Origin of the sequence: Enterobacter sp. R4-368, from assembly GCF_000410515.1 — a bacterium.
In the GTDB taxonomy this organism is placed as follows: domain Bacteria; phylum Pseudomonadota; class Gammaproteobacteria; order Enterobacterales; family Enterobacteriaceae; genus Kosakonia.
In genome coordinates this window covers 2,417,003-2,473,279 of sequence record NC_021500.1, presented here as the reverse complement: position 1 = coordinate 2,473,279, position 56,277 = coordinate 2,417,003, and the positions used below count along the sequence as shown (strand labels likewise).

Genomic DNA, 56,277 nt, shown 5'->3' with positions numbered 1-56,277 from the left:
ATTGCGAGAGCTGGATCAGCAGGCAATCGCGCAGATCCCGCGCGGCAACGCCAACGGGATCGAAGCGCTGAATGCGTTTAAGCACCGCCTCGACCTCATCAAGCCCCACGTCATCATTGCCCATGCTCTCCAGCACTTCTTCCAGCGAAACGGTGAGATAACCTGTTTCGTCAACGGCATCAACAATGGAGGTTGCGATAGCACGATCGGTGTCAGAGAAGGGGGTCAGCCCTACCTGCCACATCAGATAATCCTGCAATGACTGCGTGGTTTCGCCCTGATAGATAGGCAATTCGTCGTCGATGTAGTCGTGGCTACTGCCGGAAGGGGTACCTGCGGTGTAAATTTCATCCCAGCTGGCATCCAGCGGCAGCTCATCCGGCATCTCTTTTTGTTCGAGAGCGTCAACGGTATCCAGACCGTCATTTTCCTGAACCTGCTGGCTATCGACTTCCTCATGAAGGTCAGTTTGTTCCAGCAATGGGTTACTCTCCAGCGCTTGCTGAAGTTCCTGCTGAAGTTCCAACGTGGACAACTGCAGCAGACGGATGGCCTGTTGCAGTTGTGGCGTCATGGCTAGCTGTTGGCTGAGCCTTAGTTGCAAACCTTGCTTCATATTCAGAGCAGCACTCTCCGACAAAAAACGTCAATAAACCCTACCCTATCAGAGTCTGAAGTCTTCCCCAAGATACACGCGCTTAACGTGTTCGTCTTCAAGGATTTGCTGCGGTGTTCCATGCGCAATGAGATGCCCCTGACTGACGATATAAGCACGCTCACACACAGCCAGCGTTTCACGAACATTATGGTCAGTAATCAGCACGCCCAGGCCGCTGTCACGCAGGTGCTCAATAATACGTTTAATATCGATAACCGAGATTGGGTCAACGCCGGCAAACGGTTCATCCAGCAGGATAAATTTCGGATTCGCCGCCAGCGCGCGGGCAATTTCCACACGGCGACGTTCACCGCCGGAGAGCGATTGACCCATATTGTCGCGCAGATGTTCGATGTGAAACTCTTCCATCAACTCATTGGCGCGATCTTCGCGTTGCTCTGAGGTCAGGTCATCGCGGATTTGGAGGACGGCCATCAGGTTGTCGTAGACGCTCAGGCGGCGAAAAATCGAGGCTTCCTGCGGCAGGTAACCAATACCGCGGCGCGCACGCGCATGCAGCGGCAGCAGACTGATATCTTCATCATCAATAATGATGTTACCCGCGTCACGCGACACAATGCCCACCACCATATAAAAGGTGGTGGTTTTCCCTGCGCCGTTAGGGCCAAGCAGCCCGACGATTTCGCCAGAGTTGACGGTCAGACTGACATCCTCAACTACGCGGCGGCCTTTATAAGCCTTGGCGAGATTCTTTGCAGTTAATGTTGCCATAACGAATTAGTTACTCTTTTTTTGCGCCGGAGCCGGGGTTTGTTTGTTGCTCTTATCCTGTAACTGCGACGGAACCAGAACGGTGGTCACGCGTTTGCCTTTGTCGCTGAACGCCTGCATTTTCTGCTCTTTCACCAGATAGGTGATTTTGTCACCAGTGATATTGCTATCCAGCTGTTCCAGATAGGCGTTACCGGTCAGCACAACGAAATCTTTTTCCAGTTCGTAATGCATCTGCGAGGAGTGGCCCTTAACGGGTTTGCCATTGTCCTGCATTTGGTAAAACGTCGCCGGGTTGCCGTAACCGTCAATGATCTCTTTACCTTGCTGACCACCCGGACGGGTAACGACCACTTTGTCGGCATTAATTTTAATCGTCCCCTGGGTTACCACGACGTTGCCGGTGAAAGTCACGACATTACCCTGCATATCCAGCGACTGCTGATCGGAGTCGATATGGATAGGTTGATCGGTATCCCCGGTCACGGCGAGCGCCGGAAGCGCGGCGGCCAAAAGCGTGGTGGCCAATACAAGATTAAGGCTGCGTTTGTTTGTTTTGAATTTCATAGGAGCTTCTAACCTTTTCAATCAGCTCGGCGTTTTTGCTGCGTAAATTGCCGCGCATTTTCAGGCCGGTGGAATTAAATGTTGTACCGTACAACGTGACCTGATCATTCGAGGTAACATCCTGCGTTACCAGATTAATCTGGGCGTTATCCGTGGTGATTTTTCGCAGCTGGGCGTCCGCCGTCAGCGCATTGACTTCAACATGTCCATAAAGATAAAGCATTTTGTCATCGGTCAGCTTCGCTTTGTCTGACTTTATCGACCAGGTTGGAACCTTATTCTCGTCGAATGTTGTCAGTACGGGCTGCGCGAACCAACTCACACCTTCAGCAGAAAAGTATTCCACGTTCTGCGCGATAAGCCGGTAGTTAAGCGCCCCTTCCGGGCTATAAACCACCGTATCTGTATGTTGGCTTTTGTAAGTCGGGTCGGCATTGTTGGTGGCGACCGGATTCGCATCATCCTGAGCAGTCAGGTTGATCCCAATCAGGACCAGTGCGGCCAGCGCCAGCAGAATGATGACCCAACGTCTGGTTTTACTCATATCGATTGCCCTTTGGCCTCATCCAGCTTGCCCTGCGCCAGCAACAACAAATCACAGACTTCACGAACTGCGCCCCGGCCGCCATTAATGCGCGTAACGTAATCCACGCGCGAAAGCAGCAGCGGATGAGCATCGGCAACGGCAACGCTCAGGCCAATTTCCGCCATCACTGGCCAGTCGATCAGATCATCACCCACATAAGCAACCTGCTCTGGGGTAAGCGACAGCTTTGCCAGTAGCTCGCGGTAAGCGAGCAGTTTATCCGACTGACCTTGATACAAGTGCTTAATCTTTAGCGTTTCGCAGCGATCTTCCACTAGTTTAGCTTTTCGCCCGGTAATTATGGCAACCTCAATGTCGGAAGTGAGCGCACAACGGATCCCGTAGCCATCGCGCACATTAAATGCTTTCAGCTCTTCTCCGTTATTGCCCATATAGATGAGCCCATCGGATAACACGCCGTCTACATCCAGAATCAACAGGCGTATTTTTTCCGCTTTCGCCATAACTTGCGTGCTTACCGGCCCATAACAGGTCGCAAGCGACGCGCCAGCATTACTCATTCTTATGTCCTTCTTTACACTACGCCAGCGCGCAGTAAATCGTGCATATGTAACACACCCAGCAACTGGTCGCCATCGGCCACCAACACGGAGGTAATGTGCCGGGATTGCATCAGATTCAGCGCATCCACTGCCAGCGTGTTGGGACGTACCCGAACACCGCCGGGTGTCATGACGTCGGCAATGCCCATGCTGCGAACATCGCCGCCCATATCGAACACGCGGCGTAAATCGCCGTCGGTAAAGATGCCTTCAATTTTCATCAAATCATCGCAGATAACCGTCATGCCCAGGTTTTTACGCGTGATCTCAAGCAGTGCGTCGCGCAGGCTGGCGTTTTTGCTGACATGGGGGATTTCGTCACCGGTGTGCATGATGTCATTGACGCGCAGCAACAATTTGCGACCCAGTGCACCGCCGGGATGCGATAAGGCGAAATCTTCCGCCGTAAAACCGCGCGCTTTCAGCAACGCTACCGCCAGCGCATCACCCATTACCAGCGCTGCCGTGGTGCTGGACGTGGGTGCCAGACCCAATGGGCAGGCTTCTTTCGGAACCTTCACGCATAAATGGATATCTGCGGCGCGCGCCATGCTGCTTTCGGGGCGGCTGGTCATGCAAATCAGCGATACTTTTAATCGCTTCAGCACCGGGATCAAGGCGAGGATCTCGTTTGACTCTCCTGAGTTTGACAGCGCAATGACCACATCTTGCGGGCTGACCATTCCCAGATCGCCATGGGCCGCTTCGCCCGGATGCACAAAGAAAGAGGGGGTTCCGGTGCTGGCAAATGTGGCCGCCATTTTTCTACCGATATGGCCGGATTTGCCCATTCCCATTACCACCACTTTTCCGGCGCAATAGAACATTTTTTCGCACGCCTGCGTGAAGTCGGCGTTGATGTATTGATCCAGCTTTGCGAGGCCTTCACGTTCAATTTCCAGGACTTCTTTACCTGCTTGTTGAAAGTCAAAACCCGGCTGCAAATCTATTTGCGACATAATGCGTATCCGATTATCCAGTCAAAAGCGGCGACAGCCAGTAGAGCAGCGCCAGCCATACGATAAACCCGCCGAACAACAGTGCGCCGACGCCTCTGCTGATTTGCTTACGTCGCCAGCAAATCAGGGCAAAAAGGGCACTGACCAGCAACATCACGCCATAATCACGCGTAAAGGCCATCGGGTTAAACTCGCCCGGCGCAATCAACGCGGGCAAACCCAGCACGATAGCAATGTTAAAAATGTTTGAACCAATAATATTGCCAATGGCGATATCGTCTTCGCCTTTGCGCGCACCAGCAATCGCTGTCGCCAGTTCAGGCAGGCCAGTACCAATAGCAATAACCGTCAGGCCAATAGTCAGCTCGCTAATAGCAAAGTAGTTCGCTACCACGGTTGCGTTATCCACCACCATACGTGTTGCCATCGGCATGATAATTAACGCTACGCCCAGCCAGAGGAACGCGACTGAAAGGCTGCCGTCTCGCGGTAGCTCCGCCAATTGCTCTCGGGTGAGACTGTCGTTGCCCTGGCGCTCGGCCAGGCGGGCAATTTTAACAATGAACACCAGCCATAGCACGGCTAATAACAGTAAAATAATGCCGTCAAAGCGGCTGAGGTGCCCATTGTACAACACCACGCCCGCCAGCAGACTGGCTACCAAGGTTAACGGTAATTCGCGGCGCAGAATATCGGAATGTACGGTAAAAGGGTGTAAAAGCGCGGCGACGCCGAGGATCAACAAGATATTCGTGATGTTAGAACCGATCGCGGTGCCGATAGCCAGATCCAACTGACCATGCAGCGATGCGGCGACGGAGGTGATTATCTCGGGCAGCGAGGTACCGATGCTTACAACGGTCATGCCGATGATTAAAGGCGGTACGCCGAATGTGCGGCAAAGGATCGAAGCAGCGAACACCAGACGATCGGCACTGTAGGCCACTAAGAGTAAACCAATTATCAATAGCGCCGTCGCTAAAAGCATCTAACGTCCTTTCTTCAGGTATAATCCGCCGGCTCGCAGGCTGCCATGCCGGGTAAAACCGGGTGTTCCGCGTAGCGTAATGATTCCTAATTTTGACTTTATGCGGCTCAAAAGTAAAACAAATGCCAGCTTTCGCTAACCTCAGCAGGTAATATTCTGTAAAAATGTTGGGTTCGTGATGTTATCAAGCGTCATGCTTGTGGCCGACGAGGCTTATAAGGAAGAGGAAATGAGCCAGACTGTGGCGAATTTGGTCGATGTTCGTGGCGTCAGCTTCTCCCGCGGCAGCCGCCCAATCTTTGACAATATTTCACTGACGGTACCGCGCGGTAAGATCACCGCCATTATGGGACCTTCAGGGATCGGCAAAACGACGCTCTTGCGTCTGATCGGTGGGCAAATTCCGCCTGACAGCGGTGAGATTTTATTCGATGGCGAAAACGTGCCAGAGATGACCCGTTCGCGTCTGTTCACCGTGCGCAAAAGAATGAGCATGCTGTTTCAGTCTGGCGCGTTGTTTACCGATATGAACGTTTTTGACAACGTTGCCTATCCTTTGCGGGAGCACACTCTGCTGCCCGAGCCGTTGCTGCGAAGCACGGTGATGATGAAGCTGGAAGCAGTAGGGCTGCGCGGTGCGGCGGACTTAATGCCATCAGAACTCTCAGGCGGTATGGCGCGCCGCGCCGCGCTGGCGCGAGCAATTGCGCTGGAGCCGGACCTGATCATGTTTGATGAACCCTTTGTGGGTCAGGACCCTATCACGATGGGCGTGCTGGTGAAGTTGATCTCCGAGCTGAATAGCGCGCTGGGCGTCACCTGTATTGTTGTTTCCCACGATGTTCCTGAAGTGCTGAGTATTGCTGATTACGCCTATATTGTGGCTGACAGGAAAATTGTCGCCCACGGAAGTGCGCAAGGGCTGCAAGAGAACAGCGATCCGCGCGTGCGTCAGTTCCTGGATGGTATTGCCGATGGCCCGGTTCCGTTCCGCTACCCTGCGGGTGATTATCAGACCGATTTATTAGAAACAGGGAGTTAAGACGCTCATGCTGCTAAATACACTGGCATCGCTTGGGCACCGCGGGATCAAAACGATCGCAACGTTCGGGCGCGCCGGTTTGATGCTTTTTAATGCGGTGGTGGGTAAACCCGAATTCCGCAAACACGCGCCGCTGCTGGTTCGCCAGCTTTATAATGTCGGCGTACTGTCGATGCTCATTATTATTGTTTCCGGCGTGTTTATTGGCATGGTGCTCGGTCTGCAGGGATACCTGGTATTGACCACCTACAGCGCCGAAACCAGTCTTGGCATGCTGGTGGCGCTGTCGCTGCTGCGTGAGTTGGGGCCGGTTGTCGCCGCGCTGTTATTCGCTGGCCGTGCGGGCTCTGCGTTGACGGCTGAGATTGGCTTGATGCGCGCGACCGAGCAGCTTTCCAGTCTCGAAATGATGGCGGTTGATCCGCTGCGGCGCGTCATTTCGCCGCGATTTTGGGCGGGAGTCATCTCGCTACCGCTGTTGACCATTATCTTTGTCGCTGTCGGTATTTGGGGCGGTTCGCTGGTTGGCGTTAACTGGAAAGGTATCGATACGGGCTTTTTCTGGACCGCGATGCAAAACGCCGTCGAATGGCGGATGGATCTGGTTAACTGTCTGATTAAAAGCGTGGTGTTTGCCATCACCGTAACCTGGATTGCGCTGTTCAACGGTTACGATGCAATCCCGACTTCCGCCGGGATTAGCCGGGCGACAACACGTACCGTTGTGCACTCCTCGCTGGCCGTACTCGGTCTTGATTTTGTGCTCACCGCACTGATGTTTGGGAATTGAGTTCATGCAAACGAAAAAAAGTGAAATTTGGGTAGGCGTTTTTCTCCTGCTGGCGCTGCTGGCGGCACTCTTTATCTGCCTGAAAGCGGCGGATGTCGCCTCCATGCGTACCGAGCCGACTTACCGTATCTATGCCACCTTTGACAACATTGGCGGTCTGAAAACACATTCGCCGGTAAGAATTGGCGGTGTGGTGGTCGGGCGCGTTGCTGATATCTCTCTTGATCCCAAAACCTATCTGCCGCGTGTCGCGCTGGATATTGAAGAACGTTACAACCAGATCCCGGATACCAGCTCACTGGCGATCCGCACTTCCGGGTTGTTAGGTGAGCAGTATCTGGCGCTGAACGTTGGTTTTGACGATCCTGAAATGGGAACTTCTATGCTTAAAGAAGGAAGCACCATTCAGGACACCAAGTCCGCCATTGTGCTTGAGGACCTTATCGGACAATTCCTTTACAACAGTAAAGGCGGTGACAATAAGAATTCAGGCGATGCGGCAGCCCACGATGCAGGGAATACTCAAGCCGCACCGTCTGCTGGCCAGACGAATTAATGAGGAGAATTGACGCATGTTTAAACGTCTATTAATGGTTGCCCTGCTGGTGATTGCGCCGCTGGGGGCCGCGATGGCGGCCGATCAAGCTAACCCCTACGCCGCAATGAAAGACGCGGCACAGAAAACCTTTGATCGCCTCAAAAATGAGCAGCCGAAAATCCGTGCGAACCCGGATTACCTGCGCGATGTAGTCGATCAGGAACTGCTGCCTTATGTGCAGGTTAAATACGCCGGTGCGTTGGTGCTGGGCCGTTATTATAAAGAAGCGACTCCGGCGCAGCGTGAAGCCTATTTCGCTGCCTTTCGCGAATACCTGAAACAGGCTTACGGTCAGGCGCTGGCGATGTACCACGGTCAAACCTATCAGATTGCCCCGGAGCAACCGCTGGGCGATGCGACGATTGTGCCGATCCGCGTGACTATCATCGATCCGAATGGTCGTCCGCCGGTGCGTCTGGATTTCCAGTGGCGTAAAAACACGCAGAGCGGCAACTGGCAGGCTTACGACATGATTGCCGAAGGGGTGAGCATGATCACGACCAAACAGAACGAATGGAGCGATCTGCTGCGTACCAAAGGTATCGACGGTTTAACCGCCGAGCTGCAATCTATTTCCCGCCAGAAAATTACCCTGGACGAGAAAAAGCAATGACAGCCAGTCTAAGCTGGTCACGCGAGGGAGAGTGCCTGAAACTGGTTGGTGAACTGGATCAGGATCTCATAAACCCGCTGTGGGATGCGCGCGTGGAGGCGATGAACGGGGTAACCTGCATCGACTTACATGGCGTGTCACGCGTTGATACTGCTGGTGTCGCGCTGCTGGTTCATCTGGTGGCGCAGGGTAAAAAACAGGGCAGCAATGTTGTGCTTGCCGGGGTGAGTGAGAATGTTTCCACCCTCGCTGCGCTCTATAATTTGCCGCAGGATGTATTGCCTCACTAATTTTTTCAATGCGTTACTACTTAAAGCCCCGTCCTTTATATTGATGGGGCTTTTTGCTTGTTTAAGCCGACGCCACTTTCCTCTAAGATGTGTGACTGTTTTCACTATTAGATGATATTTACACCCATGGAAAATCATGAAATTCAGACGGTGCTGATGAACGCACTCTCTCTCCAGGAAGCCCACGTCACTGGCGATGGCAGTCACTTTCAGGTTGTCGCTGTGGGTGAGATTTTTGACGGCATGAGCCGGGTCAAGAAACAACAGACCATTTATGGCCCGCTAATGGAATACATCGCAGACAACCGTATCCATGCCCTGTCGATCAAGGCTTACACTCCGGCGGAGTGGGCGCGGGATCGCAAACTTAACGGCTTTTGAGCGCAGGGGATAAACCCACTGCGCGTGTGAATTCTTAACAGAGATCAGATGAATGGATAAGTTTCGTGTACAGGGGCCGACGCGTCTCCAGGGCGAAGTGACAATTTCAGGCGCGAAAAACGCCGCGCTGCCGATTCTTTTTGCCGCGTTGCTGGCGGAAGAACCGGTTGAAATCCGTAACGTTCCGAAACTGAAAGATATCGATACCACCATGAAGCTGCTCAGCCAGTTGGGCACCAAGGTGGAACGCAATGGATCCGTATGGATCGATGCGGGTGACGTCAATGTTTTCTGCGCACCTTACGAGCTGGTGAAAACCATGCGCGCATCTATTTGGGCGCTGGGGCCGTTGGTTGCGCGTTTCGGTCAGGGGCAGGTCTCTCTGCCTGGCGGTTGCGCGATTGGCGCGCGTCCGGTGGATCTGCACATTAGCGGTCTGGAACAACTGGGCGCGGAGATCAAACTGGAAGAGGGCTATGTCAAAGCTTCCGTTAACGGGCGTCTGAAAGGTGCGCATATCGTGATGGATAAAGTAAGCGTTGGCGCGACAGTAACCATTATGTCTGCTGCGACGCTGGCGGAAGGCACGACCATTATCGAAAACGCCGCCCGTGAGCCGGAAATTGTTGATACGGCAAACTTCCTCAATACCCTCGGTGCAAAAATCACCGGTATGGGAACCGATCGCATTACCATCGAAGGGGTGAAACGTCTGGGTGGTGGTGTTTATCGAGTCCTGCCTGATCGTATCGAAACCGGGACTTTCCTGGTCGCGGCAGCGATCTCTGGCGGTAAAATTGTTTGCCGTAACGCTCAGCCGGATACGCTGGATGCGGTGCTGGCTAAGCTGCGCGATGCTGGTGCGGATATTGAGGTTGGCGAAGACTGGATTAGCCTTGATATGCATGGTAAGCGTCCGAAAGCAGTGAATGTGCGCACGGCTCCGCATCCGGGGTTTCCGACCGATATGCAGGCGCAATTTACGCTGCTGAACCTGGTGGCTGAAGGTACGGGCGTTATCACCGAGACTATCTTCGAAAACCGTTTCATGCATATTCCTGAACTGATCCGTATGGGAGCTCACGCGGAAATCGAAAGCAATACAGCGATTTGCCACGGCGTAGAAAAGCTCTCCGGTGCGCAGGTCATGGCAACCGATTTACGCGCTTCTGCAAGCCTTGTGCTGGCGGGTTGTATTGCGGAAGGGACCACCATTGTTGATCGTATCTATCATATCGATCGTGGCTACGAGCGTATTGAAGATAAACTCAGTGCGCTTGGCGCGAACATTGAGCGCGTCAAAGGCGAATAAGCCTGTCTGCTGAACTGTAAGAAGGGAGCCTCGGCTCCCTTTTTTTCTATCGCCAGTTCTGGCAAACAAGGGGAGGTGCTACTTGCATGACCGCTTATTTTTCCTCCTTTTTTTTCCTGATCAGCTTCGTCTTATCAATAAATTCGTGGGTGACGGGATCATGGTAACGTGACGGCCAGATAACCCAGGGATCGGTATCCAGCGCACGAGCAATAATCAATTCCCCTTTTGGCCATGAGCGGGTCAGAGCGTTAGCGAGGGTTGAAGAACTTAACCCGTTTTTACGGGATTCCGCAGCCAGCGATGTTCCTTTCTTACGCAGTCCGGCAATGATATCAGCCTGGTGCCAGTCCATTAATTTTGTTTCCATAACATCTCCCTGATAGAAAATAGGTGTCAATTATTTACGCCAACAACGCTACTTACTATACGCATACGGGAGCGTTTGTTCTGAAAAGCTCATGTAATATTTTGCGTTTTAGGATTATGACAAGGCTTGATATTACTGGTTATTTTTCATTTTAAGGGGATTTAAAGAAACTTATTGGAACTTTCCCGCGGCAATGCGCGGGAAGCTGGAAAGATTAACGATCGCGCTGAACGGCGATGTGGGCAAGACCGACCAACGCGTCGCGCCACGGTGAATCCGGTAGAACTTGTAGAGCGGCAATGGCCTTATCCGCTTCTTCTTCCGCACGGCGACGCGTCCATTCCAGTGAACCGCAGGCAGCCATTGCTTCCAGAACAGGCTCCAGAAGGTGTCGGCCGTTTCCTTGCTCGATAGCTTCGCGGATCATCTGTGCTTGTTCTGGTGTGCCGTTATGCATGGCATGTAACAACGGTAACGTCGGTTTGCCTTCATTCAGGTCATCGCCGGTGTTTTTGCCGAGCGTTTCACCGTCCGCGCTGTAATCAAGCAAATCGTCGATAAGCTGAAAAGCGGTTCCCAGATAGCGACCGTAATCCTGCAACCCTTTTTCCTGCGCTTCGGTGCAACCAGCCAGCAAGCCGGAACACTGAGCCGCCGCTTCAAACAGACGTGCGGTCTTGCTATAAATGACGCGCATGTAGTTTTCTTCAGTGATATTTGGGTCGTTGACGTTCATCAACTGCAGGACTTCGCCTTCAGCAATCACGTTTACGGCTTCTGACATCACTTCCAGCACTTTCAGCGAGCCGAGGCTGGTCATCATCTGGAAAGCGCGGGTGTAGATAAAATCACCGACCAGTACGCTCGCTGCGTTGCCAAAGGCCGCGTTAGCGGTGGCTTTGCCGCGACGCATGTCGGACTCATCCACAACATCGTCATGGAGAAGTGTCGCGGTGTGAATAAATTCGATTAATGCGGCAATAGTGACGTGCAAATTGCCCTCATAGCCAACGGCTCGCGCCGCCAACACGGCAATCATCGGACGGATGCGTTTGCCGCCGCCGCTTACGATGTAATAACCCAACTGGTTGATTAACTGAACATCCGAGTTGAGTTGTTGCAGAATCGTCGCGTTTACACCCGCCATGTCGTGCGCGGTTAACTCATTGATTTTTTCTAAATTCATCGCAAAAGCCGAGCTTTCAGTCCTGTTTACCACATAGCAAAATGGGATAACAAAGGGTTACGGGTTAGAATAGTATTGTTGATTGTACTGAAAAAATGCGCCAGATAAACGTTACCTTACGCGTTGTGTTTTTTTTCTGCATGGAGTGACGATCACTCTTGTCAAAGGCTGGCAATTTGCGTAATATTCGCGCCCTATTGTGAATATTTATAGCGCACTCTGAATTGATCAGAATATGTGCGCGGAAGCGGAGTTTTATATGTACGCGGTTTTCCAAAGTGGTGGTAAACAACACCGAGTAAGCGAAGGTCAGACCGTTCGCCTGGAAAAGCTGGACATCGCAACTGGCGAATCTGTTGAATTCGCAGAAGTTCTGATGATCGCAAACGGTGAAGAAGTCAAAATCGGCGTTCCTTTCGTTGATGGCGGCGTAATCAAAGCTGAAGTTGTTGCTCACGGTCGTGGCGAGAAAGTTAAAATCGTTAAGTTTCGTCGTCGTAAACACTACCGTAAGCAGCAGGGCCACCGTCAGTGGTTTACTGATGTGAAAATTACTGGCATCAGCGCCTAAGACCTGAGGAGTAGATTTAAATGGCACATAAAAAGGCTGGCGGCTCAACTCGTAACGGTCGCGATTCAGAAGCTAAACGTCTGGGCGTAAAACGTTTCGGCGGTGAAGCAGTTCTGGCAGGTAGCATCATCGTTCGTCAACGTGGCACCAAATTCCACGCTGGTTCTAACGTAGGTTGCGGCCGTGACCACACTCTGTTCGCTTTGACTGACGGTAAAGTTAAGTTCGAAGTTAAAGGCCCGAAAAACCGTAAATTCATCAGCATCGTTGCTGAATAAGTTTTTCGCGTCCCGGTAACGGAAGAAAGCCCCGCAACACGTTGCGGGGCTTTTTACATTAGAAGTCCGGTAAATTCTGGCAGGTAATACGGGCATGAAACAGCAGGCAGGCATCGGTATTGCGCTGGCGCTCACAACCGCGATGTGCTGGGGCGCGTTACCCATCGCCATGAAGCAGGTGCTGGAAGTGATGGAACCGCCAACGGTGGTTTTTTATCGCTTTTTGATGGCGGGAATCGGCCTTGGTTTGATTCTCGGCTGGAAAAAAAAACTGCCCCCGCTGCATCTTTTTCGCAAGCCGCGCTGGTTAGTTTTGTTGGCCATTGCCACTGGTGGGCTGTTCGGGAATTTCATCCTCTTCAGCTCTTCCCTGCAATACGTTAGCCCGACGGCTTCGCAGGTGATTGGTCAACTTTCGCCTGTGGGCATGATGATTGCCAGCGTTGTTATTCTCAAAGAGAAAATGCGCGGCACCCAGGTTATCGGCGCGTTGATGCTTATCTGTGGTCTGGTGATGTTTTTTAATACCAGCCTGGTGGAGATTTTTACCCGCCTGACAGATTACACCTGGGGCGTGATTTTTGGTGTCGGAGCAGCCACGGTTTGGGTGAGTTACGGCGTCGCGCAAAAAGTGTTATTACGGCGCCTGGCCTCCCAGCAGATCCTCTTTTTGCTGTACACTTTGTGTACAATTGCATTATTGCCGCTGGCAAAACCCACCGTGCTGCTTCAGTTAAGTAACTGGCAGCTGGCTTGCCTGGTGTTTTGTGGCCTTAATACACTGGTGGGTTACGGCGCGCTAGCGGAAGCGATGGCTCGCTGGCAGGCGGCGCAGGTGAGCGCATTAATCACGCTGACGCCGCTCTTTACGCTGTTTTTTTCAGATTTATTATCAATGGCCTGGCCCGATGTTTTCGCCAGACCGATGTTAAACCTTATCGGTTATCTCGGTGCGTTTGTCGTGGTTGCGGGCGCGATGTTTTCCGCTATTGGCCATCGTCTTTTGGGACGCTGGCGTAATCGCGAAGTGGTCGCCACTGTGCCCCGCTCAGGCGAATGAGTTACGGAGAGTAAAATGAAGTTTGTTGATGAAGCTACGATCCTTGTCGTGGCAGGTGATGGCGGTAACGGTTGTGTGAGCTTCCGCCGCGAAAAATATATCCCGAAAGGCGGCCCTGATGGCGGCGACGGTGGTGATGGCGGTGATGTCTGGCTGGAAGCGGACGAAAACCTTAATACCCTCATTGACTACCGTTTTGAAAAATCTTTCCGCGCCGAACGCGGGCAGAATGGCCAGAGCCGCGACTGTACAGGGAAACGCGGAAAAGATATTACGGTGAAAGTACCGGTCGGTACGCGTGTTATCGATCAGGGCACCGGCGAAACGATGGGCGATATGACTAAACATGGTCAGCGCCTGATGGTCGCGAAAGGTGGCTGGCATGGTCTGGGTAACACGCGGTTTAAATCCTCGGTTAACCGTACGCCTCGTCAGAAAACCATGGGTACGCCGGGCGATAAGCGCGACCTGCAGCTGGAACTGATGTTGTTGGCCGATGTGGGTATGCTTGGTATGCCAAACGCAGGCAAATCAACCTTTATTCGCGCGGTATCGGCTGCAAAACCAAAAGTGGCGGATTATCCGTTTACCACACTGGTGCCGAGCCTTGGGGTTGTCCGTATGGATAACGAAAAGAGCTTTGTGGTTGCCGATATTCCGGGATTGATCGAAGGGGCTGCTGATGGCGCAGGCCTTGGGATCCGTTTCCTGAAACATCTGGAGCGCTGCCGCGTCTTGCTGCATCTGATCGATATTGATCCGATCGATGGTTCCGATCCGGCTGAAAATGCCCGTGTCATCATCGGCGAACTGGAAAAATACAGCGAGAAGCTTGCTGCCAAACCGCGTTGGTTGGTATTCAACAAAATCGATCTGATGGATAAAGCGGAAGCAGAAGCTAAAGCAAAAGCCATCGCTGAGGCACTGGGTTGGGAAGATAAATTCTACCTTATCTCAGCGGCCAGCCAGCAGGGCGTTAAAGATCTGTGCTGGGACGTGATGACCTTTATCATCGAAAACCCGATCACCCAGGCGCAGGAAGAGCAGCAGCCTGAGAAAGTCGAGTTTATGTGGGACGATTATCATCGCCAGCAGCTTGAAGAAGCTGAAGTGGTAGAAGATGACGAAGAGTGGGATGACGACTGGGACGAAGACGACGAAGAAGGCGTCGAGTTCATCTACAAGCGTTAATCGCTGCGATTTCCCCGGCTGCACGGGGAATATTGCCAACAAAAATGCAGGGTTAGCACACGCTACCCGGCATTTTTGTTAGTTGTTCTGGTAGATATCTTTGTACAGCCGGCTTTCAAAACGCACCAGTGGAATGCGGCGATTACGTTGATCCGCCGGTTCGACAGCATAGCCAGAGAGATACTGCACGAAAGCCATCCGCTGACCGCTCGCAGTAGTGATAAACCCGGCCAGGTTATACACGCCCTGCAAAGAGCCTGTTTTGGCCGAAACTTTGCCGTCCACACCCGCTTCATGCAGGCCAGCGCGATACTGCAGGGAGCCATCATAGCCTGCCAGCGGCAGCATTGAGATAAAATTGAGTTCGGTGTCATGCTGCGCAATGTATTGCAGAACTTGCATCATCGTGGCGGGTGCCAGCAGGTTATGTCGCGACAGGCCGGAACCATCAGCGATGATCGTATTACCGAGATCGACACCAGCCTGCTGGCGCAGGATCTGTCGTACTGCATCCGATCCTGCTCGCCACGTCCCCGGTACACCAAAGCGCGCGTGACCAATCATACGAAACACCGTGTCAGCGATCATATTGTCTGATTTTTTCAGCATCTGCTTTAGCAGATCGTGAAGCGGTACCGACTGCTTGCTGGCAATGACAGTGCCGGCCTGGTTCTCCTGCGTTTGGCGCAACAATGTACCGGTATAATTGATACCGGCATCGTTCAATTCCGCTTTCAGAATCGCACCGGCGTAGCTTGCTCCGTCCTGAATGGCGAAAGCCAGAGGGAGTGGGTCGGCGCGTTGCGGTAGGCATCCCGTTAGCGTAAAGCGATTTAAATCGCCCGGGACGACATCCAGTTCGCAATACTGTGCCTCTGCGGAACCGCGCGCGAGCGTGCGGACCTGGCTGAACATATTCACTGGATAATAATTAGCGATGCGGATATAGGCCAAATCGCCCGGTTTTTGCGCGCTGTAGAGCGAAATAGAGAAGCAGTTGCGATCGACAATTGCCGCAGCAGGTGGTGCGCTAAAGCACTGCGTCATGTCGTTCCACGGCCAGCCTGGCGCTTTATCATGACTGGCAAAAATAGAGGTATCGACCAGCACGTTACCTTCGATTTTCTGCACACCCGACTTTTTCAGCGCCGCGACCATATTGCGAATATCCTGACGTTTTAGCGTCGGATCGCCGCCAAATCGTGCAATTAAGTCACCTTTTAATGTACCGTTCTCAACAGAACCTTTGCTTTCCAGCGTGGTTGTAAAGCGAAAGTCCGGCCCAAGCTGCAACAGTGCCGCCAGCGCGGTGATAACCTTCTGCGTGCTGGCTGGCAGCGCCATTTGTTTACCGTGGTAATCAATTTCTGGTGCCTGAGCGCCGACTTTTTGCACCATCAGCGCCAGGTTCGCACCATCCGGCAGTTGGTTTATGTATTCGTCTACATTCGCGGCCTGAACGTTCAGGGCTATACTTGTGGTCAATCCGATGATAAAGCTGGAAAATCGCATAATCTCGCGCTAGGAAGCAGTAAACAAGCCGTCATACTACGGCGCAACGACCCGGAAAGTAAACGATGACCCATAGTGAACTTCCGGGTAAAATACGTATCAAATTGAAAAATTGCGCTGACCTGGGGCTTTGTCCCCGGGTCAGTTTTCTTTTGCTCCTGCCCGACGGTATATGCCGGTGTACGGGGGAGGTAGATCAGATGGGGTGGGTTACCGCTCCCTACAGGAATGTTTAAGAGGTATAACAATGCAAGCTATTCCGATGACCTTACGTGGTGCCGAAAAATTGCGCGAAGAGCTGGAATTTCTGAAATCCGTTCGTCGCCCTGAAATCATCGCCGCCATCGCGGAAGCCCGCGAACATGGCGATCTGAAAGAGAATGCGGAATATCACGCAGCGCGCGAGCAGCAAGGCTTCTGCGAAGGGCGAATTAAAGATATTGAAGCAAAACTGTCTAATGCACAGGTGATCGACATTTCTAAAATGCCGAAAAGCGGTCGTGTCATTTTTGGTTCTACTGTTACGGTATTGAACCTCGATAATGACGAAGAGCAGACTTATCGCATTGTTGGCGATGATGAAGCCGACTTTAAACAGAACCTGATTTCAGTCAACTCGCCTATTGCCCGCGGCCTGGTAGGTAAAGAGCAGGACGATGTGGTGGTGATTCGCACGCCGGGCGGCGAAGTGGAATACGAAATCATCAAAGTGGAATATCTTTGATCGCTGCCTTCGCGTCGATTGTTGACGGATTGTAAAGAAAAGAAAAAGGCCGCGCTGCGGCCTTTTATGAATTCCGGGAGCGTGGCATTTTGCACGTCTGCTGGCGGAAACCCCTCGTTTTACACAGATTTTGTGTTCAATTCAGGATATCCTTAGCGTGGCAGCGAAATTTTACGCTCCGCGGTTGGGCGATAAAGCACCAGCGTTTTACCGATGACCTGTACGTTGCAGGCGCCGGTTTCGCGAACGATAGCTTCCACGATCAAGGTCTTAGTTTCTCTGTCTTCAGAGGCAATTTTCACCTTGATAAGTTCATGGTGCTCTAGCGCTTGTTCAATCTCGGCCAGTACCCCTTCGGTCAAACCATTATTGCCAAGCATAACTACCGGCTTGAGCGGATGTGCCAGACCTTTCAGGTGCTGTTTTTGTTTAGTACTCAGATTCATCGTATATTTTGCTTACGTTGGGATTGAAAACGGGTCATTCTACCGCCATCTCCACTGTATCGCCAAATTGCGCGTCGAAATTTCTCGATGTCGACGATGAACCCGGATGGAAAGTTAAATGACAGGTAAAAAGCGTTCTGCCAGTTCGAGCCGCTGGCTTCAGGAACACTTTAGCGATAAATATGTTCAACAGGCGCAGAAAAAAGGGTTGCGTTCCCGTGCCTGGTTTAAACTTGATGAAATACAGCAAAGTGACAAACTTTTTAAGCCGGGTATGACGGTCGTCGACTTGGGCGCAGCCCCTGGTGGATGGTCGCAATATGCGGTCACGCAGATTGGTGGTAATGGTCGTATCATCGCTTGTGATCTTTTACCGATGGATCCAATCGTTGGTGTGGACTTCCTTCAGGGCGATTTTCGTGATGAATTAGTTCTGAAAGCGTTACTGGATCGCGTTGGCGACAGTAAAGTTCAGGTTGTCATGTCAGATATGGCACCGAATATGAGCGGTACGCCTGCTGTTGATATACCCCGTTCCATGTATCTGGTGGAGCTGGCGCTGGAGATGTGCCGTGATGTGTTGGCGCCTGGCGGAAGTTTTTTAGTGAAAGTGTTCCAGGGCGAAGGTTTCGATGAGTATCTCACCGAAATTCGCTCCCTGTTTACGAAGGTTAAAGTGCGTAAACCGGACTCTTCACGTGCGCGTTCACGTGAAGTGTATATTGTAGCGACCGGGCGAAAATGATACCCCGTCGATTTCGGCCTCTGGTTTGAAAGAGATGGGTTATGTTGTATCCTGACGCTGTTTTTAACACAGTTGTAATATGAGGTTAATCCCTTGAGTGACATGGCGAAAAACCTAATACTCTGGCTGGTCATTGCCGTCGTGCTGATGTCAGTATTCCAGAGCTTTGGGCCCAGCGAGTCGAATAGCCGTAAGGTGGACTATTCTACCTTCCTGCAAGAGGTCAACCAGGACCAGGTTCGCGAAGCGCGTATCAACGGACGTGAGATCAACGTTACCAAGAAAGATAGTAACCGTTACACGACTTACATCCCTGTCCAGGATCCGAAACTGCTCGACAACCTGGTGACGAAAAACGTCAAAGTTGTCGGTGAACCGCCGGAAGAGCAGAGCGTGCTGACGACCATCTTTATCTCATGGTTCCCGATGCTGCTGCTGATTGGGGTCTGGATTTTCTTTATGCGTCAGATGCAGGGCGGCGGTGGCAAAGGTGCCATGTCGTTCGGCAAGAGCAAGGCGCGTATGCTTACGGAAGATCAGATCAAAACGACTTTCGCTGACGTTGCCGGTTGCGACGAAGCAAAAGAAGAAGTTGGCGAACTGGTTGAATATCTGCGTGAGCCGAGCCGTTTCCAGAAACTGGGAGGTAAAATCCCGAAAGGCGTCCTGATGGTCGGTCCTCCGGGTACGGGTAAAACGCTGCTGGCGAAAGCGATCGCCGGTGAAGCGAAAGTACCGTTCTTCACCATTTCCGGTTCTGACTTTGTAGAAATGTTCGTTGGTGTCGGTGCATCTCGTGTGCGCGACATGTTCGAGCAAGCGAAGAAAGCAGCACCATGCATTATCTTCATCGATGAAATCGACGCCGTAGGCCGTCAGCGTGGTGCGGGGCTTGGCGGTGGTCACGATGAACGTGAACAGACGCTGAACCAGATGCTGGTTGAGATGGATGGTTTCGAAGGTAACGAAGGTATTATCGTTATTGCCGCGACGAACCGTCCGGACGTACTCGACCCTGCTTTGTTGCGTCCGGGGCGTTTTGACCGCCAGGTTGTTGTCGGTCTGCCGGATGTTCGCGGCCGTGAGCAGATCCTGAAAGTCCATATGCGCCGTGTGCCGCTGTCGCCGGATATCGATGCGGCAATCATCGCACGTGGGACGCCAGGCTTCTCCGGTGCCGATTTGGCGAACCTGGTCAACGAAGCCGCGCTGTTTGCCGCTCGTGGCAACAAACGCGTTGTGTCGATGGTCGAGTTTGAAAAAGCGAAAGACAAAATCATGATGGGTGCGGAACGCCGCTCCATGGTGATGACCGAAGCGCAGAAAGAGTCCACGGCATACCACGAAGCAGGCCATGCGATTATTGGTCGTCTGGTGCCGGAACACGATCCGGTGCATAAAGTGACGATCATTCCGCGCGGCCGTGCGCTGGGTGTGACATTCTTCCTGCCGGAAGGTGATGCGATTAGCGCCAGCCGTCAGAAACTGGAAAGCCAGATTTCAACGCTGTACGGTGGCCGTCTGGCAGAAGAGATCATCTATGGCGTTGAACATGTTTCTACCGGTGCGTCGAACGATATTAAAGTCGCGACCAACCTGGCACGTAACATGGTCACCCAGTGGGGCTTCTCCGACAAACTCGGTCCGCTGCTTTACGCGGAAGAAGAAGGCGAAGTATTCCTGGGGCGTAGCGTTGCAAAAGCGAAACATATGTCCGATGAAACCGCACGAATCATCGACCAGGAAGTGAAATCGCTTATTGAACGTAACTACAATCGCGCACGTCAGTTACTCAATGAAAATATGGATATTCTGCATGCGATGAAAGATGCTCTGATGAAATATGAGACCATTGATGCGCCGCAGATTGATGACCTGATGTCACGTCGTGATGTTCGTCCGCCAGCAGGTTGGGAAGAACCTGGCACGAACAACTCTGACAATAATGGTACGCCGCGAGCGCCGCGTCCGGTCGATGAACCGCGTACGCCAAACCCGGGCAATACCATGTCAGAACAGCTGGGCGACAAATAAGTATTTGCGCTGATGATCTGCTTTTAATGAAAACCCCGGGGCTTGCTCCGGGGTTTTTCTTTTAATTTCTAACTGCCACAACCTCAGGATTTTTAGTCATGAAACTCCATGCTCAGGGCTCAACACTGGATTTGTCACATCCCCATGTAATGGGCATTCTCAATGTAACGCCGGATTCTTTTTCTGATGGCGGTGCACATAACACATTGATTGAGGCGGTAAAGCACGCGAACCTGATGATCAATGCGGGAGCGACAATTGTGGATATCGGTGGGGAATCGACGCGTCCTGGGGCGGCCGATGTTAGCGTAGAAGAGGAACTTGAACGCGTAATCCCGGTTGTTGAAGCTATCGCACAGCGTTTTGAGGTATGGATTTCTGTCGATACATCTAAACCTGAGGTGATTCGTGAATCGGCGCGAGTAGGTGCACATATCATTAACGATATCCGCTCATTAACAGAACCTGGCGCACTGGAAGCAGCCGTGCAAACCGGGTTACCGGTTTGCCTGATGCATATGCAAGGCCAGCCAAAAACCATGCAGGAAGCGCCGAAATATGATGATGTGTTTGCCGACGTGAATCGCTTTTTTAGCGAACATATAGCACGATGCGAGCAGGCCGGGATCGCAAAAGAGAAATTGTTGCTCGACCCGGGATTCGGTTTCGGTAAAAATCTCTCCCACAATTATACATTGCTTGCCCGCCTGGCTGAGTTTCATCATTTTGGCTTACCTCTGCTGGTTGGAATGTCGCGTAAGTCGATGGTAGGCCAGCTACTCAATGTCGGTCCCTCCGAGCGGTTAAGCGGTAGTCTGGCTTGCGCAGTGATCGCGGCAATGCAAGGCGCGCACATTATTCGTGTTCACGATGTAAAAGAAACAGTAGAAGCTATGCGGGTGGTAGAAGCCACGCTGGCAGCGAAGGAAAACAAACGCTATGAGTAATCGTAAATATTTTGGCACCGATGGTATTCGCGGCCGCGTTGGCGACGCACCGATCACCCCTGATTTTGTGCTTAAGCTGGGTTGGGCTGCCGGGAAAGTACTGGCGCGTCATGGATCGCGTAAGATCATCATTGGTAAAGATACCCGTATTTCGGGTTATATGCTGGAATCAGCGCTGGAGGCCGGGCTTGCGGCGGCTGGTCTTTCTGCCTCCTTTACCGGGCCAATGCCAACGCCGGCGGTAGCTTACCTCACGCGCACATTTCGCGCAGAAGCGGGAATTGTAATTTCGGCTTCGCATAACCCTTTCTATGACAATGGCATCAAATTTTTCTCTATTGACGGTACAAAACTGCCGGATGCGGTAGAAGAGGCGATTGAAGCCGAGATGGAAAAGGAGCTGACCTGTGTCGACTCCGCTGAGCTGGGTAAAGCTAGCCGCATTGTTGATGCCGCAGGACGATATATTGAGTTTTGCAAAGCAACCTTCCCCAATGAATTAAGTCTTAACGGCTTAAAAATCGTTGTTGATTGCGCTAATGGCGCAACTTATCACATTGCACCGAGCGTCTTTCGCGAATTAGGCGCGAAAGTCATAGCCATTGGGTGTGAACCAGATGGTGTGAACATCAACGAAAAATGTGGTGCGACGGACGTGGCAGCACTGCAGCAGCGCGTTCTGGTTGAGAAAGCCGATTTGGGCATTGCCTTTGATGGCGACGGTGATCGCGTCATTATGGTCGATCATGAGGGTAACAAGGTCGATGGCGATCAAATCATGTATATCATTGCCCGCGAGGGGCTGCGCCAGGGGCAGCTGCGCGGTGGCGCAGTTGGCACACTCATGAGCAATATGGGGCTTGAACTGGCGCTTAAGCAATTGGGCATTCCCTTTGCGCGCGCGAAAGTTGGCGACCGTTATGTGCTGGAAAAAATGCAGGAGAAAGGCTGGCGTATCGGTGCTGAAAACTCCGGCCATGTAATATTGCTGGATAAAACGACGACCGGAGACGGTATCGTGGCCGGTTTGCAGGTGGTTGCCGCAATGGTGCGTAACCACATGTCTCTGCATGATTTGTGCAGCGGTATGAAAATGTTCCCGCAGGTGCTGGTGAATGTACGTTTTACCGCAGGCATTGGCGATCCGCTGGAAGACGAGACGGTTAAGACGGTGACGGCAGAAGTGGAAGCGACGCTGGCTGGCCGCGGTCGTGTGTTGTTGCGTAAATCCGGTACTGAGCCGTTAATTCGCGTCATGGTAGAAGGTGAAGACGAGGCGCAAGTGACCTCGCTGGCGAATCGCATCGCCGACGCGGTTAAGGCTGTAAAATAGCGCGATAAGTGCTTAAAAAGGCGGCTGTTGCCGCCTTTTTAATAGCCCGGGATCGCAATTTTGCTGTTTTTTTCCGCACTTGATAAAATGCACTTAAATTGCCCTTGCGAAGGTCATTCGCTTTGGTTAGTATTCACACCCGCTTCAGTGGGAAAGCAATAAACATCCCACTTTTATTGGTTTGAAGCATTGGCTGCGGCAACCCCGCAAGGAACAGGTTGATTATGTACGAAGCTCTTTTAGTTGTTTTCCTTATTGTAGCGCTGGCTCTTGTTGGCCTGATTATGCTGCAGCAAGGTAAAGGCGCTGACATGGGAGCCTCCTTTGGCGCTGGCGCGTCCGGTACGCTGTTCGGTTCAAGTGGTTCTGGTAACTTCATGACCCGTACGACTGCTGTGCTGGCAACACTGTTCTTTATTATTAGCCTTGTGCTGGGCAACATTAACAGCAATAAAACCAATAAAGGAAGCGAATGGGATAATCTGAGTGCACCGGCTAAGAGTGAACAAACTCAGCCTGCAGCTCCGGCGCAGCCGACAAGCGATATCCCGCACTAAGAAGTAAGTCGTGCCGAGGTGGTGGAATTGGTAGACACGCTACCTTGAGGTGGTAGTGCCCGATTGGGCTTACGGGTTCAAGTCCCGTCCTCGGTACCAATATTCCGGAAAAAAGACATCGTAAGATGTCTTTTTTTTTGCCTGTTATTGACTACACTGCCAAACCTTCTTCCTTCTTCCTTCTTCCTTCTTCCTTCTTCCTTCTTCCTTCTTCAAACCCTCAAACCTTCAAACCTTCAAACCTTCAAACCTTCAAACCTTCAAACCTTCAAACCTTCAAACCTTCAAACCTTCAAACCTTCAAATCGCCAAATCGCCAACTTCTATCCTTAAGCTTCTAACCCTTTCTGGGTATATCTGGTGGCAATTTTCTTCCACGCTTATTAATTCAATGATTAATGCAGGAAACTCGTGCTGTGCAAGGCGCTAGCCTCCATGTTTTAACAAAGGCTGGTTAAAGGACAAGTCAGGAGGCACATTAAAAATATATTAATCTTATAAATCATCGACATATGTCACCTCAAAAATAGCAATTACTGGTCTGAGGAGTAAAATTGATCAAGATTCGGTTTTTAATAATTTATTAATCTGCATGTGTTCGGTTGCTTTAATTTCGAGGCGTGATTATCGTTGCCTCGTTTTTAGCGTTGTCTGGATACTGAATATGTGTTGCGTTTCCTTATTAAGAAAGATTTCATCTGTTTCTCTGGCTCTTATATTCGGACTTAAGATGTCTGCGGCCTTCGCTCTCCCTGAAATAGGGATTGGAAGCATGTATGACACACTGACGCCTGATAAGCAGTCTATTTCTAAACGTATTTATAATACCGGGACATCCACGGCTTTTGTCCGCATCGATCTACTGGAAGTAAATATTGATAAAAGCGGGAAAGTTAAAGAAGCACCGGTAAAAGAGATTGCGGGTAATTCTTTACAGAAAGACAGACTTATTGTCACCCCGCTCAGAATGATTATCCCGCCTGGCGGATTCCAGGCCGCAAGATTTATGTGGCCAGGCGATCGCTCGGTTGAAAAATACTATCGAGTAAGATTTGTTCCGGTTCTGCCAAAAACTGATGATGGCTTCGGATTAAATAATAAAGAAGTCGACGAATATCGTAAAAAAGCATTGAACGCAGGTCTGAATGTTTTATCTGGCTACGGCACATTAGTGATCGTTTTGCCTACAAAGCCTGTTTTTAATACGCAAATTGAATCGTCTTCACCGGCGGGAATTAAAGTAACAAACAAAGGCACCGCCACGATTGTTCTGGAGAATATCCGCAATTGCACCTCGTCTGGTACAGGGTGTAATAGCGCTACGCGTCTTTTCATCCTGCCTGGTAAAACGAAGGTAGTAGATAAACAGAAAGGGCGCAGTACTCTTTTCACCCTTATTGAAGGGGAAAACCAAAAGAAACTACGTTTCTAGTATTAAGAAGTAAGTTGCAAATAAGCAGTGTTGTATTCTTTAAATTGAAAGGATTTTCCATGTTGACTAATAAAATTGCAAAAGCTTGTCTCTTTGGTGGTGTTCTGTCTTTATCTGTATTAGGCAGCACAACGGCGATGGCCGCAAACCAACAAAGTTACAATATCGATGTTTTCGCTCATGTTCCTAGCGATGACTTTCAGGTTGAACCTGTAGAAAGCGGATGGATTAATCAGGCTCAAGAAATTGAGTATGATATTACAACGTCCAAATTAAAAGCATTTGAAAAGCAGTTCCAGTATAAGAACGTTTCTGGCGGAATTCAGGCAACATTGATGAATACCGATTCTAATGGTGACGCTATTCTGTCAAACGGTACCGATATTATTCCTCTGAAAGTTGAATTTAACGGTGTTGAACTGAGCGATACGGCGCAAACCGTTGTTGACGATACCACAGCAAAAGCTGGCGGCCGTACTACTTTGCGCATTAGCCAGTCTGACTCTAAAGCTCTTACTGTGCAGGGTGATTTTACCGGCCAGGTAGCGATGATGTTTGAGGAAGCGCTAGTTAATCCGTAACGTTTATTTCCGTTTATACCCTATAAGCTCATTATAAAAATATTATGAAAATATCATTAATACTTCTTGTTGCTGTTCCATTCGTTGTTTCGGCTGGTGATATGCAACTTGCTGCAAATATGAAAGGGCTGCCAGAAGATTTTAAGCGGTATTTTTATAATTCTGAAGTTGTCGTTCAGGTATATCTGAACGACAACTATATTTTCGATGCCAGTATTTCTCTGCGGGAAAATGGAGATATTAAACTCCTGCGAGTTATTGATGAGCAGCCAAATAGTGATCCCGCAACAAATGCAGTCTGGTCTGATTTTCTTCAGAAGGGTGTTGCCATAGGTAAATGCACAGAGTCTTGCCCGTCCGGACTCATGCAGGTTGTTTATTCTCTTGATAACTCCGCGTTAAAACTTTACACCGCTAATTATGAAACCAGCCAGGTCGTCAGCCGTTATTTGTCAGTGCCAGATGACGCACCGACCGGGTTGATTATGAATAACAGCCTCTCAATCACCGACACGGCTTCAATGCGCAGTTGGGGGATTAACTCATCTTTAACCTCTTCACTGGGCGGCTGGAGTCAACAAGCGGCGTTCCAGTCTTCAGGCACTGACGGTGAGTATCAGTACAGGAATTACAGCCTCTATCAGCTTTTCACCCAAAAAGAGTTTAAAGGCAGCTTTTTGCGTCTGGGTGTGTTTACTCCTGACAGCGATAACGGCAACGTCCAGACCGCGGGGTTTGGCAATGATACTGTTATTGGCGGCATGTGGGGAACATCGGACGCCTTGCTCGCAACCACCGACAGTGTAAGCGCGTGGCCTGTCTATGTGACGGGGCGCAATCAGTCCGTTGCTGAAGTCTGGCGCAATGGCCAAATGATCCGTACCCAGCAATTACAGGCGGGCGTACAGGCGCTGGATACCCGCCCTCTGCCGCTTGGTATTTATGATATTACGATCAAAATTATCGAAAATGGCCAGGTGGTTGATACTCAGGAAGCGCAGATTTTTAAGGCGCAGGGTTGGAATAACCCTGACAAACGCTGGCGTATGAATCTCTGGGGCGGCCAACGTCGCGCGCTGGCAAGTGGCGATGTGAGCGCGGAGGATAAGAATCCCTTTGCGGCTGGCGCGGGTATGGAATGGCTGGTCAATCCCCTGGCGACCGTTGGACTTTCCGGCGCGATGTCTCTTAAAGAGCGTCGTCTGCGGATGCGCACCAACATTACGCTTTCGCAAGACGATCGCTTTTTTGCGCAGTACACGCTGGGTAATTCGCAATATCAAGCGAATCAGGACACAGATCTCCGCTATTACCGCAATTTATATGCGGGCGGTTCCGCCAGTCTTTACTGGCGTTCTACGCTTAGCGATGTTTATGGAAGGCGCGTTCGTACCCGTCAGGCAGGTCAAACGTGGGGTGCCTCTTTGTCGTCCCGATTGCCGGGAGGCTCTTCGCTGATTCTCAATACGCAATATATTGATACCCCCTGGCGTAAAGGAACCGCGGCGGATGTTTCGTGGAGTACGCAAACACGCCTCTTTGATCGCAGTACCACTTTCCGCATGAGCGCTTATGACCGTCCGGGCTTTGATAATGATCGCCGCGATCGGGGTGTCTCTTTTAGCGTGTCGATCGCCTTGTCTCCCTCCGAAGAACATTCGGTATCTTTGAGCACCGGCCTGGAACAGGATCAGAGTTATTCCAGCCTGCAGTATCAATGGGAACCAAAAGATAAAGGGACGTTGCGCAACTTAGGCGGCGGTGTTTCCTTGAGTGCTGCGGATACTACGTTGAATGGCAATGGCGCAGTGGATACCCCCTGGATAAACGGTAACTTCTACGCGCAGCACAGTATGCGGAGCAAAACGAATATTGCAGGCGCGAACCTAAGCCAGGTGCTGGTTATGGGCGGCGGTAAGGTCGCGTCCGTCAATGGCAACAACAGTGGCATGCAGTCTGCGGTGATTGTGGATATGGATGCTGACGATAAAAACACCCGTATCCTCGCAACGGGCAATATGAGCGAACTGCGTCTGAAACCAGGCCGCAATATTTTGCCGGCGGAGCTCTGGAAAAGAAGCGATATCCAGTTTAGCGCCCCCGGTGGCGACAGTGTGCAGGTGTTCCCGGAGCGCCAGACTATCCAGATGAATCGCGGTAGCGTTCAGTATGTGAACATCAAAACAGTGAAGACCTTAACCCTGATTAGTATGCTGCAGAATGCGCAAGGCCAGCTGATTAAAAACCGCTACGTCAAAAGCGATGTCGCGCAGGCCATGGTTAATGCGGAAGGGGTATTGACGCTGGACTCCGGTGTCACAAATCGCCAGTTAACGGTTCCGGCAGAAAATGGCGAGCCAGAACTGCACTGCGAAATTCCAGCCGGGTTGGATCCCAATAAGAGAGTGCAGTTTATCAGCGCGCTTAAATGCCAGCAGGTCGGTTCAGGTGCAACGAAATGAAACAGATTGCACTGAGCTTATTTACGGGGATGGCGCTACTTGCCGGTAGCGCAACGGTGATGGCTGCCACGATGGAGATTACCGCGTCATTTACGCCATCGCTGGAAAACCCGGAAAATAACACTTTCACCAACACCACGCCCGCGGGTGGGTACTGTACGATTTATCCGGACCAATGCGTTGATCTAAAAACATTCAGTATTTCCATGGGCGGGATAACCGCGTCGCTGGCGACGGCTGGCTTCACGGTCGATTCGGATCCCCGAATGGGCGTCTATTTCAAAATGCCGGGCGCATGGCGGAATACCACGTTAATCAACCGCGAAGATGGTTCCGAAACCTCTGTCCGCTTCAGGGTGAGGGGATTCGGTGCAACGTTAAATACGCATAATGACTGGACGATAGAAGATCACAATACAGCCTGGTCAGGAAGCCCCACTGGATGGGGTAACTTTGTTTTTGCCCCTTCACCTTGCTCCTATTCCGGCGTAGGGGTTTATTCAACCAGATATTTTCGTTTTATGTGGCAATGGCCAGCCGAAAATGTGGCCTGTTATAAAGTGGCAAAAATACCGCTGACGGGTGAGCCTTATTTAATTAATGACACCAGCATCATGTATGAGCTGCAAACACCGGAGCCGCTGAAATTAACTTCAGGGCTTTATGAAGGCACCTTATCCCTGACTGTGGGTCCCGGCGGCGATATTGATTTCGGTGATAACTTTCAGGCTTCCGACAATCAGTTAAACCTTCACTTTTCCCTGAGCGTAAACCACGAGCTGAAGCTCACCACCACCCCGGAAAACCAGTCAGTGTCCCTGCAGCCCTGTGCGGCCGGAAAAATTTGTACCGCTGACGAAGGGGAGGCCAACTGGGAACGCTGGATGGTTACCCGCATCACGCCCCAGCTGACCGGCAGGAGCAATTTTAACCTGACAAGCTCGGGGAGCTTTACGGTTTTCCTCGACTGCGCCGATCAGACAGGTAAAGAGTGCGCGCTCACCAGCGATAACAGCGGGCAACAGGTGCCGATGAAAGTGATGATAAATCTGCCGGAAAAGGTGGTGGATATGCAGACCGGCTCAATGGTAAGCGGCAGGCCACTTTTGATTGGCAAAAGCGCAGGGCAGAACTACTTCACTGCAAAAACCTACGGCACAAATGAGCCCGGCAGTATCGATTTTCTGGTGCGCCAGAAAGATGTGGACACCATGCTGTCGACGCGTCCGGACACCTATCGCGGTGCGGTGAGCGTGATTTTTGATCCGAATATCTTTTGAATTTACGCGACGGCGCAGATCGAGTGAAAAAAATGAATCTTCCATTTACACGCGTGCTTTCACAGTTGCTGGCTGCATGCCTGCTTCTTGTGCACTTCGCCTTATCGGCGGCGACAATGGATATTACAGCGTCATTTACGCCATCGCTGGAAAATCCAGAAAATAATACTTTCACCAACACCACGCCCGCGGGTGGGTACTGTACGGATTATCCTGAGCAGTGTCTTAATTTGAAAACATTCAGTATTTCCATGGGCGGAATAACTGCATCGCTGGCGACGGCAGGCTTCACGGCCAATTCTGACCCCAGGATGGGCGTCTATTTAAGGATGCCGGGCGCATGGCGGGATATAACATTAACCAACCAGGAGGATGGATCCCATACCATTGTTCGTTTCAGAGTCGGTGGATTTGGTGCAGTGTTAAATACACATAATGCATGGACTATCGATGATTATAAGGGATCCTGGTCCGGTGGAAGCTTTGTTAATGCCCCCTCACCCTGCATGTTTTCCGGTGTAGGGGCATATACAACCAGATACTATCGTTTTATGTGGCGATGGCCAGCCGACAATGCGGCCTGTTATAAAGTGGCAAAAATACCGCTGACGGGTGAGCCTTACTTAATTAATGACACCAGCATTATGTATGAGCTGCAAACACCGGAGCCGCTGAAATTAACTTCAGGGCTTTATGAAGGCACCTTATCCCTGACGGTGGGCCCCGGCGGCGATATTGATTTCGGTGATAACTTTCAGACTTCCGACAATCAGTTAAACCTTCACTTTTCCCTGAGCGTAAACCACGAGCTGAAGCTCACCACCACCCCGGAAAACCAGTCAGTCTCTCTGCAGCCCTGTGCGGCCGGAAAAATTTGTACCGCTGACGAAGGGGAGGCCAACTGGGAACGCTGGATGGTTACCCGCATCACGCCCCAGCTGACCGGCAGGAGCAATTTTAACCTGACAAGCTCGGGGAGCTTTACGGTTTTCCTCGACTGCGCCGATCAGACAGGTAAAGAGTGTGCGCTCACCAGCGATAACAGCGGGCAACAGGTGCCGATGAAAGTGATGATAAATCTGCCGGAAAAGGTGGTGGATATGCAGACCGGCTCAATGGTAAGCGGCAGGCCACTTTTGATTGGCAAAAGCGCAGGGCAGAACTACTTCACTGCAAAAACCTACGGCACAAATGAGCCCGGCAGTATCGATTTTCTGGTGCGCCAGAAAGATGTGGACACCATGCTGTCGACGCGTCCGGACACCTATCGCGGTGCGGTCAGCGTGATTTTTGATCCGAATATCTTTTGAATTCACTGAGCCACGTCTTCGCGGAACAAGTGACGCTGCCATTCAGGACGAAAGCGGCTGCGGCGGGGCGCGGAAAATAGGCGCAATATCGCATCTGGTGGTGATGGTGCGCCGGGCTCCCCGGCGCAAAAGCGTATCCGGACGCGTCGCACTGCCTTTCAGTGCCGGGAAAGCAAAACCGTGAACCTGAATTACCTGGCGCATTTCCGCCAGACTTGAATTGCATAAAAAAGTGCCATTTATCAGCGCCTTCTGTTATGCGTTTTGATGTTTACAGAGAAATATTATGTGCCTACTACGCCACATTACGCGAGCAGCCTTATCCGTTTCGCTATGCGTGATAAGTTTCTGCGCTGTCGCGGCGGAAATGAATATCAGCGCCAGTTTTACTCCGTCGGCAACGAATCCGGAAAACGGCGCATTCACCAATACCACACCGCTTTCAGGGTATTGTGCGACCTGGCCTGTGTATTGCCCGCCGGGTGCATTTGGTATCGCGTTGCCGTTAGAGCTGACGTTGAAAAAGCCGATTATGGCTAATGACATACCAAGAAATAACCCCTACTTCGGGTTAAGTAATAAGGCCAGAACGCTACCTGTCGTTAACGAAACGACCGGCGAAATTGCGCAAGTAACCTTCCGAATCAGTGGCTTCAGTGCAAGATATTCCCCACCCACCCCCAGTACAACATGGGTTGGCGGATCATTTATGTACCCCAACCCCCCTTGCCAGTATGGCGGACCCAGTGTAGGGGACAACGTTTATTATAGCTTTATATGGAAGGTAACCTCTGCGGATGGAGCTTGTTATAAAATCAGTAACATAGACAGAACCGAGCCGTCCCGCTTTTACAACATGAGTATTGCCTACGAACTGGATACGCCGGATCCGCTGAAGATGAGTTCCGGTATCTATAAAGGCACCGCATCGCTCACTGTTGGCCCCGGTGGCAACATTGATTTTGGCGATGTGTATGAAGCTAACGATACCGTGCTGAATATTAACTTTGCGCTGACGGTAACTCATGAACTGAAACTCACGCCGGCCGCTGGTGCGCAGACGGTTGCCCTGCAACCCTGTCCATCGGGAAAGATCTGCTCAGAGGATGAGGGGAAGGTCAACTGGGAACGCTGGATGGTTTCCCGCGTGACGCCGCAACTGACCGGGCGAAGCGCGTTTACGCTCTCCAGTTCCGGTGGGTTCACCGTGTTCCTGGACTGCGCCGATCAGATAGGTAAGGAGTGTGCGCTTACCAGCGATAACAGCGGGCAACAGGTGCCGATGAAGGTGACGATCAACATGCCGGAGAATGTGGTGGATATGCAGACCGGCTCCACGGTAAGCGGCAGACCGCTTTTCATTGGCAAAACTGCGAACCAAAACGAGTTCACCGCCAAAGTCTATGGGGCAGATAAACCCGGCAGTATCGATTTCCTGGTGCGCCAGAAAGATGTGGACACCATGCTGTCGACGCGCCCGGACACCTATCGCGGTGCGGTGAGCGTGATTTTTGATCCGAATATCTTTTGAATTTACGCGACGGCGCAGATCGAGTGAAAAAAATGAATCTTCCATTTACACGCGTGCTTTCACAGTTGCTGGCTGCATGCCTGCTTGTTGTGCACTTCGCCTTATCGGCGGCGACAATGCCCATTACAGCAGAGTTTGTGCCATCGCTGGAAAACCCGGAAAAAAACACCTTCACGAATACCACGTCACAGAGTGGATATTGTTCAATTTTGCCTGGGGAATGTGCCGGTACCGGAATGGTCAGTATCTCAATGGGCGGCATAACGGCCTCTCTGGCGACGGCCGGGTTTACGGCTAATTCTGATCCCAGAATGGGGATGTACTTTAAAATGCCAGGCGCAATGCGCAATATCACGGTGGTGAATCAGCAAACGGGCTCGTCGGTGACGCTTGGTTTCAGGGTTAACGCTTTTTCTGCAAGATACCATACGCGAGCAGACTGGCCCGTCAGCCAGCATCAATCTACGTGGAACGGCAGTAGTTTTGTATATGCTCCCGCACCCTGCGGTTATTCGGGCGTGGGCTGGATTAGCTATACCGCTTATCTATTTATGTGGAAATGGCCAGCCAGTGATTCTGCCTGCTATAAAACAGCCAGGATCAACCTGACGGACGAGCCTTATTATATTGACTTGACCAGCTTAGGGTATGAGTTAGTCACACCTGATCCGCTGAAAATGGCATCCGGCACCTATACAGGAACCCTATCTCTTAGCGTGGGTTCCGGTGGAGATATTGATTTCGGTGATAATTTTAAGACTTCCGACAATCAGTTAGATCTCAACTTTACCCTCTCTGTAAACCATGAACTGAAACTGACTCCGGCCACCGGTGCGCAGACGGTCGCCCTGCAACCCTGTCCATCGGGAAAGATCTGCTCAGAGGATGAGGGGAAGGCCAACTGGGAACGCTGGATGGTTTCCCGCGTAACGCCGCAACTGACGGGGCGAAGCGCGTTTACGCTCTCCAGTTCCGGTGGGTTCACCGTTTTCCTGGACTGCGCCGATCAGATAGGTAAGGAGTGTGCGCTTACCAGCGATAACAGCGGGCAACAGGTGCCGATGAAGGTGACGATCAACATGCCGGATAATGTGGTGGATATGCAGACCGGCTCCACGGTAAGCGGCAGACCGCTTTTCATTGGCAAAACTGCGAACCAAAACGAGTTCACCGCCAAAGTCTATGGGGCAGATAAACCCGGCAGCATTGATTTTCTGGTGCGCCAGAAAGATGTGGACACCATGCTGTCGACGCGCCCGGACACCTACCGCGGTGCGGTCAGCGTGATTTTTGACCCGAATATCTTTTGAATTCACTGAGCCACTTCTTCGCGGAACAAGTGACGCTGCCATTCAGGACGAAAGCGGCTGCGGCGGGGCGCAGAAAATAAGCGCGATATCGCATCTGGTGGTGATGGTGCGCAGGGCTTCCCGGCGCAAAAGCGTATCCGGACGCGTTGCACTACCTTTCAGTGCCGGAAAAGCAAAACCGTGAACCTGAATTACCTGGCGCATTTCCGCCAGACTGGAATTGCATAAGAAAGTGCCATTTATCAGCGCCTTCTGTTATGCGTTTTGATGTTTACAGAGAAATATGATGTCCCTACTACGCCACATTACGCGAGCAGCCTTATCCGTTTCGCTATGCGTGATAAGTTTCTGCACTGTCGCGGCGGAAATGAATATCAGCGCCAGTTTTACTCCGTCGGCAACGAATCCGGAAAACGGCGCATTCACTAATACCACACCGCTTTCGGGGTATTGTGCGACCTGGCCTGCGTATTGCCCTGCGGGCTCCTTTGGTATTGCGTTGCCGTTAGAGCTGCGCTTAAAACAGCCGATTGTTGCCAATGATGTACCAAGAAATAACCCCTACTTCGGGTTAAGTAATAAAGCCAGAACGCTACCTGTCGTTAACGAAACGACCGGCGAAGTTGCGCAAGTGACCTTCCGGATCAGTGGCTTCAGTGGGCGATATTCATTGGCCGGGAATGATTACGCCTGGGTTGGGGGATCGTATTCCTCGCCAAACTCACCTTGCCAGAACAGTGGCCCCCTTGTGGGAAACTCCAACTGGACGGCTTTTGTATGGAGAGTCACCACAGCAGAGGGCGCTTGTTATAAAGTCAGTACCATAGACAGAACAGAGCCGTCCCGCTTTTACAACATGAGTATTGCCTACGAACTGGATACGCCGGATCCGCTGAAGATGAGTTCCGGTATCTATAAAGGCACTGCTCCACTCACCATTGGCCCCGGGGGTAACATTGATTTTGGCGATGTGTATGTAGCCAGCGATACCATGCTGAATATTAACTTTGCGCTGACGGTGACCCATGAACTGAAACTCACGCCGGCCGCCGGTGCGCAGACGGTTGCCCTGCAACCCTGCCGATCGGGAAAAATCTGCTCAGAGGATGAGGGGAAGGCCAACTGGGAACGCTGGATGGTTTCTCGCGTGACGCCGCAACTGACCGGGCGAAGCGCGTTTACGCTCTCCAGTTCCGGTGGGTTCACCGTGTTCCTGGACTGTGCCGATCAGATAGGTAAGGAGTGCGCGCTTACCAGCGATAACAGCGGGCAACAGGTGCCGATGAAGGTAACGATCAACATGCCGGATAATGTGGTGGATATGCAGACCGGCTCCACGGTGACCGGCAGACCGCTTTTCATTGGCAAAACTGCGAACCAAAACGAGTTCACCGCCAAAGTCTATGGGGCAGATAAACCCGGCAGTATCGATTTTCTGGTGCGCCAGAAAGATGTGGACACCATGCTGTCGACGCGCCCGGACACCTATCGCGGTGCGGTGAGCGTGATTTTTGATCCGAATATCTATTGAGGATATGGAACGCCCATCCTGGCGGGAGAAAGCGAACCGGCTTGATAAATGTTGTTAAGCTGAAGCGATAACTTAAAGCAGAGAATCGTGCCTGCAAGGCAGGCACGAAGATGCAGAGAGACTTATTTCTTCTCGCTGTTTTCCAGGTTTTCTACCTGAGGCAGGCCATTCCCGGCCGTGGTGGAAAGCAGACCGGTTTGCACGTAGTTGAACAGTTTCTCACGGGTATCGGTAATATCCAGATTGCGCATCGTCAGCTGACCGATACGGTCATCCGGGGAGAACACGGACTCGCCTTTTTCCATCGTCAGACGCTCTGCTTTGTAGGTCAGATTGTCGGAAACGGTATTCAGAATCGAATAATCATTGCCGCGACGCAGCTCCAGCGTGACTTCACCGGTGATGGCGCTTGCTACCCAGCGTTGCAGGGAGTCACGCAGCATCAGTGCTTGCGGATCGAACCAGCGGCCCTGGTACAGCAAGCGACCAAGCTGGCGGCCATGGGCGTGATATTGCTCAATAGTGTCTTCGTTGTGGATACCGGTCAGCAGACGTTCGTACGCGATATGCAGCAACGCCATTCCCGGGGCTTCGTAAATACCGCGGCTTTTCGCTTCGATAATACGGTTCTCAATCTGATCGCTCATTCCCAGACCGTGACGGCCACCGATGCGATTGGCTTCCAGCATCAGTTCAACATCATCAGTGAAGGTTTTGCCGTTCAGCGCAACCGGATGACCGCGCTCAAAACGTACGGTAACTTCTTCCGCCGGGATTTTGACATTCTCATCCCAGAATTTAACCCCCATGATTGGGTTAACAATCTTCACGCTGGAATTGAGGAACTCTAAATCTTTCGCTTCGTGCGTTGCGCCCAGCATGTTGGAGTCAGTCGAGTAGGCTTTTTCTGCCGACATTTTGTAGTCGAAACCAGAGGCAACCATGAATTCGGACATTTCCTGACGGCCGCCGAGTTCATCAATAAAGTCGGTATCCAGCCACGGCTTATAGATTTGCAACTCGGCGTTAGTCAGAAGGCCGTAGCGATAGAAACGCTCAATATCGTTGCCTTTATAGGTGCTGCCGTCGCCCCAGATATTCACACCGTCTTCTTTCATTGCCGCAACCAGCATCGTGCCGGTTACCGCGCGGCCCAGCGGCGTGGTGTTAAAATAAGTCAGACCACCTGTCGTATTATGAAAAGCGCCGCACTGGATGGCGGCAATGCCTTCGGCGACCAGTTGTTTACGGCAGTCGATTAGGCGAGCATTTTCCGCACCGTACTCCTTTGCGCGACGGGGAATGGCGTCATAATCATCCTCGTCCGGTTGACCCAGGTTCGCAGTGTATGCATAAGGAACCGCGCCTTTTTGGCGCATCCACAGCAGCGCTGCGCTGGTGTCCAGTCCGCCGGAGAAAGCGATGCCGATACGTTGACCTGCGGGAAGATGCTTGAGAATCGTCGTCATAAAAAAATCCCTGCTTGATAGACCGATGGTGAGAGACTTAACAGCCACGCCATACTCTTTGTGCCATCCGACCAGAACAATTAGTGAATGGTTATGCAAAATAAGTGAGTTTTCATTTAATCATCTTTTGACGATGACCGGAAGAGAAGAGTGCAATTTTCATTGCGATAGTGGTGAACACTGCTGTTTACATGCTTAAAAATAATACGCAACAAAATTGCATACGTCAGGGGCACAGGATGCTAACGCGCCACGGTTGACAGAACGGTATGTATATCAATATACTGCAGCCCGGTTTTACGTCCCGTCTTCGGTACCAAATCCCAGCATTATTTGCAAATTTGCACTCAAGCGAGTAGAATTTGCCACGTTTCAGGCGCGGGGTGGAGCAGCCTGGTAGCTCGTCGGGCTCATAACCCGAAGGTCGTCGGTTCAAATCCGGCCCCCGCAACCACTTTCCCTAAGTGTTCTTTTTCAAATATACTATGAAGACTTAACGCCTTCGCAGCTGGATTTGAAAAAAATACTCACGGAAGGTTCTCCAGGCCGCAGTTGCGGCTATAGGGTTCAGTTAATTAAAGCCCCGATTTATCGGGGTTTTTTGTTATCTGAGTACGAAATAACTGGGCTATACGCCCTTTTTTTATGTCTTGGGGGTGGACTTGTCCACATTAGAGCAAAAATTAACAGAGATGATTACGGCGCCGGTTGAAGCACTGGGCTATGAACTGGTCGGTATCGAGTTTGTGCGCGGGCGCACATCTACACTGCGCATCTATATTGATAGTGAAGATGGCATCAATGTTGATGATTGCGCTGATGTCAGCCACCAGGTCAGTGCGGTACTGGATGTTGAAGATCCGATTACCGTGGCTTACAACCTGGAGGTTTCCTCACCAGGTCTTGAGCGTCCTTTGTTTACGGCTGAGCACTATGCGCGCTTTAAGGGCGACGAAGTCTCGCTGGTTCTGCGTATGGCGGTTCAAAACCGTCGTAAATGGCAGGGCATCATTAAAGATGTCGATGGCGAGATGATCACCGTTACGGTCGAAGGTAAAGATGAAGTGTTCGCATTGAGCAATATTCAAAAAGCGAACCTGGTCCCCCACTTTTAACAGTCTGGATTTGAGGTGAAAGGCCCCCGATGAACAAAGAAATTTTGGCTGTTGTTGAAGCTGTTTCTAACGAAAAGTCGCTTCCGCGTGAAAAAATCTTTGAAGCGCTGGAAAGTGCTCTGGCTACAGCAACCAAGAAAAAATACGAACAAGAGATCGATGTTCGCGTAAGCATTGATCGTAAAAGCGGTGATTTCGACACGTTCCGTCGCTGGCTGATCGTTGAAGAAGTGACGCAGCCGACACGTGAGATCACCCTCGAAGCAGCGCGTTACGAAGATGAGAGCCTGAACCTCGACGACTATGTTGAAGATCAGATTGAATCCGTCACGTTTGACCGCATCACCACCCAGACCGCAAAACAGGTCATTGTACAGAAAGTACGTGAAGCTGAGCGCGCAATGGTGGTCGATCAGTTCCGCGAGCACGAAGGCGAAATCATCACCGGCGTGGTGAAGAAAGTGAACCGCGACAACATCACGCTGGATCTCGGCAACAACGCTGAAGCCGTTATCCTGCGCGAAGATATGCTGCCGCGTGAAAACTTCCGTCCGGGCGACCGCATCCGCGGTGTGCTGTACGCTGTGCGCCCTGAAGCGCGTGGTGCGCAGCTGTTCGTGACCCGTTCCAAACCGGAAATGCTGGTTGAACTGTTCCGCATTGAAGTGCCGGAAATCGGTGAAGAAGTTATCGAGATTAAAGCCGCAGCCCGCGATCCGGGTTCTCGTGCCAAAATCGCCGTGAAGACTAACGACAAGCGTATCGATCCGGTCGGCGCCTGCGTGGGTATGCGCGGTGCGCGTGTGCAAGCGGTTTCGACGGAACTTGGCGGTGAGCGTATTGATATTGTGCTGTGGGACGATAACCCGGCGCAGTTCGTTATCAACGCAATGGCACCGGCTGACGTTGCTTCTATCGTGGTGGATGAAGATAAACACACCATGGATATCGCCGTTGAGGCGGGCAACCTGGCGCAGGCTATCGGCCGTAATGGTCAGAACGTGCGCCTCGCGTCTCAGCTGAGCGGCTGGGAACTCAACGTCATGACCGTTGAGGATCTGCAGTCCAAGCATCAGGCTGAGGCTCATGCCGCGATTGACACCTTCACCCGCTACCTGGACATTGACGAAGATTTCGCCACCGTTCTGGTCGAAGAAGGTTTCTCTACGCTGGAAGAACTGGCCTATGTGCCAATCAAAGAGCTGCTGGAAATCGATGGTCTGGATGAAGACACCGTCGAAGCCCTGCGTGATCGTGCGAAAAACGCGCTGACCACTCTGGCACTGGCGCAGGAAGAAAGCCTCGGTAATAAAGAACCGGCTGAAGACCTGCTTAACCTGGAAGGTCTGGATCGCGCACTGGCTTTCAAACTGGCTGCTCGTGGTGTTTGTACGCTGGAAGACCTCGCTGAACAAGGTGTGGATGACCTGAGCGATATCGAAGGGTTAACCGATGAGAAAGCAGGTGAGCTCATCATGGCCGCACGTAATATTTGCTGGTTTGGCGACGAAGCGTAATAAACTGTAGCAGGAAGGAACAGCATGACAGATGTAACCGTAAAAACGCTGGCCGCTGAGATTCAAACCTCTGTGGACCGCCTGGTACAGCAATTTGCTGACGCAGGGATCCGCAAGTCCGCTGAAGACTCAGTGACGGCACAAGAAAAGCAGACGCTGTTAGCGCATTTGAACCGTGAGCACGGTTCTTCGCCTGACAAGCTGACCCTGCAGCGCAAGACGCGCAGTACATTAAGTATTCAGGGCACCGGTGGGAAAAGTAAATCGGTGCAGATCGAAGTCCGTAAAAAACGCACCTTTGTAAAACGCGATCCACAAGAGGCTGAACGTCTCGCTGCGGAAGAAGAGGCGATGCGTGAAGCGGAAGAGAAGGCCCGTCGTGAAGCAGAGGAAGCCGCTGAGCGCGAAGCCGAGGAAAAAGCCAAACGTGATGCCGAAGCTCGTGCGAAACGTGAAGCTGATGAAAAGGCTAAACGCGAAAATGCTGAAAATGCAAAACGCGAAGCTGCGGAAAATAGCAAAGTGAGCAACCAACAATCTGACGAAATGACCAGGACAGCCCAGGCGGAAAAAGCCCGCCGTGAATCCGAAGCGCAAGAACTTAAGCGCAAAGCGGAAGAAGAGGCTCGTCGTAAACTGGAAGAAAATGCGCGTCGCGTAGCGGAAGAAGCTCGTCGTATGGCTGAACAAAATGAAGCGAACTGGGCAGCTCCGGCAAGCGAAGAAGAAGAGACTACTGGTGACTACCATGTAACCACTTCCCAGCATGCCCGCCAGGCGGAAGATGATAACGACCGTGAAGTTGAAGGCGGTCGTGGTCGCAGCCGCACAGCGAAAGCAGCGCGTCCGAAGAAAGGCAACAAACACGCTGAAAGCAAAGCTGATCGTGAAGAAGCGCGTGCGGCAGTTCGCGGTGGTAAAGGCGGCCGTCAGCGTAAAGGTTCTGCTCTGCAGCAGGGCTTCCAGAAGCCCGCTCAAGCGGTTAACCGTGACGTCGTGATCGGCGAGACCCTGACCGTTGGCGAACTGGCTAACAAGATGGCGGTTAAAGGCTCTCAGGTCATCAAAGCGATGATGAAACTGGGCGCGATGGCGACCATCAACCAGGTTATTGACCAGGAAACTGCGCAACTGGTTGCTGAAGAGATGGGCCATAAAGTTATCCTGCGTCGTGAAAACGAGCTGGAAGAAGCGGTAATGAGCGACCGTGACACAGGTGCTGCAGCAGAACCGCGCGCACCGGTTGTGACCATTATGGGTCACGTTGACCACGGTAAAACCTCTCTGCTGGACTACATTCGTTCAACGAAAGTGGCCTCTGGCGAAGCGGGCGGCATTACTCAGCACATTGGTGCTTACCACGTTGAAACCGACAACGGCATGATCACCTTCCTGGATACCCCAGGCCACGCCGCGTTTACCGCAATGCGTGCCCGTGGTGCTCAGGCAACGGATATCGTGGTTCTGGTTGTTGCTGCCGATGACGGCGTGATGCCGCAAACTATCGAAGCTATCCAGCACGCGAAAGCGGCGCAGGTGCCGGTAGTGGTTGCCGTGAACAAGATCGATAAGCCTGAAGCCGATCCGGATCGCGTTAAAAACGAACTCTCTCAGTACGGCATCATTCCGGAAGAGTGGGGCGGCGAAAGCCAGTTCGTACACGTTTCCGCGAAAGCTGGTACCGGTATCGACGAACTGCTGGATGCGATCCTGCTGCAGGCCGAAGTTCTTGAGCTGAAAGCCGTACGTAAAGGTATGGCGAGCGGCGTGGTTATCGAATCCTTCCTCGATAAAGGTCGTGGTCCGGTGGCATCCGTGCTGGTGCGCGAAGGTACGCTGCATAAAGGCGATATCGTGCTGTGTGGCTTCGAATATGGCCGCGTGCGTGCGATGCGTGACGAACTGGGTCGCGAAGTCACCGAAGCGGGTCCGTCCATTCCGGTAGAAATCCTCGGTCTGTCCGGTGTTCCGGCTGCGGGTGATGAAGCGACTGTTGTGCGTGACGAGAAGAAAGCGCGTGAAGTGGCACTGTACCGTCAGGGCAAATTCCGCGAAGTTAAACTTGCGCGTCAGCAGAAATCCAAACTGGAAAACATGTTTGCCAACATGACCGAAGGCGAAGTTCACGAAGTGAACATCGTTCTGAAGGCCGATGTTCAGGGTTCTGTCGAAGCTATCTCCGATTCTCTGCTGAAACTGTCTACCGACGAAGTGAAAGTGAAGATCGTGGGTTCTGGCGTAGGTGGTATCACCGAAACCGACGCGACGCTGGCTGCTGCATCCAACGCGATTCTGGTTGGCTTTAACGTTCGTGCCGACGCTTCTGCGCGTCGCGTGATCGAAGCGGAAGGTCTGGATCTGCGTTACTACTCCGTCATCTATAACCTGATCGACGAAGTGAAAGCGGCAATGAGCGGTATGCTCTCTCCGGAGCTGAAACAGCAGATCATCGGTCTGGCGGAAGTTCGCGATGTGTTCAAATCGCCGAAATTCGGTGCGATCGCGGGCTGTATGGTTACCGAAGGTGTGGTTAAACGTCACAACCCGATCCGCGTTCTGCGCGACAACGTGGTTATCTATGAAGGCGAGCTGGAATCCCTGCGTCGCTTCAAAGATGACGTCAACGAAGTCCGTAACGGCATGGAATGTGGTATCGGCGTTAAGAACTACAATGATGTACGTACCGGCGATATGATCGAAGTATTCGAGATCATTGAGATCCAACGTACTATTGAGTAATTCGCTTCGCTTTTCGGCTGCTAGCCAGCCGAAATCAAAGTGGATGAACATTGCTGGCCGGGTAAGCGAAGCGCCTCCCGGCAAGAAATATTAAAAGGGGCTACGGCCCCTTTTTAGTCTGGAGAATTATTATGGCGAAAGAATTTGGTCGCCCGCAGCGCGTGGCTCAGGAACTGCAAAAAGAGATTGCGATTATCCTGCAGCGCGAAATTAAAGATCCGCGTCTGGGTATGATGACCACCGTTTCTGGTGTCGAAGTTTCCCGCGATCTGGCTTATGCCAAAGTGTTTGTCACCTTCCTCAACGATAAAGACGAAGCATCCGTGAAAGCGGGTATCAAAGCGTTGCAGGATGCCTCTGGCTTTATTCGTTCCCTGTTGGGTAAAGCGATGCGTTTGCGTATCGTGCCGGAATTGACGTTCTTCTACGACAACTCGTTGGTGGAAGGGATGCGCATGTCCAATCTGGTGACCAGTGTGGTGAAACACGATGACGAACGTCGTGTGAACCCGGACGACAGCAAGGAGGACTGATGAGTCGTCCTCGTCGTCGCGGTCGCGACGTGCATGGCGTTCTGCTGCTGGATAAACAGCAGGGCGCTTCCAGCAACGATGTGCTGCAAAAAGTAAAGCGTCTTTATAACGCCAACCGTGCCGGACACACCGGAGCGCTTGACCCGCTGGCGACCGGTATGCTGCCGATTTGCCTGGGAGAAGCCACAAAGTTTTCCCAATATCTGCTGGATTCGGACAAACGTTATCGGGTGATTGCCCGCCTTGGACAGCGTACCGATACCTCCGATGCGGATGGGCAAATCGTTGAAGAGCGTCCGTTGACCTTCAGTGCCGAACAACTGGCTACTGCGCTGGAGAGTTTTCGCGGTGATACGCAGCAAGTCCCGTCGATGTACTCTGCCCTGAAATATCAGGGAAAGAAGCTTTACGAGTATGCGCGTCAGGGCATTGAGGTTCCGCGTGAAGCGCGCCCAATTACGGTTTACGAGCTGTTATTTATCCGCCACGAAGGCAATGAACTTGAGCTGGAAATTCACTGCTCGAAAGGGACTTACATCCGTACCATCATTGATGATTTGGGTGAGAAACTGGGCTGCGGCGCACATGTTATCTATCTGCGTCGCCTGGCGGTGAGTAAGTATCCTGTTGAACGTATGGTGACGCTCGACAAGCTGCGCGAGCTGGTGGATCAAGCCGAGCAGCAGGGTATCCCGGCAGCACAACTGCTGGATCCGTTACTGATGCCAATGGACAGCCCGGCGTCAGATTTCCCGGCGGTTAACATTCCGTCAGTGGTCGCGGCATACTTCAAAAACGGTCAGCCGGTTCGGGCATCCGCTGCGCCAAAAGCGGGGCTGGTGCGCGTCACAGAAGGCGATGACGCAAAATTCATTGGCATGGGCGAAATGGACGACGAAGGCCGTGTTGCGCCGCGTCGTCTGGTGGTCGAGTATCCTGCACAATGACGGGCTTACCTTGCGGGAAACCGTGACTACGAGTAGAATATTGCCGCTTAACGCCGGGCTATGTATTTAACATCACCCGGCGTTAATCCTGAGGCCGCTGAATTAGAGATCGGCGCCTTTTCATTTTTTTATCACTGGAGTTTAAAATGTCTCTAAGCGTTGAAGCTAAAGCAAAAATCGTTTCCGAGTTTGGTCGTGGTTCTAACGACAGCGGTTCTACCGAAGTTCAGGTTGCACTGCTGACTGCTCAGATCAACCACCTGCAGGGTCACTTTGCAGAGCACAAAAAAGATCACCACAGCCGTCGTGGTCTGCTGCGTATGGTTTCTCAGCGTCGTAAACTGCTCGACTATCTGAAACGTAAAGACGTTGCACGCTACACCGCGCTGATCGAGCGTCTGGGTCTGCGTCGCTAAGTCTGGCGAGTTTCAAGAAGGGGCCTACAAGGCCCCTTTTTTCAACCAGGCGGCAGCAATTGGCAGTAAACTAATGTATTGTTGCCAGGTATGATCTTCACTGCAGAGGTTCGCGCGGCTAATGAGAGGCTTTATCCGCAATGGGCGGGTTAGGGTTGTCATTAGTCGCGAGGATGCATGAAGATTCGGTTAAATTGTCAGCATGCCAAAGGTGTGCTGACTTTCATTAAGAAAGGACAGAACTTTGCTGAATCCGATCGTTCGTAAATTCCAGTATGGTCAACATACCGTCACGCTGGAAACCGGCATGATGGCGCGTCAGGCGACTGCTGCCGTTATGGTAAGCATGGATGACACCGCAGTATTCGTGACCGTTGTTGGCCAGAAAAAAGCAAAACCAGGTCAGGATTTCTTCCCGCTGACCGTTAACTATCAAGAGCGTACGTACGCTGCAGGTAAAATCCCTGGCGGTTTCTTCCGTCGTGAAGGCCGTCCGAGCGAAGGCGAAACGCTGATCGCGCGTCTGATTGACCGCCCGGTTCGCCCGCTGTTCCCGGAAGGGTTCGTGAACGAAGTGCAGGTTATCGCTACTGTAGTTTCCGTTAACCCGCAGGTTAACCCGGATATCGTAGCCATGATCGGTGCTTCCGCCGCGCTTTCACTGTCTGGTATTCCGTTCAATGGCCCGATTGGCGCTGCGCGTGTTGGTTATATCAACGACCAGTACGTTCTGAACCCAACTCAGGAAGAGCTGAAAGCAAGTAAGCTGGACCTGGTCGTAGCCGGTACTGAAGCCGCGGTTCTGATGGTTGAATCTGAAGCGGAACTGCTGAGCGAAGATCAGATGCTGGGCGCTGTGGTGTTTGGCCACGACCAGCAGCAGATTGTTATCCAGAACATCAACGAGCTGGTAAAAGAAGCAGGCAAACCGCGTTGGGACTGGCAGCCGGAAGCGGTGAACGAAGCGCTGAACGCGCGCGTTGCTGCACTGGCAGAATCACGTTTGAGCGATGCGTATCGCATCACTGACAAACAAGAGCGTTATGCTCAGGTTGACGTGATCAAATCCGAAACCATCGCAACGCTGGTGGCAGAAGATGAAACCCTGGATGCCAATGAGCTGGGTGAAATCCTGCACGCTATCGAGAAAAACGTTGTTCGTAGCCGCGTACTGGCAGGCGAACCGCGTATCGATGGCCGCGAAAAAGATATGATCCGTGGTCTGGACGTTCGTACCGGTGTTCTGCCTCGCACCCATGGTTCCGCACTGTTTACCCGCGGCGAAACTCAGGCGCTGGTTACTGCAACTCTGGGTACCGCACGTGACGCGCAGATCATCGACGAGCTGATGGGCGAGCGCACTGACTCTTTCCTGTTCCATTACAACTTCCCTCCGTACTCCGTAGGGGAAACCGGGATGGTTGGTTCGCCTAAACGTCGTGAAATTGGTCACGGCCGTCTGGCTAAACGCGGCGTGCTGGCAGTAATGCCGGATGCTGATAAATTCCCGTACACCGTACGTGTAGTTTCTGAAATCACCGAATCGAACGGCTCTTCTTCTATGGCTTCCGTTTGTGGCGCATCCTTGGCGCTGATGGACGCAGGCGTACCGGTGAAAGCCGCCGTTGCGGGTATCGCAATGGGCCTGGTGAAAGAAGGCGACAACTTTGTTGTTCTGTCCGACATCCTGGGCGACGAAGATCACCTGGGCGATATGGACTTCAAAGTAGCGGGTTCCCGCGACGGTATCTCTGCGCTGCAGATGGATATCAAAATTGAAGGTATCACCAAAGAGATCATGCAGGTTGCGTTGAACCAGGCGAAAGGTGCTCGTCTGCATATTCTGGGTGTAATGGAGCAGGCGATTAACGCGCCGCGTGGTGATATCTCTGAATTTGCGCCGCGTATCCATACCATCAAAATTAATCCAGATAAGATCAAAGACGTTATCGGTAAAGGCGGCTCCGTCATTCGTGCGCTGACCGAAGAAACCGGCACCACCATCGAAATCGAAGATGATGGTACCGTGAAAATCGCAGCTACTGACGGCGACAAAGCGAAACATGCTATTCGCCGTATTGAAGAGATCACGGCTGAGATCGAAGTGGGCCGTGTCTATAGCGGTAAAGTGACCCGCATCGTTGACTTTGGCGCGTTTGTTGCCATCGGCGGCGGTAAAGAAGGTCTGGTTCATATTTCTCAGATCGCGGACAAACGTGTTGAGAAAGTGACCGATTATCTGCAGATGGGCCAGGAAGTGCCGGTTAAAGTTCTGGAAGTTGACCGTCAGGGCCGTATTCGTCTGAGCATTAAAGAAGCGACTGAGCAGACTCAGCCTGTAGAAGCGTCGGAAGCGCCGCAAGCAGAGCAGGGCGAGTAAGGTTGTTTTTGCCCTCCGCGATAGCGGAGGGCTTATTAGCAGGCAGGACGCCATGTTTGCAGCCGGGGGACAGGACGTTCATCCAATTGTTGTCTTCGGGAGTGGGAAATGAAGCCTTTTTTGCGCTGGTGTTTCGTTGCGACAGCTTTAACGCTGGCAGGATGCAGCAACTCTGCCTGGCGTAAAAGTGAAGTCCTCGCGGTGCCATTGCAACCGACTTTGCAGCAAGAAGTGATTCTGGCACGCATGGAACAAATTCTTGCCAGTCGGGCTTTAACCGATGACGAACGCGCACAGCTTTTATATGAGCGCGGAGTGTTGTATGATAGCCTCGGTTTGAGAGCCTTAGCGCGAAATGATTTCTCGCAAGCGCTGGCAATCCGACCCGATATGCCGGAAGTATTCAATTACTTAGGCATTTATTTAACGCAGGCAGGCAATTTTGATGCTGCCTATGAAGCGTTTGATTCTGTACTTGAGCTTGATCCAACTTACAACTACGCGCACTTGAATCGCGGGATCGCACTGCATTACGGCGGTCGCGACAAGTTAGCGCAAGATGATCTGCTGGCGTTTTATCAAGACGATCCTAATGATCCTTTCCGGAGTCTGTGGCTTTACATCGTTGAGCGGAAGCTTAATGAGAAGCAGGCTAAAGAAGCACTGAAACAGCGCTTCGAAAAATCGGACAAGGAACAGTGGGGATGGAACATTGTCGAGTTCTACCTCGGCGACATTAGCGAAGCAACGCTAATGGATCGCCTGAAGGCAGACGCAACGGATAACACCTCGCTCGCTGAGCATCTCAGTGAAACCAACTTCTATTTAGGTAAGTACTACCTAAGTCTGGGGGATAAGGACAGCGCCACGGCACTGTTCAAACTAGCGGTTGCCAACAACGTCCATAATTTTGTTGAGCATCGTTACGCATTGTTGGAATTAGCGCTCTTGGGCCAGGAGCATGACGACCTGGCAGAATCGGACCAGCAATAGCTGACGAACATATCAGCCCGTAATCTTTTTTGATTGCCATCACCTTCGCGGGTGAGGGCTTCATTGTTCGTTAATTAACCTACTTTGAGCCGGTTCACACTTTTCAATGAAAATTGCTAATTTTTTTCACGATGAGTTATGTAGACTGGCCGCCAATGACATAGAGGCACTTGTACTACATGGCTGAATTCGAAACCACTTTTGCAGATCTGGGCCTGAAGGCTCCCATCCTTGAAGCCCTTAACGATCTCGGTTACGAAAAACCATCTCCGATCCAGGCTGAGTGCATCCCGCACCTGCTGAACGGTCGTGACGTGCTGGGCATGGCCCAGACTGGTAGCGGTAAAACTGCAGCGTTTTCTCTGCCGCTGCTGAACAACATCGATCCGGACCTGCGTGCGCCGCAGATCCTTGTGCTCGCTCCGACCCGCGAACTGGCGGTTCAGGTTGCTGAAGCAATGACCGATTTCTCTAAACATATGCGCGGTGTAAGCGTGGTAGCCCTGTACGGCGGCCAGCGTTATGACGTGCAATTACGCGCTCTTCGCCAGGGGCCACAGATCGTCGTCGGTACGCCGGGTCGTCTGTTGGATCACCTGAAACGCGGCACGCTGGATCTCTCTAAACTGAGCGGTCTGGTGCTGGATGAAGCCGACGAAATGCTGCGCATGGGCTTTATCGAAGACGTAGAAACCATCATGGCGCAGATCCCGGAAGGTCATCAGACCGCTCTGTTCTCTGCCACCATGCCGGAAGCAATCCGTCGCATTACTCGCCGCTTTATGAAAGAGCCGCAGGAAGTGCGCATTCAATCCAGCGTGACGACTCGTCCGGACATCAGCCAGAGCTACTGGACTGCATACGGCATGCGTAAAAACGAAGCGCTGGTTCGCTTCCTGGAAGCGGAAGATTTTGATGCGGCGATCATCTTCGTTCGTACCAAAAACGCAACGCTGGAAGTGGCTGAAGCGCTGGAACGCAGTGGCTATAACAGCGCCGCACTGAACGGTGACATGAACCAGGCACTGCGTGAGCAGACGCTGGAGCGTCTGAAAGACGGTCGTCTGGATATCCTGATCGCAACTGACGTTGCAGCACGTGGTCTGGACGTTGAGCGCATCAGCCTGGTTGTTAACTACGACATCCCGATGGATTCTGAATCCTACGTTCACCGTATCGGTCGTACCGGTCGTGCGGGTCGTGCGGGCCGTGCGCTGCTGTTCGTTGAGAACCGCGAGCGTCGTCTGCTGCGTAACATCGAACGTACGATGAAACTGACCATTCCGGAAGTGGAACTGCCGAACGCAGAGCTGCTGGGCAAACGCCGTCTGGAAAAATTCGCCGCTAAAGTTCAGCAGCAGCTGGAAAGCAGCGATCTGGATCAGTACCGCGCGCTGCTGGCAAAAATTCAACCTTCTGCTGAAGAAGAGATGGATATTGAAACGCTGGCCGCTGCACTGCTGAAAATGGCTCAGGGCGAACGTCCGCTGATCCTCCCGCCGGATGCACCGATGCGTCCTAAGCGTGAGTTCCGCGATCGTGATGACCGTTTCGAACGCCGTGGCGATCGTAACGATCGTGGTCCGCGTGGCGAACGTGGTGGCGAAGATCGTCCGCGTCGTGAACGTCGTGATGTTGGCGAAATGGAACTGTATCGTATCGAAGTGGGCCGCGATGATGGTGTTGAAGTACGCCATATCGTTGGTGCTATCGCGAACGAAGGTGATATCAGCAGCCGTTACATTGGTAACATCAAACTGTTTGGTACTCACTCTACCATTGAGCTGCCGAAAGGCATGCCGGGCGAAGTTCTGCAGCACTTCACTCGCACGCGTATTCTGAACAAGCCGATGAATATGCAGCTGCTGGGCGATGCACAGCCGCGTGAGCGTAGCGAACGTCGTGGTGGCGGTGAGCGCCGCGGTGGTTTCGGTGGTGAACGCCGTGAAGGTGGTCGTGGTGAAGGCCGTCGTTTCAGCGGTGAGCGTCAGGAAGGTCGTAGTTTCGGTGGCGAACGTCGTGCACCGCGCCGCGATCGCGACGATAACGCTCCGCGTCGCCGTAACGACGCATAATCTGCGTTACAGTCTGTAAAGAAATAGATACAGCCCCGATCGAAAAGATTGGGGCTTTTTTTATCCGTAATGTACTCCTGTACTGGTACAATGCAGCGGCCTGAACTACTGGCATTGCTTACCACAGGAGAATCATTCAGATGTCGACACTGACAACCACACAAGCTTCCCCTTCGCTGTTCGGCGGGGTAGTGATTATTGGCGGCACGATCATTGGCGCAGGCATGTTTTCACTGCCGGTGGTGATGTCCGGCGCGTGGTTTTTCTGGTCATTGCTGGCGCTCGTTTTTACCTGGTTTTGCATGTTGCACTCCGGGCTGATGATCCTTGAAGCCAACCTGAATTACCGGAGCGGCGCGAGCTTCGATACCATCACCAAAGATTTGCTGGGAAAAGGCTGGAACCTGGTTAACGGTATCTCGATTGCTTTCGTGCTCTATATCCTGACTTACGCCTACATTTCAGCAAGCGGCTCTATCTTGCACCACACCTTTGCGGAAATGTCGCTGGATGTTCCGCCGCGTCTGGCCGGGCTTGCCTTTGCGCTGCTGGTAGCATTTATCGTCTGGCTCTCGACACACGCTGTCAGCCGAATGACGGCGATTGTACTGGGTGCGAAGGTCATCACCTTCTTCCTCACTTTTGGCAGCCTGTTGGGGCATGTCGAGCCAGCAACCTTATTTAACGTTGCTCAGAGCGATGCTTCGTACACGCCTTATCTGTTGATGACGCTGCCCTTCTGTCTGGCCTCGTTTGGCTACCACGGCAATGTGCCGAGCCTGATGAAATACTACGGCAAAGATCCGCGTACCATTATTCGTTGCCTGGTCTACGGCACGCTGCTGGCGCTGGGGTTATATGTGATTTGGTTGCTGGTTACCATGGGCAACATCCCGCGTCCGGCGTTTATTGAGATCGCGGCCAAAGGCGGGAATATCGATGTGCTGGTGCAGGCGCTGAGCGGCGTGCTGAATAGCCGCAGTCTGGATCTGTTGCTGGTTGTCTTCTCAAACTTTGCCGTCGCCAGTTCCTTCCTCGGCGTGACGTTGGGGCTGTTTGACTACCTGGCGGACTTGTTCAAGTTTGATGATTCCCCGCTGGGACGTTTTAAAACCGCACTGCTGACCTTTTTGCCGCCGATTGTGGGTGGCTTACTGTGGCCGAACGGCTTTTTGTATGCAATTGGTTATGCGGGTCTGGCAGCAACGATATGGGCGGCGATTGTTCCGGCATTGCTGGCAAATGCGTCGCGTAAGCGCTTTGGCAGTCCGGCATTTCGCGTGTGGGGTGGCAAGCCGATGATCGTATTGATCCTGCTGTTTGGCATCGGCAACGCGGTCGTGCATCTGCTTTCCAGCTTTAATTTGCTACCTGTTTACCAGTAATTATTTCTCTCCTCTCCCTTATGGGAGAGGAGAATCTCTGCGCTAGCCGAGCAGTTCTTCTTTCACCTGCATCGCCAGCTCAAACGAGTAGAGCCGCGCCTGGTGGTCAAAAATCTGCCCGTTGACCATAATTTCGTCGGCGTCCGTTTCCCGCAGAATCGCTTCCAGCCCGTGGCGCACTTTCGCTTTATCACCCACCAGCGACATACTCAACGCCTGCTGTACGCCGTATTGTTCCGACGGTGACCAGAACTGATCCATATTGGGGATCGGTGGTGGCAACTGCGCGCTTTCACCACGGCGCAATTTCACAAAGGCCTGCTGCATAGAGGTAAACAGGAATTCCGCATCGCGATTGCTGTCGGCTGCGACAATATTGATGCATACCATCGCGTACGGTTTTTCCAGCCGCGCCGAAGGCGTAAAGTTGGTGCGATAAAGATGTAACGCCTGGAACAACATATCCGGCGCGAAGTGCGAAGCAAAGGCAAACGGTAAGCCCAGTTGTGCAGCCAGTTGCGCACTATACAGGCTTGAGCCCAGCAGCCAGACGGGGATTTTTTCACCGTAGCCCGGCACCGGTCGTACGTGCGGGTTTGGATCGCGGGCATCAAACCAGTCCACCAGTTCAGCGACATCTCGCGGGAAATTGTCGATATCACCGCTCATATGGCGGCGCAGCGCCATCATGGTGCGCTGGTCGCTGCCTGGCGCGCGGCCAAGCCCGAGATCGATACGCCCGGGGTAGAGCGTATTCAATGTGCCGAACTGCTCGGCAATCACCAGCGGTGAATGGTTTGGCAGCATCACGCCGCCGGAACCCAAATGCAGAGTTTGCGTATTCGCCGCCAGATAGCCAATCAATACGGAAGTCGCCGCGCTGGCGATACCGGTCATATTGTGGTGTTCTGCCAGCCAGTAGCGATGATAACCGCGCTGTTCGGCCAGTTTCGCCAGATCCAGCGAATGAGTGAACGCCTCGCGGGCGCTGGAGTTTTGCGGGATCGGCGCAAGATCAAGCACCGAAAAAGGGATCGTTTTATCAGACATACACACTCACTTTGCTACAGCATTGTCATCAGATTGAAGGTCTTCTTCCAGCCTGGCGCAATGTGCCGCGCCCGGCCAGAAAAGCTGCAACTTTCATACTGCATTAACTTGTGACAATTCTTGTTAACAAAGTGAGCTTTTATTACTGCTGTAAAGCCAGACCCGGCAGCCTGCGCCAGTAGCCGTTGCAATCGCTATTAGATGCCAGTGGCAGCGGCGCATTACCCGTTTCATTAGCCTTAAACGCGTCAAGCATGGCAAACGTCTCGTTACCCATCGGCGACAGGCGCACCATATCCACAAGGCCATTCATTGAGACCAGCTCATTGCCAAGATTGTAAACATAGCCGCTCATCGTCTGGATACCGTTGAGCACAAAGACTTGCTGATTCTCTTGCGAAAGGATGCTGCGTCCGTTCGGGTATTTAATGCAGCAAGTTTCGCACTCATCTTTGGGTCTGTCTTCGGAGCGGGCGGTAAAGCAGCGCGCGGAGTAAGCCAGTGGCAGATGACCGTAGCTCAGCACTTCCACTTCAAATTGCTGACGAATACCGAGGGAATCACACTGATCGAGTAAGTTTTTCAGCCAGTCGCGTGAAAGCTCAACCGGCATGCACCAGCGCACCATGCCTTGCTTGAGCAGTAAACGCAGCGCCACCGCGTTGTAGCAGTTGAGCGCATGCCCGGCGACAAACGGCAGCTTGCGCTCGGCGCACATATTCACCACGCCCAGGTCGCTGGCTTCGAGTAAAAACTCGCCGTTATCAACGTAACGTTTTAGTTCGTTTAATTCGGAAGAGGCCTGTACCAGCGCCAGCGTGGAAAGCACAACCTGCTTGCCGCTGCCCGCCAGTTGTTTGGCCATATCCAGCCAGTCGCCCACTTTGGTGGCGCGGCGCTTGCTGCAGACGGCTTCGCCAAGGTAAATCACATCGGCGTGGCTGGTGGCGGCCTGGCGGTAAAAATCTTCCAGCGTCTCTTTTGGCCAGTAGTAAAGCACCGGCCCTAATGAATATTTCATGGTTTTCCTACTGCCATTTGCGGTGATACGCGCCGAGGGTGGTTTGGGTGCCTTCCGACATCGACCCCAGCGTTTCCATCCAGGCCGATTGCGGCACAAAATCTTGCGGCGAGGCCATACAACGGTCGATTGCCTGACGCCATACTTTTGCCACCTGACTTACATAGGCCGGGCTACGCTGGCGCCCCTCGATTTTTACCGAGGCAATATTGGCGGCCAGCAGCTCTGGCAGCAGCTCCAGCGTGTTGAGGCTGGTGGGCTCTTCCAGCGCGTGATAGCGCTCGCCATCCACCAGATAGCGGCCTTTGCATAAGGTCGGATAACCGGCGTTTTCGCCATCCTGATAGCGATCAATCAGCACTTCGTTAAGACGGGACTCCAGCCCCTGCGGTGTTTGCTGCCAGCGCACAAAACGCGCCGGAGAACAGGCGCCCACGGTATTGGGCGATTCGCCTGTCAGGTAAGAAGAGAGATAGCAGCGACCTTCCGCCATAATGCACAGGCTGCCAAAAGCGAACACTTCCAGCGGCACCGGCGTGACGCGCGCCAGTTGCTTGACCTGGTGAATCGATAACACGCGCGGCAGCACCACGCGCGCCACGTCAAAGTGGCGATGGTAAAAACGAATCGCCTCTTCGTTGGTCGCGGAAGCCTGGACGGAGACGTGGCGCTCAATATGCGGATAGCGCTCGGCTGCATATTCCAGCATCGCTAAATCCGCCAGGATCAGCGCGTCAGCGCCAATCTGCGCCGCCATATCAACGGCGCGCTCCCAGCGTTGATAGCCATCAGGATGCGCAAATGTGTTAATGGCGATATGCAGCTTGCGGCGGTGTTGATGAACAAAGCTGACCGCTTCCTGCAGCTTCTTCTCGGTAAAATTAAGACCGGCGAAATGGCGGGCGTTGGTATCATCTTTCAGGCCGATATACACAGCATCGGCGCCGTTTTCGATGGCCGCCTTCAGCGCCGGAAGGTTTCCGGCAGGGCAGAGCAACTCCATAGTGTATCCTGCAATCAGGGGCGCTATGGCCCGGATGTACCCCGTGGGGTCGCTAAGTTGTTAATGAACTGGGATTTTAGTTAACCTGTCAGCGACAATTTTTGATTTGAGGCAGTTAAATGCGTATTGATGGCGCCAATAATCCCCGGCTGTTTATTCGTAATTGTTGATTTGTGCCGCTATGCCATTTGGCGATTGTGGCAAAATAGCAGTCATTATCATTTCAGGGAGTAAAGCTCGTGTTGGATAAATTGCGCTCACGTCTTGTTCACGTTGGCCCGTCGTTACTGAGCGTGCCGGTTAAGCTGACGCCTTTTGCCATCAAACGTCAGGTGCTGGAGCAGGTGCTGCGTTGGCAATTCCAACAGGCGCTGGCGGACGGAGAACTTGAGTTTCTGGAAGGCCGCTGGTTAAGTATCCAGGTTCGGGATATTGGCCTGACGTGGTATACCTCTGTTGCAGATGGGCAGATGATTGTGCGTGAATCTGCCGATGCGGATGTCAGCTTCAGCGCGGACGCCAGCGATTTGCTGATGATTGCTGCGCGTAAGCAGGATCCCGATACGCTGTTTTTCCAGCGCCGTCTGGTGATTGAAGGCGATACGGAACTTGGGCTGTACGTGAAAAACCTGATGGACGCCATTGAGCTGGAGCAGATGCCAAAACCCCTGCGGGTGATGCTGCTGCAGCTGGCGGAATTTGTTGAGGCTGGCCTGCAAGCGCCGCCTGCAACGACACAACCTTCTGTAGGTGAGCCATGCTGATTAGAGTTGAAATTCCCATTGATGCTCCCGGTATCGACGCGCTGCTGCGCCGTAGTTTTGACGGCGAAGCGGAAGCGACGCTGGTGCACGATCTGCGCGAAGACGGGCTGATCACGCTGGGATTTGTTGCGACCGATGACGAAGGTCAGGTCATTGGCTACGTGGCGTTTAGCCCGGTTTCGGTCGCCGGTGAAGAGCTGCAATGGGTCGGGCTTGCGCCGCTGGCCGTTGATGAGCAGTACCGCGGGCAGGGTATTGCGCGTCAGTTAGTGTATGAAGGGCTGGATTCACTCAACGAGTTTGGTTATGCGGCGGTGGTCACTTTAGGTGATCCCGTGTTTTATAGCCGTCTCGGGTTTGAGAAGGCGGCGCAGTATGATTTGCGCTGCCGCTGGCCAGCAAGCCATGACGCGTTTTTAGTTCATCGTCTGGCGGATGACGCGTTCAATGGCGTCAGTGGTCTGGTCGAATACTGCGATCATTTCAATCGTTTTTAACGGACACAGATAACAGGCTTTCCCGCAGCGCCTCGAACGAGCCATCCCCGGCGACGAGGCGCTCTTTCTGGCGCTTGGTTAACTGCTTAATGCGGTACTCCAGCCGCAGTGCCAGCGACCTTTCCCCCACCTCGGCTGAAAAAGCCAGTGCCAGCGCGCCTTTTCCCCGTAACGCTTTTGCGCCTTTCCCGGATTGATGCTGGGTAAAACGCCGTGCGACATCGGTGGTAATACCGGTGTAGAGCATGTTGTCAGCGGTGCGAATAAGGTAAAGAAACCAGGGCGTCATGACGATGTTCAGTATGTTAATGTGAAAGAAAAATAACATGGGGAAGGGAAAAAATGGAGACTCTAGCAGCCATTAATCGCTGGCTGGCGAAGCAGCATGTTGTCACATGGTGTGTGGCGAATCGGGGAGAGTTATGGTGTGCGAACGCGTTCTATTTTTATGATCCGCAAGCGGTCGCGTTTTATATCCTGAGCGAGGATCAAACCCGCCATTCACAGATGACGGGTTTGAAAGCGCAGGTAGCAGGCACGGTAAACGGCCAGCCAAAAACCGTGGCGCTGATTCGCGGCGTGCAGTTCACCGGCGAGATCCGCCGCCTCGACAGCGAAGAGAGTGCGACGTTGCGTGCGAAGTACAATCGTCGCTTTCCGGTCGCCCGCGTTTTATCTGCCCCGATGTGGGAAATTCGTCTTCACGAACTGAAGTTCACCGATAACACGCTGGGTTTTGGTAAAAAACTGCACTGGATCCGCGACTCAGGCACCCAATAAGCGCAGCGCTTCGCGATTAAATGCGGGCAAATCATCGGGAGTACGGCTGGTAACCAGCTGATCTTTATCGACCACCACTTCCTGGTCGTAGAACTCACCCCCGGCGTTTTTCACATCCACCACAATCGGTTTCACCGCCGTGAGCTTACGCCCGCGTATCGCATCGGCGCTGATCAGCAACTGCGGACCGTGGCAAATGGCGAAGACCGGCTTGCCAGTGCTGATGAAATCGCGCGTGAAGGTGACAAAACGATCGTCGCCGCGCAGATAGTCAGGCGAGTGTCCCCCCGGCAGCAGCAGCGCGTCAAAGTCTGCCGGGCGCACTTCATCAATGGCTTTATCAATTACCACTTCCGCTTCGCCCTTTTTGCCGTGAATGGTTTTCCCGGCCTGTTTCTCAATCGTAATAACCTCATGACCGGCCTTGCGAAATTCATGTGCCGGAGAGGTGAATTCTGAATCTTCAAACTCGTCGGTGATCAAGACAGCAATTTTCTTGCTCATACTTCCTCCGTTGTTTTGGCTTCAGAAAGGGAGTTATGCATACTGATAACTCACCAGCACACTAAGCCTGGTTCAGCAGGCTGACATTGCAACACAGATTCATCTGCAAAGGGGGAAACGATGCAACGTGTATTAATCACCGGTGCCACCGGTCTGGTTGGCGGGCATCTGTTGCGGTTGCTGAACAGCGACCCGCGCATTGACGCGATCACGGCGCCGACTCGCCGACCGTTGCAGGGCATCTCTGGTGTTGCGAACCCGCACGATCCTCAGCTCAGTGACGCGCTGGCACAGGCCACGGAACCGGTCGATACGGTTTTTTGTTGCCTCGGTACAACCCGGCGTGAGGCGGGTAGCAAAGAGGCATTTGTGCTTGCTGATTACACGCTGGTGGTGGACACGGCAATCACCGGCCTGCGCCTTGGCGCCACGCAAATGCTGGTGGTCAGTTCAATGGGAGCAAACGCGCGCTCTCCGTTTTTCTACAATCACGTAAAAGGTGAGATGGAAAACGCGTTGATGGCGCAACAGTGGCCGTCGCTGACCATCGTCCGCCCGTCAATGCTACTGGGGGATCGGGAGAAAAAACGGGTCAATGAATCGTTGCTGGCACCGCTTT

Annotated in this window: 59 protein-coding genes and 2 tRNA genes (2 of these 61 only partly in view); 42 read left to right on the top strand and 19 right to left on the bottom strand. The window is 52.4% G+C overall.

Annotation, left to right across the window (positions count from 1 at the left end; all coding sequences use genetic code 11):
• The 7 genes in view from rpoN to H650_RS11575 are tightly spaced (at most 48 nt apart) and all read right to left on the bottom strand, a layout consistent with a single transcriptional unit that may run on beyond the window.
• Positions 1-616, bottom strand: the beginning of a protein-coding gene (gene rpoN / locus H650_RS11605; protein ID WP_044489499.1) for an RNA polymerase factor sigma-54. The gene continues 818 nt to the left of window position 1, outside the view; only the first 616 of its 1,434 coding nucleotides appear in the window; its start codon is at positions 614-616; the stop codon falls past the left edge of the window.
• A 48-nt stretch (positions 617-664) separates the two neighbouring features.
• Positions 665-1,390: an LPS export ABC transporter ATP-binding protein gene (gene lptB, locus H650_RS11600; RefSeq protein WP_017457322.1), complete on the bottom strand. Its 726-nt coding sequence runs from the start codon at positions 1,388-1,390 to the stop codon at positions 665-667.
• Between the two features lie 6 nt (positions 1,391-1,396).
• Positions 1,397-1,957 carry a lipopolysaccharide ABC transporter substrate-binding protein LptA gene (gene lptA / locus H650_RS11595; RefSeq protein WP_017457323.1) on the bottom strand — a complete coding sequence of 187 codons (561 nt, stop codon included), beginning with the start codon at positions 1,955-1,957 and terminating at the stop codon, positions 1,397-1,399.
• A complete protein-coding gene (gene lptC / locus H650_RS11590) occupies positions 1,926-2,501 on the bottom strand; it encodes an LPS export ABC transporter periplasmic protein LptC (protein WP_020455443.1) in 576 nt (191 codons plus the stop codon). Before lptC ends, lptA begins: the two co-directional genes overlap by 32 nt.
• Positions 2,498-3,064: a 3-deoxy-manno-octulosonate-8-phosphatase KdsC gene (kdsC, locus tag H650_RS11585; protein WP_020455442.1), complete on the bottom strand. Its 567-nt coding sequence runs from the start codon at positions 3,062-3,064 to the stop codon at positions 2,498-2,500. Before kdsC ends, lptC begins: the two co-directional genes overlap by 4 nt.
• A 14-nt stretch (positions 3,065-3,078) precedes the next feature.
• Positions 3,079-4,065 (bottom strand): arabinose-5-phosphate isomerase KdsD, encoded by a 987-nt coding sequence (gene kdsD, locus H650_RS11580; protein ID WP_020455441.1) that lies wholly within the window; start codon positions 4,063-4,065, stop codon positions 3,079-3,081.
• A 13-nt stretch (positions 4,066-4,078) separates the two neighbouring features.
• Complete coding sequence (locus H650_RS11575) at positions 4,079-5,053, bottom strand: calcium/sodium antiporter (RefSeq protein WP_020455440.1); 975 nt, start codon at positions 5,051-5,053, stop codon at positions 4,079-4,081.
• Between the two features lie 229 nt (positions 5,054-5,282).
• On the opposite strand from H650_RS11575, the gene mlaF reads away from it, so the two are divergent.
• The 7 genes from mlaF (at position 5,283) to murA (ending at position 10,079) form a co-directional block, all read left to right on the top strand.
• Positions 5,283-6,095, top strand: coding sequence for a phospholipid ABC transporter ATP-binding protein MlaF (gene mlaF / locus H650_RS11570; RefSeq protein ID WP_017457328.1), 813 nt, complete (start codon positions 5,283-5,285; stop codon positions 6,093-6,095).
• A 7-nt stretch (positions 6,096-6,102) separates the two neighbouring features.
• A complete protein-coding gene (gene mlaE / locus H650_RS11565; RefSeq protein ID WP_020455439.1) occupies positions 6,103-6,885 on the top strand; it encodes a lipid asymmetry maintenance ABC transporter permease subunit MlaE in 783 nt (260 codons plus the stop codon).
• A gap of 4 nt (positions 6,886-6,889) precedes the next feature.
• Complete coding sequence (gene mlaD / locus H650_RS11560; RefSeq protein ID WP_020455438.1) at positions 6,890-7,441, top strand: outer membrane lipid asymmetry maintenance protein MlaD; 552 nt, start codon at positions 6,890-6,892, stop codon at positions 7,439-7,441.
• 16 nt (positions 7,442-7,457) lie between these two features.
• Complete coding sequence (mlaC, locus tag H650_RS11555; RefSeq protein WP_020455437.1) at positions 7,458-8,096, top strand: phospholipid-binding protein MlaC; 639 nt, start codon at positions 7,458-7,460, stop codon at positions 8,094-8,096.
• Positions 8,093-8,386, top strand: a complete 294-nt coding sequence (gene mlaB, locus H650_RS11550) for a lipid asymmetry maintenance protein MlaB (RefSeq protein WP_020455436.1) — start codon at positions 8,093-8,095, stop codon at positions 8,384-8,386. Before mlaC ends, mlaB begins: the two co-directional genes overlap by 4 nt.
• Positions 8,387-8,512: 126 nt before the next feature.
• Complete coding sequence (gene ibaG / locus H650_RS11545; RefSeq protein WP_017457333.1) at positions 8,513-8,767, top strand: BolA family iron metabolism protein IbaG; 255 nt, start codon at positions 8,513-8,515, stop codon at positions 8,765-8,767.
• A gap of 52 nt (positions 8,768-8,819) precedes the next feature.
• The gene (gene murA / locus H650_RS11540; protein WP_020455435.1) at positions 8,820-10,079 is read left to right on the top strand and encodes a UDP-N-acetylglucosamine 1-carboxyvinyltransferase; all 1,260 of its coding nucleotides are present in this window, start codon (positions 8,820-8,822) and stop codon (positions 10,077-10,079) included.
• Between the two features lie 94 nt (positions 10,080-10,173).
• Here murA and sfsB read toward each other — a convergent pair whose 3' ends face one another.
• Both sfsB and ispB read right to left on the bottom strand, forming a co-directional pair.
• On the bottom strand, positions 10,174-10,449 hold the full coding sequence (sfsB, locus tag H650_RS11535) for a DNA-binding transcriptional regulator SfsB (RefSeq protein WP_020455434.1): 276 nt from the start codon (positions 10,447-10,449) through the stop codon (positions 10,174-10,176).
• A gap of 214 nt (positions 10,450-10,663) precedes the next feature.
• Positions 10,664-11,635 carry an octaprenyl diphosphate synthase gene (gene ispB / locus H650_RS11530; protein ID WP_020455433.1) on the bottom strand — a complete coding sequence of 324 codons (972 nt, stop codon included), beginning with the start codon at positions 11,633-11,635 and terminating at the stop codon, positions 10,664-10,666.
• 259 nt (positions 11,636-11,894) lie between these two features.
• Here ispB and rplU point away from each other — a divergent pair, with 259 nt between their 5' ends.
• The 4 genes from rplU to cgtA all read left to right on the top strand — a co-directional run bounded on the left by rplU (position 11,895) and on the right by cgtA (position 14,735).
• Complete coding sequence (gene rplU, locus H650_RS11525; protein ID WP_003025032.1) at positions 11,895-12,206, top strand: 50S ribosomal protein L21; 312 nt, start codon at positions 11,895-11,897, stop codon at positions 12,204-12,206.
• A 20-nt stretch (positions 12,207-12,226) separates the two neighbouring features.
• A complete protein-coding gene (gene rpmA / locus H650_RS11520; protein WP_017457338.1) occupies positions 12,227-12,484 on the top strand; it encodes a 50S ribosomal protein L27 in 258 nt (85 codons plus the stop codon).
• Positions 12,485-12,578: 94 nt separating this feature from the next.
• The gene (locus H650_RS11515) at positions 12,579-13,544 is read left to right on the top strand and encodes a DMT family transporter (RefSeq protein WP_020455432.1); all 966 of its coding nucleotides are present in this window, start codon (positions 12,579-12,581) and stop codon (positions 13,542-13,544) included.
• 15 nt (positions 13,545-13,559) lie between these two features.
• Positions 13,560-14,735, top strand: a complete 1,176-nt coding sequence (gene cgtA, locus H650_RS11510) for an Obg family GTPase CgtA (RefSeq protein WP_017457340.1) — start codon at positions 13,560-13,562, stop codon at positions 14,733-14,735.
• Between the two features lie 78 nt (positions 14,736-14,813).
• Here the strand turns inward: cgtA and dacB are convergent, their stop codons facing one another.
• A complete protein-coding gene (gene dacB, locus H650_RS11505; RefSeq protein WP_020455431.1) occupies positions 14,814-16,247 on the bottom strand; it encodes a serine-type D-Ala-D-Ala carboxypeptidase in 1,434 nt (477 codons plus the stop codon).
• A 247-nt stretch (positions 16,248-16,494) separates the two neighbouring features.
• Here dacB and greA point away from each other — a divergent pair, with 247 nt between their 5' ends.
• On the top strand, positions 16,495-16,971 hold the full coding sequence (gene greA, locus H650_RS11500) for a transcription elongation factor GreA (RefSeq protein ID WP_017457342.1): 477 nt from the start codon (positions 16,495-16,497) through the stop codon (positions 16,969-16,971).
• Between the two features lie 152 nt (positions 16,972-17,123).
• On the opposite strand, the gene yhbY is transcribed toward greA, so the two are convergent.
• Positions 17,124-17,417, bottom strand: a complete 294-nt coding sequence (gene yhbY, locus H650_RS11495; protein WP_007369919.1) for a ribosome assembly RNA-binding protein YhbY — start codon at positions 17,415-17,417, stop codon at positions 17,124-17,126.
• A 118-nt stretch (positions 17,418-17,535) separates the two neighbouring features.
• Between yhbY and rlmE the strand changes: the two genes are divergently transcribed.
• The 11 genes from rlmE to H650_RS25955 all read left to right on the top strand — a co-directional run bounded on the left by rlmE (position 17,536) and on the right by H650_RS25955 (position 30,098).
• Positions 17,536-18,162, top strand: a complete 627-nt coding sequence (rlmE, locus tag H650_RS11490; RefSeq protein ID WP_020455430.1) for a 23S rRNA (uridine(2552)-2'-O)-methyltransferase RlmE — start codon at positions 17,536-17,538, stop codon at positions 18,160-18,162.
• Between the two features lie 102 nt (positions 18,163-18,264).
• Entirely contained in the window at positions 18,265-20,196 is a 1,932-nt protein-coding gene (gene ftsH / locus H650_RS11485) for an ATP-dependent zinc metalloprotease FtsH (RefSeq protein WP_017457344.1), read from the top strand.
• A gap of 98 nt (positions 20,197-20,294) precedes the next feature.
• Positions 20,295-21,143 (top strand): dihydropteroate synthase, encoded by an 849-nt coding sequence (folP, locus tag H650_RS11480; RefSeq protein WP_071925233.1) that lies wholly within the window; start codon positions 20,295-20,297, stop codon positions 21,141-21,143.
• Positions 21,136-22,476 (top strand): phosphoglucosamine mutase, encoded by a 1,341-nt coding sequence (gene glmM, locus H650_RS11475; protein ID WP_017457346.1) that lies wholly within the window; start codon positions 21,136-21,138, stop codon positions 22,474-22,476. The genes folP and glmM overlap by 8 nt, the downstream gene beginning before the upstream one ends.
• A gap of 224 nt (positions 22,477-22,700) precedes the next feature.
• Positions 22,701-23,033: a preprotein translocase subunit SecG gene (gene secG, locus H650_RS11470; protein WP_020455428.1), complete on the top strand. Its 333-nt coding sequence runs from the start codon at positions 22,701-22,703 to the stop codon at positions 23,031-23,033.
• Positions 23,034-23,045: 12 nt separating this feature from the next.
• Positions 23,046-23,132 (top strand) — tRNA-Leu (locus H650_RS11465).
• A 592-nt stretch (positions 23,133-23,724) separates the two neighbouring features.
• Positions 23,725-24,465, top strand: coding sequence for a hypothetical protein (locus tag H650_RS11460; protein ID WP_459077346.1), 741 nt, complete (start codon positions 23,725-23,727; stop codon positions 24,463-24,465).
• 59 nt (positions 24,466-24,524) lie between these two features.
• Positions 24,525-25,046 carry a CS1 type fimbrial major subunit gene (locus H650_RS11455; RefSeq protein WP_020455426.1) on the top strand — a complete coding sequence of 174 codons (522 nt, stop codon included), beginning with the start codon at positions 24,525-24,527 and terminating at the stop codon, positions 25,044-25,046.
• A gap of 365 nt (positions 25,047-25,411) precedes the next feature.
• Positions 25,412-27,508: a TcfC E-set like domain-containing protein gene (locus H650_RS11450; protein WP_233500425.1), complete on the top strand. Its 2,097-nt coding sequence runs from the start codon at positions 25,412-25,414 to the stop codon at positions 27,506-27,508.
• Positions 27,505-28,788 (top strand): hypothetical protein, encoded by a 1,284-nt coding sequence (locus H650_RS25960; protein WP_020455424.1) that lies wholly within the window; start codon positions 27,505-27,507, stop codon positions 28,786-28,788. Before H650_RS11450 ends, H650_RS25960 begins: the two co-directional genes overlap by 4 nt.
• A 32-nt stretch (positions 28,789-28,820) precedes the next feature.
• Entirely contained in the window at positions 28,821-30,098 is a 1,278-nt protein-coding gene (locus H650_RS25955; protein WP_044489744.1) for a hypothetical protein, read from the top strand.
• Between the two features lie 42 nt (positions 30,099-30,140).
• Here H650_RS25955 and H650_RS25745 read toward each other — a convergent pair whose 3' ends face one another.
• Entirely contained in the window at positions 30,141-30,302 is a 162-nt protein-coding gene (locus tag H650_RS25745; RefSeq protein ID WP_020455422.1) for a hypothetical protein, read from the bottom strand.
• Positions 30,303-30,954: 652 nt separating this feature from the next.
• On the opposite strand from H650_RS25745, the gene H650_RS25280 reads away from it, so the two are divergent.
• Positions 30,955-31,629: a hypothetical protein gene (locus tag H650_RS25280; protein ID WP_020455420.1), complete on the top strand. Its 675-nt coding sequence runs from the start codon at positions 30,955-30,957 to the stop codon at positions 31,627-31,629.
• Between the two features lie 32 nt (positions 31,630-31,661).
• The gene (locus H650_RS25950) at positions 31,662-32,939 is read left to right on the top strand and encodes a hypothetical protein (RefSeq protein WP_044489742.1); all 1,278 of its coding nucleotides are present in this window, start codon (positions 31,662-31,664) and stop codon (positions 32,937-32,939) included.
• Positions 32,940-32,981: 42 nt separating this feature from the next.
• On the opposite strand, the gene H650_RS25740 is transcribed toward H650_RS25950, so the two are convergent.
• The gene (locus H650_RS25740; protein WP_020455418.1) at positions 32,982-33,143 is read right to left on the bottom strand and encodes a hypothetical protein; all 162 of its coding nucleotides are present in this window, start codon (positions 33,141-33,143) and stop codon (positions 32,982-32,984) included.
• Positions 33,144-33,795: 652 nt separating this feature from the next.
• Here H650_RS25740 and H650_RS25270 point away from each other — a divergent pair.
• On the top strand, positions 33,796-34,470 hold the full coding sequence (locus H650_RS25270) for a hypothetical protein (protein WP_020455417.1): 675 nt from the start codon (positions 33,796-33,798) through the stop codon (positions 34,468-34,470).
• A 122-nt stretch (positions 34,471-34,592) separates the two neighbouring features.
• Here H650_RS25270 and argG read toward each other — a convergent pair whose 3' ends face one another.
• Positions 34,593-35,939, bottom strand: a complete 1,347-nt coding sequence (gene argG / locus H650_RS11420; RefSeq protein WP_020455416.1) for an argininosuccinate synthase — start codon at positions 35,937-35,939, stop codon at positions 34,593-34,595.
• A 377-nt stretch (positions 35,940-36,316) separates the two neighbouring features.
• Between argG and H650_RS11415 the strand changes: the two genes are divergently transcribed.
• The 12 genes from H650_RS11415 (at position 36,317) to mtr (ending at position 50,039) form a co-directional block, all read left to right on the top strand.
• Positions 36,317-36,393: transfer RNA gene (locus tag H650_RS11415), tRNA-Met, on the top strand.
• Positions 36,394-36,601: 208 nt separating this feature from the next.
• A complete protein-coding gene (gene rimP, locus H650_RS11410) occupies positions 36,602-37,054 on the top strand; it encodes a ribosome maturation factor RimP (RefSeq protein ID WP_017457352.1) in 453 nt (150 codons plus the stop codon).
• Between the two features lie 29 nt (positions 37,055-37,083).
• Positions 37,084-38,571 carry a transcription termination factor NusA gene (gene nusA / locus H650_RS11405; protein WP_017457353.1) on the top strand — a complete coding sequence of 496 codons (1,488 nt, stop codon included), beginning with the start codon at positions 37,084-37,086 and terminating at the stop codon, positions 38,569-38,571.
• 24 nt (positions 38,572-38,595) lie between these two features.
• A complete protein-coding gene (infB, locus tag H650_RS11400; RefSeq protein WP_020455415.1) occupies positions 38,596-41,310 on the top strand; it encodes a translation initiation factor IF-2 in 2,715 nt (904 codons plus the stop codon).
• A gap of 131 nt (positions 41,311-41,441) precedes the next feature.
• Entirely contained in the window at positions 41,442-41,843 is a 402-nt protein-coding gene (gene rbfA / locus H650_RS11395) for a 30S ribosome-binding factor RbfA (RefSeq protein WP_017457355.1), read from the top strand.
• Positions 41,843-42,790: a tRNA pseudouridine(55) synthase TruB gene (gene truB, locus H650_RS11390; RefSeq protein ID WP_020455414.1), complete on the top strand. Its 948-nt coding sequence runs from the start codon at positions 41,843-41,845 to the stop codon at positions 42,788-42,790. The genes rbfA and truB overlap by 1 nt, the downstream gene beginning before the upstream one ends.
• A 146-nt stretch (positions 42,791-42,936) precedes the next feature.
• A complete protein-coding gene (gene rpsO / locus H650_RS11385; RefSeq protein WP_017457357.1) occupies positions 42,937-43,206 on the top strand; it encodes a 30S ribosomal protein S15 in 270 nt (89 codons plus the stop codon).
• A 244-nt stretch (positions 43,207-43,450) separates the two neighbouring features.
• Positions 43,451-45,586, top strand: a complete 2,136-nt coding sequence (gene pnp / locus H650_RS11380) for a polyribonucleotide nucleotidyltransferase (protein ID WP_020455413.1) — start codon at positions 43,451-43,453, stop codon at positions 45,584-45,586.
• A 108-nt stretch (positions 45,587-45,694) separates the two neighbouring features.
• Positions 45,695-46,579, top strand: a complete 885-nt coding sequence (nlpI, locus tag H650_RS11375) for a lipoprotein NlpI (protein ID WP_020455412.1) — start codon at positions 45,695-45,697, stop codon at positions 46,577-46,579.
• Positions 46,580-46,685: 106 nt separating this feature from the next.
• Positions 46,686-46,766 carry a protein YrbN gene (gene yrbN, locus H650_RS26120; protein ID WP_097400725.1) on the top strand — a complete coding sequence of 27 codons (81 nt, stop codon included), beginning with the start codon at positions 46,686-46,688 and terminating at the stop codon, positions 46,764-46,766.
• Entirely contained in the window at positions 46,759-48,654 is a 1,896-nt protein-coding gene (locus tag H650_RS11370; protein WP_020455411.1) for a DEAD/DEAH family ATP-dependent RNA helicase, read from the top strand. Before yrbN ends, H650_RS11370 begins: the two co-directional genes overlap by 8 nt.
• 140 nt (positions 48,655-48,794) lie before the next feature.
• Positions 48,795-50,039 (top strand): tryptophan permease, encoded by a 1,245-nt coding sequence (mtr, locus tag H650_RS11365; protein WP_020455410.1) that lies wholly within the window; start codon positions 48,795-48,797, stop codon positions 50,037-50,039.
• Between the two features lie 42 nt (positions 50,040-50,081).
• Here the strand turns inward: mtr and H650_RS11360 are convergent, their stop codons facing one another.
• The 3 genes from H650_RS11360 to ubiU form a co-directional block, all read right to left on the bottom strand.
• Positions 50,082-51,089: a luciferase-like monooxygenase gene (locus H650_RS11360; RefSeq protein ID WP_020455409.1), complete on the bottom strand. Its 1,008-nt coding sequence runs from the start codon at positions 51,087-51,089 to the stop codon at positions 50,082-50,084.
• A gap of 142 nt (positions 51,090-51,231) precedes the next feature.
• Positions 51,232-52,110 carry a U32 family peptidase gene (locus H650_RS11355; protein ID WP_020455408.1) on the bottom strand — a complete coding sequence of 293 codons (879 nt, stop codon included), beginning with the start codon at positions 52,108-52,110 and terminating at the stop codon, positions 51,232-51,234.
• A gap of 7 nt (positions 52,111-52,117) precedes the next feature.
• Positions 52,118-53,113 carry a ubiquinone anaerobic biosynthesis protein UbiU gene (gene ubiU / locus H650_RS11350; RefSeq protein ID WP_020455407.1) on the bottom strand — a complete coding sequence of 332 codons (996 nt, stop codon included), beginning with the start codon at positions 53,111-53,113 and terminating at the stop codon, positions 52,118-52,120.
• Positions 53,114-53,352: 239 nt separating this feature from the next.
• On the opposite strand from ubiU, the gene ubiT reads away from it, so the two are divergent.
• Complete coding sequence (gene ubiT / locus H650_RS11345; RefSeq protein WP_020455406.1) at positions 53,353-53,877, top strand: ubiquinone anaerobic biosynthesis accessory factor UbiT; 525 nt, start codon at positions 53,353-53,355, stop codon at positions 53,875-53,877.
• The gene (locus tag H650_RS11340) at positions 53,871-54,374 is read left to right on the top strand and encodes a GNAT family N-acetyltransferase (protein WP_020455405.1); all 504 of its coding nucleotides are present in this window, start codon (positions 53,871-53,873) and stop codon (positions 54,372-54,374) included. The genes ubiT and H650_RS11340 overlap by 7 nt, the downstream gene beginning before the upstream one ends.
• On the opposite strand, the gene H650_RS11335 is transcribed toward H650_RS11340, so the two are convergent.
• Positions 54,361-54,702 (bottom strand): GIY-YIG nuclease family protein, encoded by a 342-nt coding sequence (locus tag H650_RS11335; protein ID WP_020455404.1) that lies wholly within the window; start codon positions 54,700-54,702, stop codon positions 54,361-54,363. The genes H650_RS11340 and H650_RS11335 overlap by 14 nt on opposite strands.
• 14 nt (positions 54,703-54,716) lie before the next feature.
• Between H650_RS11335 and H650_RS11330 the strand changes: the two genes are divergently transcribed.
• Entirely contained in the window at positions 54,717-55,154 is a 438-nt protein-coding gene (locus H650_RS11330) for a YhbP family protein (protein WP_020455403.1), read from the top strand.
• On the opposite strand, the gene H650_RS11325 is transcribed toward H650_RS11330, so the two are convergent.
• Positions 55,140-55,658, bottom strand: a complete 519-nt coding sequence (locus tag H650_RS11325; protein WP_020455402.1) for a type 1 glutamine amidotransferase — start codon at positions 55,656-55,658, stop codon at positions 55,140-55,142. The two genes, H650_RS11330 and H650_RS11325, sit on opposite strands and share 15 nt — an antisense overlap.
• A 120-nt stretch (positions 55,659-55,778) precedes the next feature.
• Between H650_RS11325 and H650_RS11320 the strand changes: the two genes are divergently transcribed.
• Positions 55,779-56,277, top strand: partial view of an NAD(P)H-binding protein gene (locus H650_RS11320; protein WP_020455401.1) — the 5' portion only. It continues 155 nt past the right edge of the window; only the first 499 of its 654 coding nucleotides appear in the window; its start codon is at positions 55,779-55,781; its stop codon lies off the right edge, out of view.

Bases quoted from the DNA above. Each gene is read 5' to 3' on its own strand.
- rlmE (WP_020455430.1), top strand. From the start codon at position 17,536: ATGACAGGTAAAAAGCGTTCTGCCAGTTCGAGCCGCTGGCTTCAGGAA.
- H650_RS11330 (WP_020455403.1), top strand. From the start codon at position 54,717: ATGGAGACTCTAGCAGCCATTAATCGCTGGCTGGCGAAGCAGCATGTT.
- H650_RS25280 (WP_020455420.1), top strand. From the start codon at position 30,955: ATGAGTATTGCCTACGAACTGGATACGCCGGATCCGCTGAAGATGAGT.
- ftsH (WP_017457344.1), top strand. From the start codon at position 18,265: ATGGCGAAAAACCTAATACTCTGGCTGGTCATTGCCGTCGTGCTGATG.
- argG (WP_020455416.1), bottom strand. From the start codon at position 35,939: ATGACGACGATTCTCAAGCATCTTCCCGCAGGTCAACGTATCGGCATC.
- cgtA (WP_017457340.1), top strand. From the start codon at position 13,560: ATGAAGTTTGTTGATGAAGCTACGATCCTTGTCGTGGCAGGTGATGGC.
- rbfA (WP_017457355.1), top strand. From the start codon at position 41,442: ATGGCGAAAGAATTTGGTCGCCCGCAGCGCGTGGCTCAGGAACTGCAA.
- mlaD (WP_020455438.1), top strand. From the start codon at position 6,890: ATGCAAACGAAAAAAAGTGAAATTTGGGTAGGCGTTTTTCTCCTGCTG.
- H650_RS11370 (WP_020455411.1), top strand. From the start codon at position 46,759: ATGGCTGAATTCGAAACCACTTTTGCAGATCTGGGCCTGAAGGCTCCC.
- infB (WP_020455415.1), top strand. From the start codon at position 38,596: ATGACAGATGTAACCGTAAAAACGCTGGCCGCTGAGATTCAAACCTCT.
- H650_RS25960 (WP_020455424.1), top strand. From the start codon at position 27,505: ATGAAACAGATTGCACTGAGCTTATTTACGGGGATGGCGCTACTTGCC.
- rpsO (WP_017457357.1), top strand. From the start codon at position 42,937: ATGTCTCTAAGCGTTGAAGCTAAAGCAAAAATCGTTTCCGAGTTTGGT.
- kdsD (WP_020455441.1), bottom strand. From the start codon at position 4,065: ATGTCGCAAATAGATTTGCAGCCGGGTTTTGACTTTCAACAAGCAGGT.
- nusA (WP_017457353.1), top strand. From the start codon at position 37,084: ATGAACAAAGAAATTTTGGCTGTTGTTGAAGCTGTTTCTAACGAAAAG.
- H650_RS25950 (WP_044489742.1), top strand. From the start codon at position 31,662: ATGAATCTTCCATTTACACGCGTGCTTTCACAGTTGCTGGCTGCATGC.
- greA (WP_017457342.1), top strand. From the start codon at position 16,495: ATGCAAGCTATTCCGATGACCTTACGTGGTGCCGAAAAATTGCGCGAA.
- H650_RS25955 (WP_044489744.1), top strand. From the start codon at position 28,821: ATGAATCTTCCATTTACACGCGTGCTTTCACAGTTGCTGGCTGCATGC.
- glmM (WP_017457346.1), top strand. From the start codon at position 21,136: ATGAGTAATCGTAAATATTTTGGCACCGATGGTATTCGCGGCCGCGTT.
- kdsC (WP_020455442.1), bottom strand. From the start codon at position 3,064: ATGAGTAATGCTGGCGCGTCGCTTGCGACCTGTTATGGGCCGGTAAGC.
- lptB (WP_017457322.1), bottom strand. From the start codon at position 1,390: ATGGCAACATTAACTGCAAAGAATCTCGCCAAGGCTTATAAAGGCCGC.
- H650_RS11515 (WP_020455432.1), top strand. From the start codon at position 12,579: ATGAAACAGCAGGCAGGCATCGGTATTGCGCTGGCGCTCACAACCGCG.
- dacB (WP_020455431.1), bottom strand. From the start codon at position 16,247: ATGCGATTTTCCAGCTTTATCATCGGATTGACCACAAGTATAGCCCTG.
- folP (WP_071925233.1), top strand. From the start codon at position 20,295: ATGAAACTCCATGCTCAGGGCTCAACACTGGATTTGTCACATCCCCAT.
- rplU (WP_003025032.1), top strand. From the start codon at position 11,895: ATGTACGCGGTTTTCCAAAGTGGTGGTAAACAACACCGAGTAAGCGAA.
- mlaB (WP_020455436.1), top strand. From the start codon at position 8,093: ATGACAGCCAGTCTAAGCTGGTCACGCGAGGGAGAGTGCCTGAAACTG.
- H650_RS11340 (WP_020455405.1), top strand. From the start codon at position 53,871: ATGCTGATTAGAGTTGAAATTCCCATTGATGCTCCCGGTATCGACGCG.
- nlpI (WP_020455412.1), top strand. From the start codon at position 45,695: ATGAAGCCTTTTTTGCGCTGGTGTTTCGTTGCGACAGCTTTAACGCTG.
- mlaE (WP_020455439.1), top strand. From the start codon at position 6,103: ATGCTGCTAAATACACTGGCATCGCTTGGGCACCGCGGGATCAAAACG.
- mlaC (WP_020455437.1), top strand. From the start codon at position 7,458: ATGTTTAAACGTCTATTAATGGTTGCCCTGCTGGTGATTGCGCCGCTG.
- mtr (WP_020455410.1), top strand. From the start codon at position 48,795: ATGTCGACACTGACAACCACACAAGCTTCCCCTTCGCTGTTCGGCGGG.
- H650_RS11355 (WP_020455408.1), bottom strand. From the start codon at position 52,110: ATGAAATATTCATTAGGGCCGGTGCTTTACTACTGGCCAAAAGAGACG.
- murA (WP_020455435.1), top strand. From the start codon at position 8,820: ATGGATAAGTTTCGTGTACAGGGGCCGACGCGTCTCCAGGGCGAAGTG.
- H650_RS11575 (WP_020455440.1), bottom strand. From the start codon at position 5,053: ATGCTTTTAGCGACGGCGCTATTGATAATTGGTTTACTCTTAGTGGCC.
- H650_RS11335 (WP_020455404.1), bottom strand. From the start codon at position 54,702: ATGTTATTTTTCTTTCACATTAACATACTGAACATCGTCATGACGCCC.
- H650_RS11360 (WP_020455409.1), bottom strand. From the start codon at position 51,089: ATGTCTGATAAAACGATCCCTTTTTCGGTGCTTGATCTTGCGCCGATC.
- ibaG (WP_017457333.1), top strand. From the start codon at position 8,513: ATGGAAAATCATGAAATTCAGACGGTGCTGATGAACGCACTCTCTCTC.
- truB (WP_020455414.1), top strand. From the start codon at position 41,843: ATGAGTCGTCCTCGTCGTCGCGGTCGCGACGTGCATGGCGTTCTGCTG.
- rpmA (WP_017457338.1), top strand. From the start codon at position 12,227: ATGGCACATAAAAAGGCTGGCGGCTCAACTCGTAACGGTCGCGATTCA.
- ispB (WP_020455433.1), bottom strand. From the start codon at position 11,635: ATGAATTTAGAAAAAATCAATGAGTTAACCGCGCACGACATGGCGGGT.
- H650_RS25270 (WP_020455417.1), top strand. From the start codon at position 33,796: ATGAGTATTGCCTACGAACTGGATACGCCGGATCCGCTGAAGATGAGT.
- ubiU (WP_020455407.1), bottom strand. From the start codon at position 53,113: ATGGAGTTGCTCTGCCCTGCCGGAAACCTTCCGGCGCTGAAGGCGGCC.
- secG (WP_020455428.1), top strand. From the start codon at position 22,701: ATGTACGAAGCTCTTTTAGTTGTTTTCCTTATTGTAGCGCTGGCTCTT.
- lptA (WP_017457323.1), bottom strand. From the start codon at position 1,957: ATGAAATTCAAAACAAACAAACGCAGCCTTAATCTTGTATTGGCCACC.
- sfsB (WP_020455434.1), bottom strand. From the start codon at position 10,449: ATGGAAACAAAATTAATGGACTGGCACCAGGCTGATATCATTGCCGGA.
- H650_RS25740 (WP_020455418.1), bottom strand. From the start codon at position 33,143: ATGCGCCAGGTAATTCAGGTTCACGGTTTTGCTTTTCCGGCACTGAAA.
- H650_RS11450 (WP_233500425.1), top strand. From the start codon at position 25,412: ATGCAGGTTGTTTATTCTCTTGATAACTCCGCGTTAAAACTTTACACC.
- yrbN (WP_097400725.1), top strand. From the start codon at position 46,686: ATGAAAATTGCTAATTTTTTTCACGATGAGTTATGTAGACTGGCCGCC.
- yhbY (WP_007369919.1), bottom strand. From the start codon at position 17,417: ATGAATCTGAGTACTAAACAAAAACAGCACCTGAAAGGTCTGGCACAT.
- lptC (WP_020455443.1), bottom strand. From the start codon at position 2,501: ATGAGTAAAACCAGACGTTGGGTCATCATTCTGCTGGCGCTGGCCGCA.
- H650_RS11455 (WP_020455426.1), top strand. From the start codon at position 24,525: ATGTTGACTAATAAAATTGCAAAAGCTTGTCTCTTTGGTGGTGTTCTG.
- mlaF (WP_017457328.1), top strand. From the start codon at position 5,283: ATGAGCCAGACTGTGGCGAATTTGGTCGATGTTCGTGGCGTCAGCTTC.
- H650_RS11325 (WP_020455402.1), bottom strand. From the start codon at position 55,658: ATGAGCAAGAAAATTGCTGTCTTGATCACCGACGAGTTTGAAGATTCA.
- H650_RS25745 (WP_020455422.1), bottom strand. From the start codon at position 30,302: ATGCGCCAGGTAATTCAGGTTCACGGTTTTGCTTTCCCGGCACTGAAA.